General features: G+C 70.1%; 45 protein-coding genes, 4 tRNA genes and 1 pseudogene. 36 read left to right on the forward strand and 14 right to left on the reverse strand.

The features are described from left to right. The 10 genes and pseudogenes from AC4IJH_RS32425 to AC4IJH_RS32470 form a co-directional block, all read left to right on the forward strand. A pseudogene (locus tag AC4IJH_RS32425) lies at positions 1-472 on the forward strand (NADH-quinone oxidoreductase subunit C); the annotation flags it as partial. Beyond that, positions 469-1,434, forward strand: a complete 966-nt coding sequence (locus tag AC4IJH_RS32430; protein ID WP_490855507.1) for a complex I subunit 1/NuoH family protein — start codon at positions 469-471, stop codon at positions 1,432-1,434. The pseudogene AC4IJH_RS32425 and the gene AC4IJH_RS32430, both read left to right, overlap by 4 nt. After that, positions 1,434-2,048 carry a NuoI/complex I 23 kDa subunit family protein gene (locus AC4IJH_RS32435; protein ID WP_490855508.1) on the forward strand — a complete coding sequence of 205 codons (615 nt, stop codon included), beginning with the start codon at positions 1,434-1,436 and terminating at the stop codon, positions 2,046-2,048. The genes AC4IJH_RS32430 and AC4IJH_RS32435 overlap by 1 nt, the downstream gene beginning before the upstream one ends. Next, a complete protein-coding gene (locus AC4IJH_RS32440; protein WP_490855509.1) occupies positions 2,045-2,620 on the forward strand; it encodes an NADH-quinone oxidoreductase subunit J family protein in 576 nt (191 codons plus the stop codon). Before AC4IJH_RS32435 ends, AC4IJH_RS32440 begins: the two co-directional genes overlap by 4 nt. Further along, positions 2,620-2,997, forward strand: a complete 378-nt coding sequence (nuoK, locus tag AC4IJH_RS32445; RefSeq protein WP_490855510.1) for an NADH-quinone oxidoreductase subunit NuoK — start codon at positions 2,620-2,622, stop codon at positions 2,995-2,997. The genes AC4IJH_RS32440 and nuoK overlap by 1 nt, the downstream gene beginning before the upstream one ends. Next, positions 2,994-5,036 carry an NADH-quinone oxidoreductase subunit 5 family protein gene (locus tag AC4IJH_RS32450; protein WP_490855511.1) on the forward strand — a complete coding sequence of 681 codons (2,043 nt, stop codon included), beginning with the start codon at positions 2,994-2,996 and terminating at the stop codon, positions 5,034-5,036. The genes nuoK and AC4IJH_RS32450 overlap by 4 nt, the downstream gene beginning before the upstream one ends. 2 nt (positions 5,037-5,038) lie before the next feature. Continuing rightward, positions 5,039-6,667, forward strand: a complete 1,629-nt coding sequence (locus AC4IJH_RS32455) for a complex I subunit 4 family protein (RefSeq protein WP_490855512.1) — start codon at positions 5,039-5,041, stop codon at positions 6,665-6,667. Then, positions 6,667-8,202 carry an NADH-quinone oxidoreductase subunit N gene (locus AC4IJH_RS32460; RefSeq protein WP_490855513.1) on the forward strand — a complete coding sequence of 512 codons (1,536 nt, stop codon included), beginning with the start codon at positions 6,667-6,669 and terminating at the stop codon, positions 8,200-8,202. The genes AC4IJH_RS32455 and AC4IJH_RS32460 overlap by 1 nt, the downstream gene beginning before the upstream one ends. A gap of 188 nt (positions 8,203-8,390) precedes the next feature. Continuing rightward, the gene (gene htpX, locus AC4IJH_RS32465) at positions 8,391-9,254 is read left to right on the forward strand and encodes a zinc metalloprotease HtpX (protein WP_490855514.1); all 864 of its coding nucleotides are present in this window, start codon (positions 8,391-8,393) and stop codon (positions 9,252-9,254) included. 98 nt (positions 9,255-9,352) lie between these two features. After that, positions 9,353-9,745, forward strand: a complete 393-nt coding sequence (locus AC4IJH_RS32470) for a YccF domain-containing protein (RefSeq protein ID WP_490855515.1) — start codon at positions 9,353-9,355, stop codon at positions 9,743-9,745. Positions 9,746-9,797: 52 nt separating this feature from the next. On the opposite strand, the gene AC4IJH_RS32475 is transcribed toward AC4IJH_RS32470, so the two are convergent. Continuing rightward, positions 9,798-10,427: a TetR/AcrR family transcriptional regulator gene (locus AC4IJH_RS32475; RefSeq protein WP_490855516.1), complete on the reverse strand. Its 630-nt coding sequence runs from the start codon at positions 10,425-10,427 to the stop codon at positions 9,798-9,800. A gap of 185 nt (positions 10,428-10,612) precedes the next feature. On the opposite strand from AC4IJH_RS32475, the gene AC4IJH_RS32480 reads away from it, so the two are divergent. Further along, positions 10,613-11,596, forward strand: a complete 984-nt coding sequence (locus AC4IJH_RS32480) for a CPBP family glutamic-type intramembrane protease (RefSeq protein WP_490855517.1) — start codon at positions 10,613-10,615, stop codon at positions 11,594-11,596. Here the strand turns inward: AC4IJH_RS32480 and AC4IJH_RS32485 are convergent. Next, positions 11,556-12,245 carry an antibiotic biosynthesis monooxygenase gene (locus tag AC4IJH_RS32485; protein ID WP_490855518.1) on the reverse strand — a complete coding sequence of 230 codons (690 nt, stop codon included), beginning with the start codon at positions 12,243-12,245 and terminating at the stop codon, positions 11,556-11,558. The two genes, AC4IJH_RS32480 and AC4IJH_RS32485, sit on opposite strands and share 41 nt — an antisense overlap. A gap of 134 nt (positions 12,246-12,379) precedes the next feature. Beyond that, complete coding sequence (locus tag AC4IJH_RS32490) at positions 12,380-12,868, reverse strand: YajQ family cyclic di-GMP-binding protein (protein ID WP_030374096.1); 489 nt, start codon at positions 12,866-12,868, stop codon at positions 12,380-12,382. Positions 12,869-13,057: 189 nt separating this feature from the next. Between AC4IJH_RS32490 and AC4IJH_RS32495 the strand changes: the two genes are divergently transcribed. Both AC4IJH_RS32495 and AC4IJH_RS32500 read left to right on the forward strand, forming a co-directional pair. Continuing rightward, positions 13,058-13,139, forward strand: a tRNA-Tyr gene (locus AC4IJH_RS32495). Positions 13,140-13,383: 244 nt separating this feature from the next. Beyond that, positions 13,384-13,887 (forward strand): hypothetical protein, encoded by a 504-nt coding sequence (locus AC4IJH_RS32500; protein ID WP_490855519.1) that lies wholly within the window; start codon positions 13,384-13,386, stop codon positions 13,885-13,887. A gap of 131 nt (positions 13,888-14,018) precedes the next feature. Here AC4IJH_RS32500 and AC4IJH_RS32505 read toward each other — a convergent pair whose 3' ends face one another. Further along, positions 14,019-14,681 carry an NAD(P)H-binding protein gene (locus AC4IJH_RS32505; RefSeq protein ID WP_490855520.1) on the reverse strand — a complete coding sequence of 221 codons (663 nt, stop codon included), beginning with the start codon at positions 14,679-14,681 and terminating at the stop codon, positions 14,019-14,021. 297 nt (positions 14,682-14,978) lie between these two features. Beyond that, positions 14,979-16,232 carry an amidohydrolase family protein gene (locus tag AC4IJH_RS32510; protein ID WP_490855521.1) on the reverse strand — a complete coding sequence of 418 codons (1,254 nt, stop codon included), beginning with the start codon at positions 16,230-16,232 and terminating at the stop codon, positions 14,979-14,981. Between the two features lie 182 nt (positions 16,233-16,414). On the opposite strand from AC4IJH_RS32510, the gene AC4IJH_RS32515 reads away from it, so the two are divergent. From AC4IJH_RS32515 to AC4IJH_RS32540, 6 genes are all read left to right on the forward strand, one after another. After that, positions 16,415-16,487: transfer RNA gene (locus tag AC4IJH_RS32515), tRNA-Thr, on the forward strand. A 46-nt stretch (positions 16,488-16,533) separates the two neighbouring features. Further along, positions 16,534-16,606, forward strand: a tRNA-Met gene (locus AC4IJH_RS32520). Between the two features lie 87 nt (positions 16,607-16,693). Next, positions 16,694-16,858 (forward strand): 50S ribosomal protein L33, encoded by a 165-nt coding sequence (rpmG, locus tag AC4IJH_RS32525; RefSeq protein WP_006604855.1) that lies wholly within the window; start codon positions 16,694-16,696, stop codon positions 16,856-16,858. 85 nt (positions 16,859-16,943) lie between these two features. Beyond that, positions 16,944-17,399 (forward strand): FAS1-like dehydratase domain-containing protein, encoded by a 456-nt coding sequence (locus AC4IJH_RS32530; protein ID WP_490855522.1) that lies wholly within the window; start codon positions 16,944-16,946, stop codon positions 17,397-17,399. A gap of 5 nt (positions 17,400-17,404) precedes the next feature. After that, positions 17,405-17,839, forward strand: a complete 435-nt coding sequence (locus AC4IJH_RS32535) for a MaoC family dehydratase (protein WP_490855523.1) — start codon at positions 17,405-17,407, stop codon at positions 17,837-17,839. 59 nt (positions 17,840-17,898) lie between these two features. After that, on the forward strand, positions 17,899-18,963 hold the full coding sequence (locus tag AC4IJH_RS32540; protein WP_490855524.1) for a UDP-N-acetylmuramate dehydrogenase: 1,065 nt from the start codon (positions 17,899-17,901) through the stop codon (positions 18,961-18,963). 112 nt (positions 18,964-19,075) lie between these two features. Here AC4IJH_RS32540 and AC4IJH_RS32545 read toward each other — a convergent pair whose 3' ends face one another. Further along, positions 19,076-19,717, reverse strand: coding sequence for an NAD(P)-dependent oxidoreductase (locus tag AC4IJH_RS32545; RefSeq protein ID WP_490855525.1), 642 nt, complete (start codon positions 19,715-19,717; stop codon positions 19,076-19,078). An 84-nt stretch (positions 19,718-19,801) separates the two neighbouring features. On the opposite strand from AC4IJH_RS32545, the gene AC4IJH_RS32550 reads away from it, so the two are divergent. Next, positions 19,802-20,410 carry a TetR/AcrR family transcriptional regulator gene (locus AC4IJH_RS32550; protein WP_490855526.1) on the forward strand — a complete coding sequence of 203 codons (609 nt, stop codon included), beginning with the start codon at positions 19,802-19,804 and terminating at the stop codon, positions 20,408-20,410. On the opposite strand, the gene AC4IJH_RS32555 is transcribed toward AC4IJH_RS32550, so the two are convergent. Beyond that, positions 20,403-21,422 (reverse strand): adenosine deaminase, encoded by a 1,020-nt coding sequence (locus tag AC4IJH_RS32555; protein WP_490855527.1) that lies wholly within the window; start codon positions 21,420-21,422, stop codon positions 20,403-20,405. The genes AC4IJH_RS32550 and AC4IJH_RS32555 overlap by 8 nt on opposite strands. 137 nt (positions 21,423-21,559) lie before the next feature. Next, positions 21,560-22,798 carry a pyridoxal phosphate-dependent aminotransferase gene (locus AC4IJH_RS32560; protein WP_490855528.1) on the reverse strand — a complete coding sequence of 413 codons (1,239 nt, stop codon included), beginning with the start codon at positions 22,796-22,798 and terminating at the stop codon, positions 21,560-21,562. Between the two features lie 182 nt (positions 22,799-22,980). On the opposite strand from AC4IJH_RS32560, the gene AC4IJH_RS32565 reads away from it, so the two are divergent. The 11 genes from AC4IJH_RS32565 to AC4IJH_RS32615 all read left to right on the forward strand — a co-directional run bounded on the left by AC4IJH_RS32565 (position 22,981) and on the right by AC4IJH_RS32615 (position 37,094). Then, positions 22,981-23,053, forward strand: a tRNA-Trp gene (locus AC4IJH_RS32565). A 109-nt stretch (positions 23,054-23,162) separates the two neighbouring features. After that, complete coding sequence (gene secE / locus AC4IJH_RS32570; protein ID WP_490855529.1) at positions 23,163-23,456, forward strand: preprotein translocase subunit SecE; 294 nt, start codon at positions 23,163-23,165, stop codon at positions 23,454-23,456. Positions 23,457-23,527: 71 nt separating this feature from the next. Next, positions 23,528-24,424, forward strand: a complete 897-nt coding sequence (gene nusG / locus AC4IJH_RS32575) for a transcription termination/antitermination protein NusG (protein WP_490855530.1) — start codon at positions 23,528-23,530, stop codon at positions 24,422-24,424. 306 nt (positions 24,425-24,730) lie between these two features. Continuing rightward, positions 24,731-25,258, forward strand: coding sequence for a hypothetical protein (locus AC4IJH_RS32580; RefSeq protein WP_490855531.1), 528 nt, complete (start codon positions 24,731-24,733; stop codon positions 25,256-25,258). 202 nt (positions 25,259-25,460) lie between these two features. After that, positions 25,461-25,895 carry a 50S ribosomal protein L11 gene (gene rplK / locus AC4IJH_RS32585; RefSeq protein ID WP_016571043.1) on the forward strand — a complete coding sequence of 145 codons (435 nt, stop codon included), beginning with the start codon at positions 25,461-25,463 and terminating at the stop codon, positions 25,893-25,895. An 80-nt stretch (positions 25,896-25,975) separates the two neighbouring features. Then, complete coding sequence (gene rplA, locus AC4IJH_RS32590; RefSeq protein ID WP_490855532.1) at positions 25,976-26,692, forward strand: 50S ribosomal protein L1; 717 nt, start codon at positions 25,976-25,978, stop codon at positions 26,690-26,692. A gap of 155 nt (positions 26,693-26,847) precedes the next feature. Further along, on the forward strand, positions 26,848-27,672 hold the full coding sequence (locus AC4IJH_RS32595) for an SCO4651 family lipoprotein (RefSeq protein WP_490855544.1): 825 nt from the start codon (positions 26,848-26,850) through the stop codon (positions 27,670-27,672). A 301-nt stretch (positions 27,673-27,973) separates the two neighbouring features. After that, on the forward strand, positions 27,974-28,501 hold the full coding sequence (gene rplJ / locus AC4IJH_RS32600; protein WP_490855533.1) for a 50S ribosomal protein L10: 528 nt from the start codon (positions 27,974-27,976) through the stop codon (positions 28,499-28,501). Positions 28,502-28,614: 113 nt separating this feature from the next. Further along, complete coding sequence (gene rplL / locus AC4IJH_RS32605; protein WP_490855534.1) at positions 28,615-29,004, forward strand: 50S ribosomal protein L7/L12; 390 nt, start codon at positions 28,615-28,617, stop codon at positions 29,002-29,004. A gap of 610 nt (positions 29,005-29,614) precedes the next feature. Further along, positions 29,615-33,097 (forward strand): DNA-directed RNA polymerase subunit beta, encoded by a 3,483-nt coding sequence (rpoB, locus tag AC4IJH_RS32610; protein WP_490855535.1) that lies wholly within the window; start codon positions 29,615-29,617, stop codon positions 33,095-33,097. Between the two features lie 97 nt (positions 33,098-33,194). Next, positions 33,195-37,094, forward strand: coding sequence for a DNA-directed RNA polymerase subunit beta' (locus tag AC4IJH_RS32615; RefSeq protein WP_490855545.1), 3,900 nt, complete (start codon positions 33,195-33,197; stop codon positions 37,092-37,094). A gap of 82 nt (positions 37,095-37,176) precedes the next feature. On the opposite strand, the gene AC4IJH_RS32620 is transcribed toward AC4IJH_RS32615, so the two are convergent. The 6 genes from AC4IJH_RS32620 to AC4IJH_RS32645 form a co-directional block, all read right to left on the reverse strand. Then, entirely contained in the window at positions 37,177-38,274 is a 1,098-nt protein-coding gene (locus AC4IJH_RS32620; protein WP_490855536.1) for a M48 family metalloprotease, read from the reverse strand. 21 nt (positions 38,275-38,295) lie between these two features. Next, positions 38,296-38,853, reverse strand: coding sequence for a Pycsar system effector family protein (locus AC4IJH_RS32625; protein ID WP_490855537.1), 558 nt, complete (start codon positions 38,851-38,853; stop codon positions 38,296-38,298). Further along, positions 38,850-39,989 (reverse strand): PE-PGRS family protein, encoded by a 1,140-nt coding sequence (locus AC4IJH_RS32630; RefSeq protein WP_490855538.1) that lies wholly within the window; start codon positions 39,987-39,989, stop codon positions 38,850-38,852. Before AC4IJH_RS32630 ends, AC4IJH_RS32625 begins: the two co-directional genes overlap by 4 nt. 50 nt (positions 39,990-40,039) lie before the next feature. Then, entirely contained in the window at positions 40,040-42,187 is a 2,148-nt protein-coding gene (locus tag AC4IJH_RS32635; protein WP_490855539.1) for a hypothetical protein, read from the reverse strand. Continuing rightward, positions 42,184-43,005 (reverse strand): hypothetical protein, encoded by an 822-nt coding sequence (locus AC4IJH_RS32640; RefSeq protein ID WP_490855540.1) that lies wholly within the window; start codon positions 43,003-43,005, stop codon positions 42,184-42,186. The genes AC4IJH_RS32635 and AC4IJH_RS32640 overlap by 4 nt, the downstream gene beginning before the upstream one ends. A gap of 119 nt (positions 43,006-43,124) precedes the next feature. Then, the gene (locus AC4IJH_RS32645) at positions 43,125-43,847 is read right to left on the reverse strand and encodes a Crp/Fnr family transcriptional regulator (RefSeq protein ID WP_490855541.1); all 723 of its coding nucleotides are present in this window, start codon (positions 43,845-43,847) and stop codon (positions 43,125-43,127) included. Between the two features lie 223 nt (positions 43,848-44,070). Here AC4IJH_RS32645 and AC4IJH_RS32650 point away from each other — a divergent pair, with 223 nt between their 5' ends. From AC4IJH_RS32650 to tuf, 5 genes are all read left to right on the forward strand, one after another. Next, positions 44,071-44,544, forward strand: coding sequence for a DUF1707 and DUF4190 domain-containing protein (locus AC4IJH_RS32650; protein ID WP_490855546.1), 474 nt, complete (start codon positions 44,071-44,073; stop codon positions 44,542-44,544). Between the two features lie 355 nt (positions 44,545-44,899). Next, positions 44,900-45,271, forward strand: a complete 372-nt coding sequence (rpsL, locus tag AC4IJH_RS32655) for a 30S ribosomal protein S12 (protein WP_003948652.1) — start codon at positions 44,900-44,902, stop codon at positions 45,269-45,271. Between the two features lie 2 nt (positions 45,272-45,273). Further along, positions 45,274-45,744 (forward strand): 30S ribosomal protein S7, encoded by a 471-nt coding sequence (gene rpsG / locus AC4IJH_RS32660; protein ID WP_030262788.1) that lies wholly within the window; start codon positions 45,274-45,276, stop codon positions 45,742-45,744. 39 nt (positions 45,745-45,783) lie between these two features. Then, entirely contained in the window at positions 45,784-47,904 is a 2,121-nt protein-coding gene (fusA, locus tag AC4IJH_RS32665; RefSeq protein ID WP_490855542.1) for an elongation factor G, read from the forward strand. Between the two features lie 159 nt (positions 47,905-48,063). Then, entirely contained in the window at positions 48,064-49,257 is a 1,194-nt protein-coding gene (gene tuf / locus AC4IJH_RS32670) for an elongation factor Tu (protein WP_490855543.1), read from the forward strand. The last annotated feature ends 111 nt before the right edge of the window (positions 49,258-49,368 follow it).

A 49,368-nucleotide genomic window follows, 5' to 3' on the forward strand; every position in this document is an offset into this window, starting at 1 on the left:
GGCTGCGGGCGCGCAGGCAGCGGGCGCGGGAGACGCGCCGGATGCCCCGGCTCCCGGTGCCCCGGCCCCCGGCGCCTCGGCTCCGCGCCGCTCCCGTTCGGCGAGCCAGGGCTCGGCGAGCCAGCGCGCGGCGGGCCCCGGCGAGCACACTCCCGGCGGCGAGCAGCCCGGTACGGAAGCCTCGAAGCGTTCCTCGGACGCCCCCTGGCACCACGCCCGCCCGGCCTTCGACGAAGCGCCCAAGGGCGAAGCACCCAAGGGCGAAGCACCCAAGGGCGAAGCACCCAAGGACAACGCACCTGAGGAGGCCGGGCCCAAGGCCGCCCCATCTGAGGAAGCGGAGCCCAAGGACTCCACTCCCAGGCCCGCCGCGCCCAAGCAAGCCCCGCCCCAGCCCGACACCCCCGACCCCGCCGACCCCGACCCCGGCACCGACCCCGACACCACGACAGGAGGCGGGAGCGCCCCATGAGCGACGCCCTGGACATCGCCCTGCGCCTCATCGCCGTCTTCGTCGTCTTCCTGGTCTTCCCGCTCCTGGTCGGCCAGACCGAGCACAAGGTCATGGCGCACATGCAGGGCCGCCTCGGCCCCATGTACGCGGGCGGCTTCCACGGCTGGGCCCAACTGGTCGCCGACGGCGTGAAGTTCGCGCAGAAGGAAGACGTCGTCCCGGCCGGCGCCGACCGGCGGATCTTCCAGCTCGCCCCCGCCGTCGCCCTGCTGCCCTACCTCCTGGTCCTGATCGCCATCCCGATCGGCCCGGACAACGCCGTCGGGCAGGCCGTCGACGCGGGCATCTTCTTCGTGCTCGCCGTCATGGGCGTCGGGGTCCTCGGCTCCCTGATGGCGGGCTGGGCCTCGGCCAACAAGTTCTCGCTGCTGGGCGGTCTGCGTACGGCCGCGCAGCTCATGGCGTACGAACTGCCGATGCTGCTGGCCGCCGCCTCGGTCGCCATGGCCGCCGGGACCGTCTCCCTGCCGGGCATCCTCGACGCCTTCCACTGGTGGTGGGTGCCCTGGCAGATCGTCGGCGGCCTGGTCTTCTTCACCGCGGGCCTGGCCGAGCTGCAGCGCCCGCCGTTCGACATGCCGGTCGCCGACTCCGAGATCATCTTCGGTGCGTACACCGAGTACACCGGGCTGCGCTTCGCGCTCTTCCTGCTCGCCGAGTACGCGGGCATCGTCGTGCTGTGCGCCCTGACCTCCGTCCTGTTCCTGGGCGGCTGGCACGGCCCGTTCGGCGCCGACGGACTGGGCTGGCTCTGGACGCTGCTCAAGACCGCGATCCTCGCCTTCGGCGTCATCTGGCTGCGGGTGAGCTACCCGCGGCTGCGCGAGGACCAGCTGCAAAAGCTCGCCTGGACGGTCCTGATCCCGCTCGCCCTCGCCCAGATCGCCCTCACCGGCGTCGTCAAGGTGGTGATCTCGTAATGGGCATCCCCGGCAGCGGCCTCGCCAAGGGCCTGGCCGTCACCCTTCGTACGATGACGAAGCGCTCGGTCACCGAGCAGTACCCGGAGGTCCAGCCCGACCTCGCCCCCCGCACCCGCGGCGTGATCGGGCTGTTCGAGGAGAACTGCACGGTCTGCATGCTGTGCGCCCGCGAGTGCCCGGACTGGTGCATCTACATCGACTCCCACAAGGAGACGGTGCCGCCCGCCGCCCCCGGCGGCCGCGAGCGCAGCCGTAACGTGCTGGACCGCTTCGCCATCGACTTCTCGCTGTGCATGTACTGCGGTATCTGCATCGAGGTCTGCCCCTTTGACGCGCTGTTCTGGTCCCCGGAGTTCGAGTACGCCGAGACCGACATCCACGACCTGACCCACGAGCGCGACAAGCTGCGCGAGTGGATGTGGACGGTGCCCGAGCCGCCCGCGCTGGACCCGGGGGCCGAGGAGCCCAAGGAGGTCGCCGCCGCCCGCAAGGCCGCGGACAAGCTCGCCGCCCAGCAGGCCGCGGAGGCGGCAGCCGCCCAGCAGCCCCCTCAGCCCCAGCAGTCCCCGCCGCACTCGAACTACCCGAAGCTCCCGAAGGAGGAAGCGTGACGCTCGCCGCCGCGGCCCAGCACGGCTTCCTCTCGCCCACCGGTATCGAGATCGCCTTCCTCCTCGTCGGCATCGTCACCCTCGGCGCGGCCGTGGTCACCGTCACCACCAAGCAGCTGGTGCACGCCGCCCTGTGGCTGGTGGTGGCCCTCGGCGGGATCGCCGTGGAGTACCTCCTGCTGACCGCGGAGTTCATCGCCTGGGTCCAGGTGCTGATCTACGTCGGCTCGGTCGTCGTGCTCCTCCTGTTCGGACTGATGCTCACCAAGGCCCCCATCGGCCGCTCCCCGGACGCCGATTCGGGCAACCGCTGGGCCGCCCTCGCCGTGTCCGTCGCCTCCGCGGGACTGCTGGTGTGGGTCGTCGTGGACGCCTTCCGTACGACCTGGATCGACCTGGACGGCGCCGTCCAGGGCTCCACCGAGGTCTCCGGACGCAGCCTCTTCCAGCACTGGGTGCTGCCCTTCGAGGCGCTGTCCGTCCTGCTCCTCGCCGCGCTCGTCGGCGCGATCGTGCTGTCGCGCAAACACAAGACCGAGACCGCCCGTGCATCCGCGAAGGAGACGCGCTGATGCATCTCGCCTATCCCGCCGTCCTGGCCGTCCTCCTGTTCTGCGTCGGCCTGTACGGCGTCCTCGCCCGCCGCAACGCGATCCTGGTCCTGATGTCCGTCGAGCTGATGCTCAACGCCGTCAACCTCAACCTCGTCGCCTTCGACGTCTGGCTGCGCGACAAGCTCCACGCGGGCCAGGCCCTCACCCTGTTCACCATCGCCGTCGCCGCCGCCGAGATCGGCATCGGCCTGGCGATCGTGCTGCTGGTGTACCGCAACCGCGGCAGCTCCGACGTCGACAAGCTCACCGACCTCGCCGAGCGCCCGGAGCCGGACGACGGCGAGCACGAGATCGCCGCCCGTCAGCCGCACCACCAGGCGGAGGCCGCCGCGTGACGACCACGACCACCGCCGCCGTCCTCGTACCCCTTCTGCCGTTCCTCGGCGCCGCCTTCGGCCTGCTCCTGGGCCGCCGCGCCCCCGGTTTCGTCCGCCCCCTGGCGATCCTGCCGACCCTGGCCGCGACCGCGCTGGCCATCGCCGTCGCCGTCCGCCAGGGCGGGGGAGCGGGCAGCGGTACGGCCCCCCTGGACGCCGCGACCCGGCTCACCCCCACCGGCTCGGTCCCCATCGACCTGGCCCTGCACATCGACGGCTTCGCCGCCCTGGTCGCCGTCCTCGTCGGCGTCGTCGCCTGCAGCGTGCAGATCTACTCCACGGGCTATCTGCGCGACGACCCGCGCTACCCCTCCTACGCCGCCCTGGTCTCCCTGTTCACCGCCGCCATGCTGCTGGTCGTCTACTCCGGCGACCTGATGGTGCTGCTGGTCGGCTGGGAGATCATGGGCATCTGCTCGTACTTCCTGGTCGGCCACTACTGGGAGACCGAGGCCGCCCGCGCCGCCTCCCTGAAGGCCTTCCTCGTCACCAAGCTCGGCGATGTCCCCTTCCTGATCGGCATCTTCGCGCTCGCCGCCGACGCGGGTACGTTCCGCATCACCGGCATCCTCAAGACCGTCGCCGTCGGCGGCCTGGACCACCCCACCCTCATCGCGCTCCTGCTGCTGGCGGGCGTGGCGGGCAAGTCCGCGCAGTTCCCGCTGCACACCTGGCTGCCCGACGCGATGGCGGGCCCGACCCCGGTCTCGGCCCTCATCCACGCCGCCACCATGGTCGCGGCCGGCGTCTACTTCGTCGCCCGTCTCCTGCCCGTCTTCGCGGCCTCGGCCGCCGCCCTGGTCGTCCTCGCCGTCATGGCCGCCGTCACCATGGTCGGCAGCGCGCTCGCCGCCCTGGCCCAGGACGACATCAAGCGCGTCCTGGCCTATTCGACGGTCGGCCAGCTCGGCTACATGACCGGCGCGCTGGCCGTCGGCGACCGCGGCGCCGCCGTCTTCCACCTCCTGTCGCACGGCGCGTTCAAGGCCCTGCTCTTCCTCGGCGCCGGCGTGATCATCCACGCCGCCGGCACCAACTCGCTGGCGGCCATGTCCCGTATGACGGGCCTGGCCAAGCGCATCCCCGACGCCTACTGGACGATGACCGTCGCGCTCCTGGCACTCGCCGCCATCCCGCCGTTCGCCGGCTTCTTCTCCAAGGAAGCCGTCCTGGGCGCCGCCGAACACGCCGCCACCGGCCAGGTGCACGGCGCGCTCGGCGCCGTCCCCACCGCCGCCGGCTGGACCGTGCTGATCGCCGGACTGCTCACCGCCCTCCTCACTGCCGCCTACGCGATGCGCCTGTGGCTGCTGGCCTTCCACGGCAAGGCACTCGGCCCGGCCATACAGCAGGCTCCCGACCACGGCAGGCAGCCGATCGTCATGAACGCGGTGCTGTGGGTGCTGTTCGTCCCCACCGCCGCGCTCGGCCTGGCAACCCCCCTCCTGCCCGACTGGTTCGACGGCCGCTCGCTGACCCCGACCCTGACCACCTCCGTCCTCGGCACGGGCGTGGCCCTGGTCGGCGTCCTGGTCACCTACGCCGCCTGGCGCCACACCACGGCGCTCGCCGCCCGTACCCCCATCGGGGCCGTGGCCACCGACCCGGACGCCGCCCCCGCGGTCTCCGAGGAAGAGGCCATCGCCACCCACACCTCCGCGTACGGCGACATCGCCAGTGCCCCGGACCCCGCAGACCCCGGCCGCCTCCTGCTCGGCCCGCTGCACCGCCACGCGGCCACCGGCTTCCACCTCGACGCCGTCTACGCCGCCGTGTTCGTACGGCCCGTACGCGCCGCCGCCCAGCTCGTGCGCTTCCTGGACCGCGAGGTCGTGGACACCTACGTACGGGGAGCGGGCACCGCACCCCGCTGGCTGGGCGCCGCCGTCCGCCGCGCCCAGACCGGCAATGTGCAGACCTACCTCGGCGCACTCCTCGCGGGCTCGCTCGTGCTGGCCGTCGCCGCCGTCCTCGTCGCCACGGGAACGGGAGCCTGACCGTGTCTCACACCGCCCTGCAGATCCTCCTCGCCGCCCTCGTCGTGCTCCCCCTGATCGGCGCCGTCGCAGCCCTCCTGCCGGCACCGCCCGGGCTCAAGGGCAAGAACCCCGACCAGGCGGTGCTGCGCCACGGCGTCACCGTCACCGGCGTCGTCCTGGCCGCCTCCATCGCCCTGGCGGCCGGCTTCGACCACGACACCCCGGCCGCGATGCAGGCTCAGACCGATATCAGCTGGATCCCGGCGCTGGACATCCGTATCCACCTCGGCGTCGACGGCATCTCGCTCCCCCTGCTCGTCCTGACCGCGCTGCTGACCTTCCTGTGCGCGCTCTACTCCTACTTCCACCTGCCAACGGGCCCGTCACCCAAGGCATTCGTGGCCCTGCTCCTGGTCCTGGAGGCCGGCACCCTCGCCACCTTCGCCGTCCTGGACCTGATGCTCTTCTTCCTCGCCTTCGAGATGGTCCTCATCCCGATGTACTTCCTCATCGCCCGCTGGGGCGGCGACCAAAGGCGGGCCGCCGCCTGGAAGTTCATCCTCTACACCCTCCTCGGCTCCGTCGTCATGCTGCTCGGCCTCCTGCTGATCGGCCTGAAGTCCGGCACATTCGACATGGTGGCACTCGCCACTGACAACGGCCCGAAATCCCAGCTCAGCCACACAGTTCAGCTGCTGGCCGTGCTCGCGATCGGCATCGGACTGGCCGTCAAGACCCCGATGTGGCCGCTGCACAGCTGGCTGCCCGACGCCCACACCGCCGCCCCCACCGTCGGCTCCGTCCTGCTGGCCGGCGTCCTGCTGAAGATGGGCACGTACGGGTTCGTCCGCATCGCCCTGCCCATCGCGCCCGACGGCATGCACACCTTCGCGCCCTACCTGGCCGCCTTCGCCGCCGTTGGCATCATCTACGGTTCGCTGGCCTGCCTGGCCCTGGCCAGACGCGGCGCCAAGGGCGACCTCAAGCGCCTGATCGCCTACAGCTCGGTGGGCCACATGGGCTTCGTCCTGCTCGGCATCGCGAGCATGACCCCCACCGGCGTCAACGGCGCGCTGTTCGCCAACATCGCGCACGGCCTGATCACCGGCCTCCTCTTCTTCCTGGTCGGCGCCCTCAAGGACCGCTACGGCACCAGCGACCTGGACCGGCTCGCGGGCACCACGGGCGCCGCCCTGTACGGCCGGGCGCCCCGCCTCGGCGGCCTCCTCGCCTTCGGCGCCGTCGCCTCCCTCGGCCTGCCAGGACTCGCCGGATTCTGGGGCGAGATGCTCGCCATGTTCGGCGCCTTCAAGCCCGCCGACGGCCTCAGCCGCCCCGCCTTCCTCACCTTCATGGTCATGGCGGGCATCGGCACCCTGCTCACCGCCGCCTACCTGCTCGTCGTCGTACGCCGCGTCTGCATGGGCGCCAAGGAGACGGCCGAGAACGCCCCGGCGGCCCCCCTCGCCCCGGCGGCCCCCCTGAACCCGGCGGCCGCACCCGCCCCGGCGATCCCCGACATCCGGACCTACGAGTACGCGTCCTGGACCCCCCTCGCCGCCCTCACCGTCCTCGCCGGACTCTGGCCCGCGGCCCTCCTCGGCCTCACCGACCCGGCCGTCCAGCAGCTCCTCAGAGGAGGCAACTGATGAGCTCCCTGGTCCAGTCCGTCGACTGGCTCGCCATCGCCCCGCCCACCATCACCGCCGTAGTGGCGCTGATCATCCTGGTCACCGACCTCTTCCTGCCCGCCGGCAGGAAGCACCTGCTGGGCTGGATCGCGCTGGCGGGCCTGGTCCTGGCCGGGCTCTCGCTGCTCCCCCTCCTGGACGGCGACCGCTCCACCTTCTGCCTCACGGCCGAGCCCGACGTCTGCAGCTACACCGCCGACCACTTCGCCCTGGTCATCCAATTCCTGGTGCTGGCGGGCGCGCTGGTCACCGCCCTGCTGTCCGTCGACCCCGTCAAGGACCAGGGCCTGCCCACGGGCGAGTTCTGGTTCCTGCTGCTGTCCTCCGCGGCCGGCGCCGCCCTGCTGCCCGCCTCCCGCGACCTGGCCACCCTGGTCATCGCCCTGGAAGTGGCCTCGCTGCCCGCCTTCGCCCTGGTCGGACTCAAGCGCGGCGACCGCCTCTCCTCCGAGGCCGCCCTGAAGTTCTTCCTGTCCTCGGTCACCGCCACCGCGGTCATGCTCCTGGGCGTCAGCTTCCTGTACGCCGCCACCGGCAGCCTGCACCTGGCCCAGGTCGCCGAGGCCCTGACCACCACCGACCCCCAACTGGCCACCCTGGCCAAGGCGGGCGCCGTCCTGACCCTGGTCGGCTTCGCCTTCAAGACCGCGGCCGTCCCCTTCCACTTCTGGGTCCCCGACACCTACGTCGGCGCCCCCCTCCCGGTGGCCGCCTACCTCTCCGTCGTCGGCAAGGCCGTCGGCTTCTCGGGCCTGATCCTCGTCACGGTCCGGGCCTTCCCTTCGTACGCGGACGTGTGGGGCCCGGCCGTCGCCGTACTGGCCGCGCTGACCATGACGGCGGGCAACGTCGCGGCCCTGCGCCAGCGCCCCGACCGCGCCCACAGTGCGGTCCGCCTGCTGGCCTGGTCCTCCGTCGGCCAGGCCGGCTACCTCCTGGTCCCCATCGCCGCCGCCGGATACGCCGACGATCCCGCGCACGCCGTGGGCTCCACCGTCGCCTACGCCCTGATGTACGCGGCCGTGAACCTCGGCGCCTTCGCCGTCGCCGCCCTCGTCGCCCGTACGGCCCCGGCCAACCGCATCACCGACTACCGCGGCCTGTACGCCCGCCGCCCGCTCGCCGCCCTCAGCCTCGGCTTCTTCCTGCTGTGCCTGGCGGGCCTGCCGCCGGGCATCATCGGCCTGTTCGCCAAGGTCACGGTCTTCTCCGCGGCCGTCGACGCGGGCCTGGGCTGGCTCGCCGTCGTCATGGCCGCGAACGTCGTCATCGCGCTCTACTACTACCTTCAGTGGACCGCGGTCCTCTTCCGCGCACCCGAGGCGGCACAGGCTCCGGCGGGAGCGGAGCAGGCACCGGCGCAGGCCCCCGCCGAGCGCCCCCGCGTCCCGGCCGCCCTGGCCACCGCCATCACCCTCGCCGCCGTCCTCGGCATCGCCCTCTCCGGCGCCCCGCAGCTCGTCCTGCGCTTCGCCGCGGGCGCGCTCCTGTAACCCACGGCGGCCCCTGCCGCCCCATCCCCGCCCAGCACGGGCACGCCCACTCGTACGGGCGTACGCGTTCGCGCGTGCACAAGGGAACTAGCTCCCTTCATCTGGCGTTGACCAGTCAGGAAGGATCCACTGGAAAGTGGAGAAGACCAGCAAAGGGTTCCCCTGCCGCACCACTTGGAGGGCGTACCGTGCACCGCCGGCACAACGGGCTCAGGACCGCAGTCCTCCTCGGGGGGCTGTCCGCACTCATCATCGCCATCGGCAGTTTTTTCGGCCGTACGGGACTGATCATCGCGGTCGTCGTCGCTCTGGGCACCAACGCCTACGCGTACTGGAACAGCGACAAGCTGGCGCTGAAGGCCATGCGCGCCCGCCCCGTCAGCGAATTCGAGGCACCCCAGCTCTACCGCATGGTGCGCGAGCTCTCCACCCTCGCCCGCCAGCCCATGCCGCGCCTGTACATCTCCCCGACCCAGGCCCCCAACGCCTTCGCCACCGGCCGCAATCCGCGCAACGCCGCGGTCTGCTGCACCGAGGGCATTCTGAACCTGCTGGACGAGCGCGAGCTGCGCGGCGTCATCGGCCATGAGCTCAGCCACGTCTACAACCGCGACATCCTCATCTCCTCCGTCGCCGGCGCCCTCGCCTCCGTGATCATGTTTCTGGTCAACTTCGCCTGGCTGATCCCCATAGGCCGCTCCGACGACGACGAGGGCCCCGGCTTCCTCGGCATGCTCCTGATCATGATCCTCGGCCCGCTCGCGGCCACCTTGATCCAGCTCGCCGTCAGCCGCTCCCGCGAGTACGCCGCCGACGCCACCGGAGCCCGGCTCACCGGCGACCCGCTCGCCCTGGCCTCCGCCCTGCGCAAGCTGGAGTCCGGCACCCAGCAGCTCCCGCTGCCGCCCGAGCCGCGCATCGAGACCGCCAGCCACATGATGATCGCCAACCCCTTCCGGGCCGGCGAGGGCATGTCGAAGCTGTTCTCCACCCACCCCCCGATGCGCGAGCGCATCACCCGCCTGGAACAGATGGCGGGCAATCGCCCCTGAGCGCCCCCGCGCCCCGCGACGGTGCAACGTTTCACCGGCCCGGGAGCGTCTACCGGGACAGAGACCATCTCCTGTGTGCCCGTGGAAGGCTGCCGCTCATGAAGTTCCTCCTCAACATCATCTGGCTCGTCCTGAGCGGCCTGTGGCTGGCGATCGGCTACGTCGTGGCGGGCCTGATCTGCTGCATCCTCATCGTGACCATTCCCTTTGGCATAGCGTCCTTCAGGATCGCGGGCTACGCCCTGTGGCCGTTCGGCCGGACGACCGTGGAGCGCCGCGACTCCGGTGTCGGCTCGGCGGTCGGCAATGTCATCTGGATCGTCTTCGCGGGCTGGTGGCTGGCGCTGGGGCACATCATCACGGGCCTCGCGCTGTGCATCACGATCATCGGCATCCCCTTCGGCATCGCCAACTTCAAGATGATCCCGATCTCCCTGATGCCGCTGGGCCGCGAGATAGTCCCCACCGACCAGCCCTTCGCCACCCGCTGACGACGGCGGCCCGAACGCGGCAGGACCGTCACGGGCGAGCGCGGCAGGGCCGTCACGGGCGGCCCGAAGCCCCCTGGCCCGGCGCGGGGAGCGGGCCGCCCAGGCCGTCCAGATGGCGCTCGACGATCTGCCGCATACGGGCGGGCGGCATCCGCTCGGGATCGGTGACCGCGTGCAGGGCGATGCCGTCGAAGAGGGCGTGCAGCCGGGCCGTCTCCAGCTCTGTGTCCGTACGGGGCGCCAGCTGCCCGGCCTCGGCCAGCAGCCCGACCACCGTCCGGCACAGCTGCTCGATCCGCCGGCTGCCCTCGGCGTTGAGCCGGCGCGCGGCCGGGTCCACCAGCGCCCGGGCCAAGAACGCCACCCACACCTCGTTCGCCGTCAGCGACGGGGTGTCCACCGGCAGGATCTGCTCCAGCAGCGCCGACGCCGCAGCGCGCGGGTCGGCGGGCGGCTCGTAGTGCGCCAGCCGCTGTTCGACCAGGTCGAAGACGACCTCCATGGCGAAGTCGAGCAGCTCGCCCTGGCTGGTGAAGTAGTGCTGCACCGAGCTGGGCGACCAGCCCGCCTGCCGGGCCACGGCGCGCAGCGACGCCCCCTGTACGCCGCGCTCGCGGACGACCTGCCACACGGCGGACGCCAGCTCCCGCCTGCGCTGCGCATGGTCGACGATCTTCGGCACGGCTCCTCCGGGACGGTGACGGTGACGGGCACGGGGACGGCGGGCAGCGGCCAAGTACGGTACGCCCCCGCCAAGACAGCGGGCGGACAGGCCCTCACCGACGGGCCCCCACCGATAATGACGTGCGTCCGGGTCCCGCCGCGTCTACTTTTTAGTGCAGTCGACCGAAAAAAACGGGGGAGCTCATGACCCAGGCCACCGCCACCACAGTCACCGCCCGGCCGGCGCCCGCCGCCCTCCGCACGGCCCTGGGCCGCGCCCTGCTCGGCACGCTGGTCATGGCCTTCGCCCTGGGCACCGCCGGCGCCCTCGGTGAGCTCGCCCACCTGCGCCTGGGCGTCGACGGCACCGCCCGCCTCGCCCTGACCGCCGTCCTGTGCGGCGGCATCGCCGTCCCCCTGGTCCTGCTGCTGCGCCTGCGCGCCGACCGGCTCCCGGCGGCCGGCCTCGGCCTGACGGGCCCCGCCCGCAGCCTGCGCTCCTTCGGCCTCGGCCTGCTGGTCACCGGCGGCTCGGCGGCCGCGCTGCTCGCTCTGGGGACCGCCGCCGGATGGCTGCGCTGGGGCCCGCTGGACGCCCCGCGCCTGCTCACGTACCTCGCCGTGAACGCGCTGATCGCCCTGGCCCTGGAGGCCGTCCCCGAGGAACTGGCCCTGCGCGGCTACGTCTACGGCTCCCTGAACGCCAGGCTCCGCCGCTGGACGGCCTTCGGGTGCACCACGCTGCTCTTCATGGCCGTCCCCGCCCTCTCCAACGCCGTCCAGTGCGCCGTCACCGCCCTCCTGGGCGGCCCGCTGCGCAGCCCGGGCCTCGTACCGCCGGGCGAGGACCCCTTCGCCTACCTCTTCCTCATGGCCGTCTTCGGCTTCGCCCTGCTGATCGCCCGCGCGGCCACCGGGTCCCTGTGGACCGGCATCGCCCTGCACCTGACCTTCCTGACCGTCAACCGCGTCACCTTCTTCGGCCGGCAGCGCGGCGCCGGCTGGTCCGCCGAGATCCTCTCGCCGGACGCGGCCCTCCTCGTCCCCGCCTACCTCCTGCTCGCCGCCGCGGTCCTCGTCGTACTCGCCCGGCTGCGCGGCCGCCGCATCGGCTGGCGCGACCGCGCCCCGGAGCGTCCGGCGCCTCTCACGCCCGGACGATCCCCCGCACCCCCTCGAACCGCTTGAAGCCGACAGGACGCACCCCCGGGATGCCCTCCAGCACGCTCATCGCCGGAGTGCCGGGCTGGTTGAGGGTCTCCACGACGCGCTGGTGCGAGGCGGCATCGGTCCACTCGCTGTAGTTGACCACCCGGGTGCCGTCCTCGCTGATGAGGAAGTTGGACGAGATCCCGCCGGGGTGCGGCTGCTCGCCGCCGAACAGCTCCAGCAGCGCGTCCACGGCCTTGCGCGCCGCGTCCTCGTCCGGCGTCTCGATGGCCACCCGCACGACGCACCCCGTCGGCCGCTCCTCCGGCCGCAGCATGCTGCGATAGAGCCGGTAGCGGCCGGGGCCGGGATTCTCCAGGTCCCCCAGCGCGGCCCTGACCCGCTCCCGCAGCCCCGAACCCTCGCTGTGCACGAACTCCTCGTACGCCGCGTCGTGCGTCCACTGCGCGTAGTTCAGCACGGTCCTGCCGTCCGTACCGGCCAAGGAGACCCGCGAGACAAAGGCTTCCGGCAGCGGCGTGCGCTCCCACGCCTCGGCGACCTTCGCCATCACCTCCCGCTGCCGCCCGGGACTCCCCGCGTCCCACTCACTCATCAGTACGGTGCCCACGCCCGCCCGGCGCACCTCGGGCAGTACGTCCCTCAAGAAACCGGAGTTCGAAGTCATGCGCCCATCCTCGAACATCAACTGCGCTTGAGGTCAAGCGAGTTGCGGCCACCGCCCGCCCCGCCTCCGAAACGCCGCCGGGGCGGCGCGCTCCAGCGCACCGCCCCGGCCGACCACTGTGAACGTCCAGGAAACTACCGGTAGTTCACGAACTGGATCGCGAAGTCCAGGTCCTTGCCCTTGAGCAGCTGCTGCACCGCCTGCAGGTCGTCCCGGCTCTTCGAGCTGACCCGCAGCTCGTCGCCCTGCACCTGCGCCTTGACGCCCTTCGGGCCCTCGTCGCGGATGATCTTGGCGACCTTCTTCGCGTTCTCCTGCGAGATCCCCTCCTCGATCGAGGCGAAGATCTTGTACTCCTTGCCGGAGGCCTGCGGCTCACCCGCGTCCAGCGCCTTCAGCGAGATTCCGCGCTTGATCAGCTTGGACTGGAAGATGTCGAGGACGGCCTTCACGCGCTCCTCGGCGTTCGCCCGCATCTCGATCTTCTCGCCCGACCACTCGATCGACGCGCCCACGCCCTTGAAGTCGTAGCGCTGCGAGATCTCCTTGGCGGCCTGGTTGAGGGCGTTGTCGACCTCCTGCCGCTCGACCTTCGAGACGATGTCGAAACTGGAGTCGGCCATGTTGAGTTGGCTCCTCGTACGTAGATCCGTCAGGGGTACGGCCCATCCCGGACCGTCCCGCAAGCCTAGCCACCCCTCCCGCGATCGGGCGGCGGCGAATCGAGTGGCGAAGCACCCCTACCCATCGGGTATGGTTTACGTCGTTGCCACGGAACACCGCCGAAAGCGGCTCCGTGACCAACAAACCCAGGCGGTGTGCCCGAGCGGCCAAAGGGAGCAGACTGTAAATCTGCCGGCTCAGCCTTCCCAGGTTCGAATCCTGGCGCCGCCACAGCTCAACCGAAAGGCCCCCATGAAAATGGGGGCCTTTCGCATTTCCGCCGCATTGCACCGGACCGCTGCGCACCGTTCCGCGCACCCCGTTCCGCGCCCCCCCGTTCTGCCGCGGCTCGTCTCCCGCCCTTCCGCCCCAACAGGCCAGCTTTGTGGCCTCTGTTACGTTCGGTGAACGTCAGGCGAGAGGCGTCTGGCGGTGCAGAAGTGCACAGCAGGTGCGGGACAAGCGAGGGGTGGGCATGGCGGCAGTGGTGCGAGTGGTGGCCGACGCGGTGGGCAAGGTGCCGGGGCCGGTGCTGGCGGTGGCGACGGGGCTGGTGGGGTACGCGGGATACGCCGCCAAGGACCTTGAGGGACGGCCGCGGCGGGTCCTGCGGACGGTGTCCGTGCTGGGGACCGCGGCGGTCTCGGCCGCGGTGCTGTGCCGCCCCGAGATCCGCGAGGACGTCTTCCCGCGCGGCGCACAGCCGCGGGCCAAGGCGGCGGCCGAGCCGAAGGCCGGGGAGGCGGCGGGCTGCCACTGCCCCGAGCTGGACCGCGCCGACGTCGCCGAGCTGGCCGTATCCGCCGGAATCCTGGTCGCCGAGCGCGTGGTGGCCCACAAGCTGCGCCGTACGTCGCTCAAGCGGCCCGGCGCGCTGGCCGGGGCGCTGATCGGACTGGAGCGGGTCGCCTGCACACAGCTGATGCTGCGCCGGTGGCAGGCCCGGCAGGCCCGTACGCGGGGCGATCAGGGTGCGTAGGGCGGGCCCCTAGGGGACGGGCCCCGCGTCCGGCCCGATGGGTCGGCCGTACGGGCCGGTCCTACGGGTCCGGCCTACGGAGCGGGGCGGGCGTCACCGATCCGGTGCCGCGCGCCCCGCCCACGTCGGTCTCAGCCCTTGGCCAGCGCCCGTACGGCTTCCTCCACCGGCGTCTCCCCGCCGATCAGCTCCAGCGTCAGCCCGGCCGTACGCGGCTCGTCCAGCAGTGCGGCCAGCGCCGCCGCGACGTCGTCCCGGGTGACCTCCGCGCGGCCCGTGGACGCGGCCAGCGTCACCAGTCCGGTGCCCGGCTCGTCCGTCAGGCGGCCAGGGCGCAGGATCGTCCAGTCCAGGCCCGGCCGGGCCCGTACGTCCTCGTCGGCGGCGCCCTTGGCCCGCAGGTACGCGGCGAAGACCGGATCGGTGCCCGGTGGCGGCTCACGGTCCGCGCCCATCGACGAGACCACGATCAGGCGCCGTACGCCCGCCGCCTCGGCCGCGTCGGCGAACAGCGCCGCGGCACCGCGGTCCACGCTGTCCTTCCGCTCCGCGCCGCTGCCCGGTCCGGCCCCGGCCGCGAAGACCGCGGCGTCCGCGCCCTCCAGATGGCGCGCGACGTCCCCGACCGCGGCCGACTCCAGATCGCACACCACCGGTTCGGCGCCCGCGGCCAGCAGGTCCCCGGCCTGCTCCGGCCTGCGGATGATGCCCGCGACCTCGTCCCCTCGCGCGTGCAGCAGCCGCTCCAGCCGCAGCGCGATCTGACCATGTCCTCCTGCGATGACAATGCGCATGATCCCGACCGTACGCGTCCGCGCTGCGCTTTGCCCGGGCCGCTGGTCGGTGCTGGTGTCTTGAGGCAGGGGGCGGCGCCGTTGCGCCTGCGGCGGGCGGTGCCGCTGCGCGGGGCGGTCGGGGTGCGGCGAGGGGCCTGCGCGGGTGGTTGTCCGGGCTGCTGCGCTTTACGCCCGGACACCCACCCGCTCCGGCCCCTCGCCTCCCGTTGTGGAGTGGGGAGGGGGCCGATGTGGCTCGGGTGCGCTCTGCCCCCGCGGGTTCATGGCTGCGTTTCCACGCCCCGCGAGGAGCGCTCAGCGCTGGGACTGGCGCGGCAGGTCGAGGGCCACCGTCGCCGCGGAGTCGCAGTATTCGCGGACCGCACTGGTGCGGGCCACGACGCGGCCCCGGTGGATGACGATGCGGCTGTACGCGAGGGAGAGCACCGCTTCGATGCGTTCGCCGCGTACGGCGAGCAGTTCGGCGGGGAAGCCCGCCTCCACGCGGACGGGGGGCAGGCCCAGCGTCGCCCGTGCCGCCGAGCTGATCGCCTCGTACGCCGCCATGGGGGACAGCTCGCCGCGTGAGGCCAGCAGGTAGGCGGCCTCCAGGGGGTCGCCGCGGCCCACCGGGTTGGCGGCGTCACGCAGCGCGCCGCTGCCCGCCGCCACCCGTACCCCGGCCGCCCGCAGCAGCCGTACGGGCGCGGCGCCGGCCACCCGCGCCGCGCCGCGCTCCAGGCCCGCGCAGTCGCCCTGCGGCAGGCACACCACCGTGACCCCGGCCGCCGCCAGCTGCTCGGCGGCCCGGCCCGCCACGTCCTGCGGCATCCGCCCCAGCCCCGCGCACGGGCCCATCGCCACGCCGGGCCGCAGCCCGCCGGCCATCGCGGCGAAACGGGCCAGCCGCGCCGGGTCGTCACCGTCCGTGTGCAGATCCACCGCGCAGCCGTACTCGCCCGCGACCTCCAGGACCGCCTCGACATAGCCCGCGGGGTCGGGGTCCAGGTCAGGGCAGCCGCCGATGACCGAGGCGCCCATCTTCACCGCGTCCCGCAGCATCGCCAGGCCGTCGGCGCCGGCCGCGCCGGTCAGCAGCCGCGGCACCGCGACCGCCGCCAGCTCGGCCAGCCCGCCCAGCGACCGCCGTGCCTGGAGCACCGCTTCCAGCGACCTGAGCCCGGACACATCGCCGATACGGACGTGGGTCCGCAACGCGGTCGCGCCATGGCCCAGTTGGAGCAGCGCCGCCTCGGTCGTACGGCGCTGCACGTCCTCGAAGGCGCTGGAGGCGGGGCCGTCGCAGTCCGCGGTCAGCGCGGTGTCGCAGTGCGCGTGCGGCTCGGCGGGGGCGGGGAGCAGGAGGTAGCCGCCCAGGCTCACCCGCGCGCCCTGGGGGGCGAGGCTGCCGGCGGTCCCCACGGCCTCGATGCGGCCGCCGCCCAGCCGTACGTCCACGGTGCGCCCGTCGGACAGCCGGGCCCCGCACAGCACCAGCGCACCCTCGTCGGCCCCGCCGCCGGCGGCATCGCCCGGCTTCCTGGGCTGCGGCTGACTGCTGTCGGACATCGCGCTCCTCGAAGGGCCGGGGCGTGCAAGATCACGCAGCGTGGTCCGAGCCTAGGGGGCGCTCCGGGGACCTTCGAGCAGGCGCGGAATAGTCGTACCGGTGTGGTGCGAGGGGCCGTTGAGGCAGCCCTCCGATACGGATTTCACCTTTGGCGGCGAGCCGTGTAATGTCTTCATCGCTCGCCCCAATAGCTCAGTCGGCAGAGCGTCTCCATGGTAAGGAGAAGGTCTACGGTTCGATTCCGTATTGGGGCTCTGATGTGTGAGGTTCCCGCCTTCGGGCGGGACCCCCTCGCATCACAGCGGTGTAGCTCAGTCGGTAGAGCAAGCGGCTCATAATCGCTGTGTCACCGGTTCAAGTCCGGTCACCGCTACTGACAGTAGCCGATTGTGGGGTCGGTCCTTCGATCGGCTACTCTTTTCTGCGTTCATCCGTCCACCGTCCGTCAAGGAGCACTCACGTGGCTGCCACCGACGTCCGCCCGAAGATCACGCTGGCCTGCGTGGAGTGCAAGGAGCGGAACTACATCACCAAGAAGAACCGGCGTAACGACCCGGACCGTCTTGAGATGAAGAAGCACTGCCCTCGTTGCAACTCGCACACCGCGCACCGCGAGACGCGATAACAAAGGCTCGTTCGTGAGGCCGTCCCCATTCGTGGGGGCGGCCTCGCGGCGTTGAAGTGATCAATACCAGGGAGGAAGCGCGCTCATGGCGCTCGACCAGTCCTTTGTGGGGCGTACGTACCCGCCCACCGCTCCGTACGAGGTCGGCCGGGAGAAGATCCGCGAATTCGCCGAGGCGATCGGCGACGCCAATCCCGCCTACACCGATGTCGATGCGGCCAAGGCGCTCGGTCATCCCGATCTGATCGCCCCGCCGACTTTTGTGTTTGCGATCACTTTCCGGGCCGCGCGACACGTCGTGGACGACCCGGAGCTGGGTCTCGACTACAGCCGCGTGGTGCACGGCGACCAGAAGTTCGCCTACACCCGGCCGGTGCGCGCCGGTGACCGTCTCACCGTCACGTCCACCATCGAGTCGATCAAGTCCCTGGCGGGCAACGACATCATCGACGTCCGCGGCGAGGTCCACGACGAGGCGGGGCAGCACGTTGTGACGGCTTTCACCAAGCTGGTGTCCCGCGCCGCCGACGAGGAGGCCTGAGAGCGATGACCGCGAAGATTTCCTACGACGACGTCGAGGTCGGCACCGAGCTGCCGGCGCAGTCCTTCCCTGTGACGCGCGCCACCCTCGTCCAGTACGCGGGCGCCTCCGGTGACTTCAACCCGATCCACTGGAACGAGAAGTTCGCCAAAGAGGTCGGCCTCCCGGACGTGATCGCGCACGGCATGTTCACCATGGCCGAGGCGATCCGCGTGGTGACGGACTGGACCGGCGACCCGGCCGCCGTCACCGAGTACGGCGTCCGCTTCACCAAGCCCGTCGTCGTCCCCAACGACGACACCGGCGCGCTGATCGAGGTCAGCGCCAAGGTCGCGGCCAAGCTGGACGACCAGGCTCGTACGGTCCGGGTCGACCTGACCGCGATGAGCGCGGGCCAGAAGGTGCTGGGCATGTCCCGCGCCGTGGTCACGCTGGCCTGACGCACTGCCCGGCACGGCCCCGCCAGGACCGGCGGGGCCGTCCCCGTACCCTGGAGCGCGTGCAGGAACTTCACGCAGAACTCGGTGCCCCCCTCGCCCCCCTGACCACCTTCCGCCTCGGCGGCCCGGCAGCCCGGCTCGTCACCGCCACCACGGACGACGAGGTGATCGCCGCCGTCCGCGAGGCCGACGCGGCGGGGGACCCGCTGCTGCTCATCGGCGGCGGCTCCAACCTGGTCATCGCCGACGAGGGCTTCCCCGGCACCGCCCTGCGCATCGCCACCACCGGCTTCGAACTCAGCGGTACGAAGCTGGAGTTGGCAGCCGGCGAGAACTGGTCCGACGCGGTCGCCCGCAGCGTCGAAGCGGGCCTGGCGGGCATCGAGTGCCTGGCCGGCATCCCCGGTTCGGCGGGCGCCACCCCGATCCAGAACGTCGGCGCGTACGGCCAGGAGGTCGCCTCCACGATCACCGAGGTCGTCGCCTACGACCGGCGCGCGGACGAGGTCGTGACGATCCCGGCCGCCGACTGCGGCTTCTCCTACCGCCACAGCCGTTTCAAGGCCGACCCGGAGCGCTACGTGGTCCTGCGCGTCCGCTTCGAGCTGGAGGACGCGGGCGGCCTGTCCGCGCCCATCAAGTACGCCGAGACGGCCCGCGTCCTGGGCGTCGAGCCCGGCGACCGGGTGCCGGCCGCCGCGGCCCGCGAGACCGTGCTGAAGCTGCGCGCGGGCAAGGGCATGGTCCTGGACCCCGAGGACCACGACACCTGGTCGGCGGGCTCCTTCTTCACCAACCCGATCCTCTCGGCGCAGGAGTACGAGGCGTTCCTGGTCCGGGTCGCCGAGCGGCTGGGCCCGGATGTCGCACCGCCCGCCTTCCCGGCGGGGGAGGGGCAGGTGAAGATCTCCGCGGCCTGGCTCATCGACAAGGCCGGCTTCACCAAGGGGTACGGGGAGGGGGCGGCCCGCATCTCGGGCAAGCACACCCTCGCGCTCACCAACCGTGGCGGCGCGAGCACCGGGGACCTGCTCGCGCTGGCCCGCGAGGTGCGCGACGGCGTGCGGGCGGCCTTCGGGGTCACCTTGGTCAACGAGCCGGTGACGGTCGGCTGCGCAATCTGAGGCTCGCGCCCCGCTGTGGGAGAGCGTCCCGCAAGGCGGGACGGGCTGGCACAGCGGACGACCACCGGCGTCCAGCCGCTCCCTCCCGCCCCAGCCACAGCCGGTGGGCGCCTCAGTACGCCACCGACACGGCCCGCTTCACCACGGCCGGGTCATCGATCATCGCCAGCATCGCGTGCGCCACATCGGCCCGCCCGATACTGCTGCCGCCCCGCAGATTCACCTCGAGCGAGGTGCGGTAGACCCCCGTCACGGGCCGGTTCAGCAGCCGCGGCGGCCGCACCACCGTCCAGTGCGCCGAGCTGCCGCGGATCTCGGCCTCCAGCACGGCCAGATCCGCGTACACGTCCTTCAGCACCGTCTTGATCACCGGTGACAGCACCCGCCGGTACGCGAAGGACTGCCCCTCGGGCTCGGCTGCCAGCGGCCCCGCGCTGACCGCCAGGAAACGGCGGGTGCCCGTCTCTTCGAGCGCCCGCAGAACCGGGCGCGTGAGGTTGGCCGCGATGCCCCCGCGGGCGTCCTTGGGCTTGCGCGCGCCCAGGCCGGAGAGCACCGCGTCGCGGCCGGCCACCGCCGCGCCCAGCGCCTGCGCGTCGGCGAAATCGGCCGTGCAGATCTCCAGCCCCTCGCCGGTGACCGGCAGCCGCGCCGGGTCCCGTACCACCGCTGTGACCTGGTGTCCCGCTGCCAGGGCCTGCCGGACGATCTCCTGTCCTATCCCGCCGGTCGCACCGAAAACCGTGAGCCGCATGGCCGCACCTCCAGGTGGGTAAGTGTTCACTCACCACTAGAGTGAGTAAGTGCCCACTCACTAGTCAAGCGGGACGGAGCGAACATGCCGAAGCCGACCGGCGAGACCAGACCGACCAGGGAGCGCATCCTGGACGCGGCCCACGGCCTGATGCGCGACATCGGCCTCGCCCGCGCCACCACCAAGGCGATCGCCAAGGAGGCGGGCTGCTCGGAGGCCGCGCTCTACAAGCACTTCGCGAGCAAGGAGGACCTGTTCGTGAGCGTGCTCGGCGAACGGCTGCCGCCGCTCGCCCCGCTGCTGCGCAGGCTCGCCGCCGAGCCGGGGGAGCGCAGCGTCGAGGAGAACCTCACCGAGATCGCCCGCGAGGCCGCGCTCTTCTACGAGCAGAGCTTCCCGATCGCCTCCTCGCTCTACGCCGAGAACCGGCTCAAGAAGCGCCACGAGGCGACCATGCGGGAGCTGGACACCGGCCCCTACAAGCCCATCCAGGGGCTGGACGGCTATCTGCGCGCCGAACAGCGGGCCGGCCGCATCGACGCCGCCGCCGACCCCCACGCGGCCGCCTCACTGCTGCTCGGCGCCTGCGCCCAGCGCGCCTTCGTCTACGACGCCGAGGGCCCGCACCCGCCGCCGCCCATCGAGGAGTTCGCCCGCGCCCTGGCCCGCACCCTCGTACGGGGGATCAGCTAGCCAGCCAGTCGTCGATCCCGCTCAGCAGCTTTTCCTGTACGGACGCGGGGGCGGCCGAGCCGCGCACCGACTGCCGTGCCAGCTCGGCCAGTTCGGCGTCCGTGAAGCCGTGGTGCTCGCGCGCGATCTCGTACTGCGCCGCCAGCCGCGAGCCGAACAGCAGCGGGTCGTCGGCGCCCAGCGCCAGCGGCACTCCCGCCTCGAACATCGTCCGCAGCGGTACGTCCTCCGGCTTCTCGTACACCCCGAGGGCCACGTTGGAGGCCGGGCACACCTCGCAGGTCACCCCGCGCGAGGCCAGCCTGCGCAGCAGCACGGGGTCCTCGGCGGCGCGCACGCCGTGCCCGATCCGGCCCGCGTGCAGATCGTCCAGGCAGTCCCGCACGCTCGCCGGGCCCGACAGCTCACCGCCGTGCGGCGCCGCCAGCAGCCCGCCGTCCCGGGCGATCGCGAACGCCCGGTCGAAGTCGCGCGCGAAGCCGCGCCGCTCGTCGTTGGAGAGCCCGAAGCCGACCACGCCGCGGTCGGCGAAGCGCACCGCCAGCCGGGCCAGCGTCCGCGCGTCCAGCGGGTGCTTCATACGGTTGGCCGCGACCAGCACCCGCATCCCCAGACCGGTCTCCCGGGAGGCGCTCTCCACCGCGTCCAGGATGATCTCCAGCGCCGGGATCAGCCCGCCCAGCCGGGGCGCGTACGAGGTCGGGTCGACCTGGATCTCCAGCCAGCCCGAGCCGTCTCGTACGTCCTCCTCGGCCGCCTCGCGCACCAGCCGGCGCAGGTCCTCGGGCGACCTCAGGCAGGAGCGCGCGATGTCGTACAGCCGCTGGAAGCGGAACCAGCCGCGCTCGTCGGTGGCCCGCAGCCGGGGCGGCTCACCGCTGCTCAGCGCCTCGGGGAGGTGGACTCCGTACTTGTCGGCGAGCTCCAGCAGCGTCGAAGGGCGCATCGAGCCAGTGAAGTGCAGATGCAGATGGGCCTTGGGCAGGTCCCGGATATTACGAACACTCGCCATTCCCAGATCTTGCCGTACGCACCTGCCGCCCCGGTAGGGGCTTTTCGTGAACACCCTGAACGAATGCCCGCCCGAAAGTGGGTGCGGGCCCCGGGGAAGCACCCCGGGGCCCGCACCGCTGCGCGTGCGGCGCGGGCCTACGCCGTCGCCTCCGCCAGCAGCTTCTGGATCCGCGAGACGCCCTCGACCAGGTCCTCGTCGCCCAGCGCGTAGGAAAGACGCAGGTAGCCGGGGGTGCCGAAGGCCTCGCCCGGTACGACCGCCACCTCGGCCTCCTCCAGGATCAGCTCGGCCAGCTCCACGCTGGTCTGCGGCCGCTTGCCCCGGATCTCCTTGCCCAGCAGGCCCTTGACCGACGGGTACGCGTAGAAGGCGCCCTCCGGCTCGGGGCACAGCACGCCCTCGATCTCGTTGAGCATCCGCACGATGGTCTTGCGGCGCCGGTCGAAGGCGACCTTCATCTCCTCGACGGCCGTCAGGTCACCGGTCAGCGCCGCGATCGCCGCGACCTGCGCCACGTTGGAGACGTTGGAGGTGGCGTGCGACTGCAGGTTGGTCGCGGCCTTGATGACGTCCTTGGGGCCGATCGCCCAGCCCACCCGCCAGCCGGTCATCGCGTACGTCTTGGCCACGCCGTTGACGACGATGCACTTCTCGCGCAGCTCCGGCACGGCCACCGGCAGCGAGGAGAACTCGGCGTCGCCGTAGACCAGGTGCTCGTAGATCTCGTCGGTCAGGACCCACAGGCCCTTCTCGGCGGCCCAGCGGCCGATCTCCTCGACCTGCGCGCGGGTGTAGACCGCGCCGGTCGGGTTGGACGGCGAGACGAACAGCAGGACCTTGGTCTTGTCCGTGAGCGCCGCCTCCAGCTGCTCCACGGACACGCGGTAGCCGGTGGTCTCGTCGGCGACCACGTCCACCGGCACGCCGCCCGCCAGCCGGATCGACTCGGGGTAGGTGGTCCAGTACGGAGCCGGGACGATGACCTCGTCACCCGGGTCCAGGATCGCGGCGAACGCCTCGTAAATGGCCTGCTTGCCGCCGTTGGTCACCAGGACGTTGGCGGCCTCGATCTCGTAGCCGGAGTCCCGGCGCGTCTTCTCGACGATCGCGGCCTTCAGCTCGGGCAGGCCGCCCGCCGGGGTGTAGCGGTGGAACTTCGGGTTGCGGCAGGCCTCGACGGCGGCCTCGACGATGTAGTCGGGCGTGGGGAAGTCCGGCTCGCCGGCACCGAAGCCGATCACCGGGCGCCCGGCGGCCTTCAGGGCCTTGGCCTTGGCGTCCACGGCGAGGGTCGCGGACTCGGAGATCGACCCGATCCGGGCCGAGACCCGGCGCTCGGTGGGGAGGGTTGCGGAAGGGGTAGCAGCGCTCATGTCTGCATCGTCCCAGACCCCGAAGAGGCCTGGCACATGGGTTTGAAGGGATACGCCAAGTCCTTTCTGTTCGACGGAAGGGCGTGAAGCACGTACACTCATCGACCGTTGGCCCCTTACGAGCCGCAGTCATTGCCACACTTAGTGAAGTGCGGCGCATGCGGTAGGTTGGGGAACCACAAAGGGTCGTAGCTCAATTGGTAGAGCACTGGTCTCCAAAACCAGCGGTTGGGGGTTCAAGTCCCTCCGGCCCTGCTACACGCACCTCGTCCGCGAGGTGCGTGCACGCGTACGTACTGCATTGCACCGCCGTGCGGCTCTACCGGGCGCGGCACGGCCACGACCCGGATTCAGGTGAGGACGAGTGACGGACGCCCTGGGCTCCATCGACATGCCTGAGCGCGGTCGTTCCGAAGACGAGGCCACAGAGTCGAAGAAGCCTCGTCGCGGCGGCAAGCGCGGCAAGAAGGGCCCGCTCGCGCGCCTCGGCCTTTTCTACCGGCAGATCGTCGCCGAGCTTCGCAAGGTCGTCTGGCCCACTCGCGGCCAGTTGTCGACGTACACCACCGTGGTGATCGTCTTCGTCGTCATCGTCATCGGTCTCGTAACCGTGATTGACTTGGGATTCAACAAGGTCGTCGAGTACGTCTTTGGATGATCCCGCGAAGGGCGCCTCAGCGGGCGCCCCTTTGCATGTTCAACCCCTTGTAGCCAGGAAGAAGCAGCCAAGTGTCTGACCCGAACCTGAACGACGCCGCCGAGCCCGTCGCGGCCGCAGAGGCCGACGTGGACGCGGCTGCCTCGGCCGAGGTCGAGGGCGACGCTGCGGCCATCGCTGACGAAGAGGGCGCGCAGGAGGTCGTCGAGAACGCCGACGGCGTGGACGAGCTCGACGCCGAGGACGCTGCCGCCGGCGAGCCCGCCGAAGAGGCCGCGGTGCACGTCGAGGACGCCGACGAGGCTGCCGCCGAGGACGAGGCTGCCGAGGACGCCGTGGAGGAGGAGCCGGTCGACCCGATCGCCGCCCTCCGCGAGGAACTGCGCACCCTGCCCGGTGAGTGGTACGTCATCCACACCTACGCGGGCTACGAGAACCGCGTGAAGACCAACCTCGAGCAGCGCGCCGTCTCGCTGAACGTCGAGGACTACATCTTCCAGGCCGAGGTGCCGCAGGAAGAGGTCGTCCAGATCAAGAACGGCGACCGCCGCACCGTCCGCCAGAACAAGCTCCCCGGCTACGTGCTGGTGCGCATGGACCTGACGAACGAGTCCTGGGGCGTGGTGCGCAACACCCCGGGCGTCACCGGCTTCGTGGGCAACGCCTACGACCCGTACCCGCTGACCCTGGACGAGATCGTCAAGATGCTCGCCCCGGAGGCCGAGGAGAAGGCCGCCAAGGAGGCCGCCGAGGCCGAGGGCAAGCCGGCGCCGCAGCGCAAGGTCGAGGTCCAGGTGCTGGACTTCGAGGTGGGCGACTCGGTCACCGTCACCGACGGCCCGTTCGCCACGCTGCAGGCCACGATCAACGAGATCAACGCCGACTCCAAGAAGGTCAAGGGCCTCGTGGAGATCTTCGGCCGCGAGACCCCGGTCGAGCTGAGCTTCGACCAGATCCAGAAGAACTGAGGCACCGGCCTCGGGTCACAGATTTCCCGACAGGGCCCCCGTCCGGCGGTTTTCCGCAGGCCGGGGGCCCTGTCGCATGCCCGGGGCCGCGGCGCGCGGGGCCGGTCCAAGCAAATGTGTTCCCTGCCACAACCATTCGGGCACTCGGGCTGTCTGACCTTGTAGACGGAAACGCCCCAACCCTTCCTCCCTGAGGCTTCATCACGCTTATGGGGATCTCTGTAGCTATGGGCGGCGATTTATGGTGCTCTGTGGCGCTATGGGAGGGCGGATGTCCGTACCGACGAGCAAGGGGGAACCACCACCATGCGAGCCCGCAAGACCGCGATAGCCACCACAGCCTGCGCCTTCGTCCTGCTCGGTGCCGGCTCGGCGCTGGCCGGCACCGGCCCCGCTCCCTCTCCCGACGCCCAGAAGACCGCCTCCCGCTCCACCGCTCCCTCCGCCGACGGAAACCCCAGAAGCGCCAGGGCCACGGCCGCGGGGGTCTGCTCGGACGCGTACCAGATCGGGGCCACGGCCTACATCGACAGGAGCGGAGCGCACGCCGCGTCCGTGAAGCAGTTCTACTCGCCCACGTGCAAGGCCAACTACGGCTATGTGTGGGTGTGGAAGAGCTTCCGCGACAAGGTGAAGGACTACGACGTCAGTACGGGTGTGTACAGCTACTCCCGCGACGAGGTCGTCGGGCAGGACTGGTGGAACGACACCAATGACCAGGAGTTCTGGTCGCTGCCCGCGCAGACGGCCAAGGAGTGCACCGCTGCCGTCGCAACGCTGCGCGCTCCCGGCGACCCGCGGCCGAGCCAGGGGGCGACGGCCAAGCGCTGCTGAGCCGCTGGGACACCTCTGCGGCCCGTGGGCCCGTACCGGCACGCCGCGGTACGGGCCCACGGTGTGCGCGGGGTGCCGGGAGGCCCTGGTCCGGGTATCGGTTTGGGCCCCGCCGCATCACCCGTTATCGTGGTGCGGTATGCCTCCATCCGGATGGACGGATGGACTGGCGAAACACCTCTCACTAGGACCCGGAGAGAGCATGCCTCCCAAGAAGAAGAAGGTCACGGGGCTTATCAAGCTCCAGATCCAGGCCGGTGCCGCAAACCCGGCCCCGCCGGTCGGCCCCGCACTGGGCCAGCACGGCGTCAACATCATGGAGTTCTGCAAGGCCTACAACGCCGCGACCGAGTCGCAGCGTGGCATGGTCGTGCCGGTGGAGATCACGGTCTACGAAGACCGTTCCTTCACCTTCGTCACGAAGACTCCGCCGGCCGCGAAGCTCATCCTGAAGGCCGCGGGCGTGGAGAAGGGCTCCGGCGAGCCGCACAAGACCAAGGTCGCCAAGATCACCGAGGCGCAGGTCCGCGAGATCGCCACGACCAAGATGCCCGACCTGAACGCCAACGACCTGGACGCCGCGTCGAAGATCATCGCCGGCACCGCCCGTTCCATGGGCATCACGGTCGAGGGCTGACAGTCTCCTCGTAAGGCCACCGTGGTAGGGCCAGGCGCTGGCCCGCACCACGACTCCATCTCCATCACTCAGGAGCAGCAGTGAAGCGCAGCAAGACTCTTCGCAACGCGGACGCGAAGATCGACCGGGAGCGCGTGTACGCCCCCCTCGAGGCCGTCCGTCTCGCCAAGGACACCTCCACGACCAAGTTCGACGCGACCGTCGAGGTTGCCATGCGTCTGGGCGTCGACCCGCGCAAGGCCGACCAGATGGTCCGCGGCACCGTGAACCTTCCGCACGGCACCGGTAAGACCGCCCGGGTCCTGGTCTTCGCGACCGGCGACCGTGCTGCGGCCGCGGAGGCCGCTGGCGCCGACATCGTCGGCTCCGACGAACTGATCGACGAGGTTGCCAAGGGCCGCCTGGACTTCGACGCCGTCGTCGCCACCCCGGACCTCATGGGCAAGGTCGGCCGCCTCGGCCGCGTGCTCGGTCCCCGTGGTCTGATGCCGAACCCGAAGACCGGCACCGTCACCCCGGATGTCGCCAAGGCTGTCACCGACATCAAGGGCGGCAAGATCGAGTTCCGCGTGGACAAGCACGCGAACCTCCACTTCATCATCGGCAAGGTCTCCTTCGACGAGACCAAGCTGGTGGAGAACTACGCCGCGGCGCTGGAGGAGATCAACCGTCTCAAGCCCTCCGCCGCCAAGGGCCGCTACATCAAGAAGGCGACCATCACCACCACGATGGGCCCCGGCATCCCGCTGGACGCCAACCGCACCCGCAACCTCCTCGTCGAGGACGAGGCCGTCTGATCTCCTTGATCGACGCCTCGTAGCGCGTTTGTGCTGATCGGGCCCCGTACCTCATCGAGGTACGGGGCCCGCTGCATGTGCTGTCACCGCCCTGGACTACAGTCGCCTGCTGTCGTAAAGGTGATTGTTGATGAGGGGGAATCTCCGTGCGCACGATGCGAATCACCGCCGCTGTGGCGGGAGTTGTGATGATGGCCGGCCTGACCGCCTGTGGCGGCAAGGACGGCGGCAGCGACAAGGCCGGCGGCTCCGCTGCCCAGGGCCCGCTGGCGCTGCTCCAGGCGGCCTCGCAGAAGACCGGCCAGGAGAACTCGGCCAAGGTGGAGAGCACCCAGAAGAACGGCGAGGCCACCACCCTCACCAAGGGCTCCATGGACTGGTCCAACGGCATGCGGATGAACGTGGAGATCACCCGGCAGGGCAGCACCCAGGGCGTTCCCGGTGGCGGCAAGCCCATGACGGCGCTCTACACGCCCCAGGCGATGTTCATGAAGCTCGGTCTGGGCGGCAAGCCGTGGGTGAAGTACGACTACGACGCGCTGGCCAAGCAGTCGCCCGTGGGCGCGCTGCTCAAGGACCAGATGCAGAACAACAACCCGCCCCGCTCGGTGGCGATGATCATCGCTTCGGGTCAGGCCAAGAAGGTCGGTACGGAGGACGTACGCGGCGTCCAGGCCACCCGCTTCTCCGCCACCATGGACGCGGCCGGTGTGGCCCGCATGCAGGCCTCCAAGGACTTCAGTGAGAAGGACATGAAGGCCTACCAGGACGCCCTGAAGGCGAGCGGCACCAAGAACGTGACGATCGACCTGTGGATCGACAAGAACAACCTCCTGGTCAAGAAGCTGGAGAAGGTCGAGAACAAGATGGGCGCGTCGGAGAACACCACCTACTACTCCGACTACGGCACCAAGGCCGACGTCCAGGAGCCGCCGGCCGACCAGACCTCGGACGGCACCAAGATGGGCGGCCTGGGCTAGTCCCCACCGCCTGAAGCTGTTGGGCCCCGCCGCAGGTCGGCGGGTGCCGGCAGCCCGATTTGCCTGCGCCGCCACCGTTCGCGTACCGTGTCCGGGAAGCCAAAGACCGCTGGTTGTCTCCACGCTCTTTTCGGGTGTGGTGGCCGAAGGATCCGCTAGCTGCGGACGGCCTGCGCAGGTGACGAAGGATGTACTCCCGAATTCCTTTCGGTCGAGTCACGCCCCGAGCCCTGCGCCGGGGCGTTTGTTTTGCCCAGCCCCTTCTGCGCGGTCCTCATCACCCGGAAGGAGGCCGAGGCTCATGGCGAGGCCTGACAAGGTCGCAGCTGCCGAGGAGATTGCGGGCAAGTTCCGCGACTCCAACGCCGCTGTTGTGACCTCGTACACCGGGCTGACCGTTGCGCAGCTCAAGCAGCTGCGCCGTTCGCTCGGTGACAACGCGCAATACCGTGTGGTGAAGAACACGCTGACCAAGATCGCGGCCAATGAGGCCGGGATTCAGCTGGACGAGCACCTCAAGGGCTCGACCGCTGTTGCCTTCGTGACCGGTGACCCGGTCGAGGCGGCTAAGGGTCTTCGTGACTTCGCCAAGGAGAACCCGAATCTCGTCATCAAGGGCGGTGTCCTTGACGGCAAGGCGCTGTCCGCCGACGAGATCAAGAAGCTTGCGGACCTCGAGTCCCGCGAGGTTCTGCTCAGCAAGCTGGCCGGTGCCATGAAGGGCAAGCAGTCGCAGGCTGCCGCGCTCTTCCAGGCGCTGCCCTCGAAGTTCGTCCGCACCGCGGAGGCGCTTCGTGCCAAGCAGGCCGAGCAGGGCGGTGCCGAGTAATTCGGCTCGCACATTGATCTGCGCCGCATAAGGCGCCGGTCGAAGCGGGCCCAACGTACGCCCGCCGCAATGTACATCCGGCACCAGCCGAATTAGTGGAAGGATCGCCCATCATGGCGAAGCTCAGCCAGGAAGACCTGCTCGCGCAGTTCGAGGAGATGACCCTCATCGAGCTCTCCGAGTTCGTGAAGGCCTTCGAGGACAAGTTCGACGTCACCGCTGCCGCCCCGGCCGCCGTCGTTGCCGCTGCCCCGGGTCAGGGTGGTGGCGACGCCGCCGCCGCCGAGGAGCAGGACGAGTTCGACGTCATCCTCACCGGCGCCGGCGACAAGAAGATCCAGGTCATCAAGGTCGTGCGTGAGCTGACCTCCCTGGGTCTGAAGGAGGCCAAGGACCTCGTCGACGGCACCCCGAAGCCGGTCCTCGAGAAGGTCGCCAAGGACGCTGCTGCGAAGGCCAAGGAGGCCCTCGAGGGCGCCGGCGCCTCCGTCGAGGTCAAGTGACCTTTCGGGTCTGCTGACCCGCGCGCCGTCAGGCGCACATCGACCCAGGTCGACTCAAGGGCGATCACCCATGCGGGTGGTCGCCCTTGGGCGTTGCTGTGACGGCTGCGTTGCTCTGTGGCTCAGGGCGAGTATGGTGATCTTCGTTGCCCGGCCGTGCACCCCGTGACGATCGCCCAGGGGTGGGGGGCCTTGACGAACAGCACGCAGCGCGCAATTCTCAGGACGCGACGTCAGAAGCGATCCAGGGGTCCGAGGCATGGATCGCGGGCGAAGAGGGCAGTATCGATGTGCGCCTTCGGCGCGTGGGCTGGCGACAGGCATGAAATAGACAGCGAAGGGCGGGCCTCTACGGTGGCCTCCTCCCGGAGGGAGAAGATCGGTATCGCGGTGATGAGCCGGTCTCCGGAAACTCGCTCTGGACATCAGTGTGCCAAGTGGCTACACTGACCCTTTGCGCTGCCTGTTAGCTGCTCCCTGCCCGTCACCAGGGGCATACTCGAGCCCGAGCACTGCTGAATGATCTGCCCTGACCAGGGCTTTCCCTCAGTGCGCTCGGTTCGGGACCGGTACGCGCGTAGTGAGTCCGAGCCCTCGGAAGGACCCCCTCTTGGCCGCCTCGCGCAACGCCTCGACTGCCAATACGAACAACGGCGACAGCACCGCCCCGCTGCGCATCTCTTTTGCGAAGATCAAGGAGCCCCTCGGGGTTCCGAACCTCCTTGCGCTGCAAACCGAAAGCTTCGACTGGCTGCTCGGCAATGCCGCATGGAAGGGTCGCGTCGAGGCTGCGCTGGAGTCGGGTCAGGACGTCCCCACCAAGTCCGGTCTTGAGGAGATCTTCGAAGAGATCTCCCCGATCGAGGACTTCTCCGGGTCGATGTCGCTGACTTTCCGCGACCACCGCTTCGAGCCCCCGAAGAACTCCATCGACGAGTGCAAGGAGCGCGACTTCACGTACGCGGCTCCGCTCTTCGTCACCGCCGAGTTCACGAACAACGAGACCGGCGAGATCAAGTCGCAGACGGTCTTCATGGGCGACTTCCCGCTCATGACCAACAAGGGCACCTTCTGCATCAACGGCACCGAGCGTGTCGTCGTGTCGCAGCTGGTCCGCTCGCCGGGTGTCTACTTCGACTCCTCCATCGACAAGACGTCCGACAAGGACATCTTCACCGCCAAGATCATCCCGTCCCGGGGTGCCTGGCTGGAGATGGAGATCGACAAGCGCGACATGGTCGGTGTGCGCATCGACCGCAAGCGCAAGCAGTCGGTGACCGTTCTGCTCAAGGCTCTCGGTTGGACGACCGAGCAGATCCTCGAGGAGTTCGGCGAGTACGAGTCGATGCGCGCCACCCTGGAGAAGGACCACACCCAGGGCCAGGACGACGCGCTGCTGGACATCTACCGCAAGCTGCGTCCGGGCGAGCCGCCGACGCGCGAGGCCGCGCAGACGCTGCTGGAGAACCTGTACTTCAACCCCAAGCGCTACGACCTGGCGAAGGTCGGCCGCTACAAGGTCAACAAGAAGCTCGGCGGCGACGAGCCGCTGGACGCGGGCGTGCTGACCACCGATGACGTCATCGCCACGATCAAGTACCTGGTCAAGCTGCACGCCGGCGAGACCGAGACGATCGGCGAGTCCGGCCGCAACATCGTGGTCGAGGTCGACGACATCGACCACTTCGGCAACCGCCGTCTGCGCAACGTCGGCGAGCTGATCCAGAACCAGGTCCGTACGGGTCTCGCCCGTATGGAGCGCGTCGTGCGTGAGCGCATGACCACCCAGGACGTCGAGGCGATCACGCCGCAGACCCTGATCAACATCCGGCCGGTCGTCGCCTCCATCAAGGAGTTCTTCGGCACCAGCCAGCTGTCCCAGTTCATGGACCAGACCAACCCGCTGTCGGGTCTGACCCACAAGCGCCGTCTGTCGGCGCTGGGCCCGGGTGGTCTCTCCCGTGAGCGGGCCGGCCTGGACGTCCGTGACGTGCACCCCTCGCACTACGGCCGCATGTGCCCGATTGAGACCCCTGAAGGTCCCAACATCGGTCTGATCGGCTCGCTGGCCTCTTACGGCCGCGTGAACGTCTTCGGCTTCATCGAGACGCCGTACCGCAAGGTCGTCGACGGCCAGGTGACCGAAGAGGTCGTCTACCTCACCGCCGATGAGGAAGACCGCTTCATCATCGCCCAGGCCAACGCGCCGCTGACCGAGGACATGCGCTTCGCCGAGCAGCGTGTGCTGGTGCGCCGCCGTGGCGGCGAGGCCGACCTCGTCACCCGCGAAGAGGTCGACTACATGGACGTCTCGCCGCGCCAGATGGTGTCGGCCGCGACCGCCATGATTCCGTTCCTCGAGCACGACGACGCCAACCGCGCGCTCATGGGCTCCAACATGATGCGCCAGGCCGTGCCGCTGATTAAGGCGGAGGCCCCGCTGGTCGGCACCGGCATGGAGTACCGCTGCGCGGTCGACGCCGGTGACGTCATCAAGGCGGAGAAGGACGGTGTGGTCCAGGAGGTCTCCGCGGACTACATCACCGTCGCCAACGACGACGGCACGTACACCACGTACCGCGTCGCCAAGTTCACCCGCTCCAACCAGGGCACCTCCTTCAACCAGAAGGTCGTCGTGGACGAGGGCGCGCGGGTCATCGAGGGCCAGGTCCTCGCCGACGGTCCGTCCACGGACGAAGGCGAGATGGCGCTCGGCAAGAACCTGCTCGTGGCGTTCATGCCGTGGGAGGGTCACAACTACGAGGACGCGATCATCCTGTCGCAGCGCCTCGTGCAGGACGACGTCCTCTCCTCGATCCACATCGAGGAGCACGAGGTCGACGCCCGTGACACCAAGCTCGGCCCCGAGGAGATCACCCGGGACATCCCGAACGTCTCCGAGGAGGTCCTGGCGGACCTCGACGAGCGCGGCATCATCCGTATCGGTGCCGAGGTCGTCGCCGGCGACATCCTCGTCGGCAAGGTCACGCCCAAGGGTGAGACCGAGCTGACCCCGGAGGAGCGCCTGCTGCGCGCGATCTTCGGTGAGAAGGCCCGTGAGGTCCGTGACACCTCGCTGAAGGTGCCGCACGGCGAGACCGGCAAGGTCATCGGCGTCCGCGTCTTCGACCGCGAGGAGGGCGACGAGCTTCCCCCCGGTGTGAACCAGCTGGTGCGCGTGTACGTCGCGCAGAAGCGCAAGATCACCGACGGTGACAAGCTCGCCGGCCGTCACGGCAACAAGGGTGTTATCTCCAAGATCCTGCCGGTCGAGGACATGCCGTTCCTGGAGGACGGCACCCCGGTCGACATCATCCTCAACCCTCTCGGTGTCCCGTCCCGAATGAACCCGGGCCAGGTCCTGGAGATCCACCTGGGCTGGCTCGCCAGCCAGGGCTGGAAGGTCGAGGGCGACGAGGACTGGCAGAAGCGTCTGCAGGCCATCGGCGCCGACGACGTGGCTCCCCGTACCAACGTCGCGACCCCGGTCTTCGACGGTGCGCGCGAGGACGAGCTGGCCGGTCTGTTCGACGCGACCATCCCGAACCGCGACGGCGAGCGGATGGTCAAGGACACCGGCAAGGCGCGGCTGTTCGACGGCCGCTCCGGTGAGCCGTTCCCGGACCCGATCTCGATCGGGTACATGTACATCCTCAAGCTGCACCACCTGGTCGACGACAAGCTGCACGCCCGCTCGACCGGTCCGTACTCGATGATCACCCAGCAGCCGCTGGGTGGTAAGGCCCAGTTCGGTGGCCAGCGCTTCGGTGAGATGGAGGTGTGGGCGCTGGAGGCTTACGGCGCCGCGTACGCCCTCCAGGAGCTGCTGACCATCAAGTCCGACGACGTCACCGGCCGTGTGAAGGTCTACGAGGCCATCGTCAAGGGCGAGAACATCCCCGAGCCCGGCATTCCTGAGTCCTTCAAGGTCCTCATCAAGGAAATGCAGTCCCTGTGCCTCAACGTGGAGGTGCTGTCCTCGGACGGCATGTCCATCGAGATGCGCGACACCGACGAGGACGTCTTCCGCGCCGCGGAGGAGCTCGGTATCGACCTGTCCCGGCGCGAGCCGAGCAGCGTCGAAGAGGTCTGACGGGCCTGGCCGGGGGCTCCCTCACAGGAGCCCCCGGTCGCCCCGGACCCGTACAGACCATGATTGAGACACGACCCTGAAAGAGGGATTGACGACAGTGCTCGACGTCAACTTCTTCGACGAGCTGCGGATCGGCCTGGCGACCGCGGACGACATCCGACAGTGGTCCCACGGCGAGGTCAAGAAGCCGGAGACCATCAACTACCGCACCCTCAAGCCCGAAAAGGACGGACTCTTCTGCGAGAAGATCTTCGGTCCGACCCGGGACTGGGAGTGCTACTGCGGCAAGTACAAGCGTGTCCGCTTCAAGGGCATCATCTGTGAGCGCTGTGGCGTCGAGGTCACTCGCGCCAAGGTGCGCCGTGAGCGGATGGGCCACATCGAGCTGGCCGCTCCCGTCACGCACATCTGGTACTTCAAGGGCGTTCCGAGCCGGCTGGGCTACCTGCTGGACCTCGCCCCCAAGGACCTCGAGAAGGTCATCTACTTCGCCGCCTACATGATCACGTGGGTGGACGAGGAGCGCCGTACGCGCGACCTGCCCTCGCTGGAGGCGCACGTCTCCGTCGAGCGTCAGCAGATCGAGCAGCGCCGTGACGCGGACCTCGAGGCCCGCGCCAAGAAGCTCGAGACCGACCTGGCCGAGCTGGAGGCCGAGGGCGCCAAGGCGGACGTGCGCCGCAAGGTGCGCGAGGGCGCCGAGCGTGAGATGAAGCAGCTGCGCGACCGTGCGCAGCGCGAGATCGACCGCCTCGACGAGGTCTGGAACCGCTTCAAGAACCTCAAGGTCCAGGACCTGGAGGGCGACGAGCTGCTCTACCGCGAGCTGCGTGACCGCTTCGGCACGTACTTCATGGGCGGCATGGGCGCGGCCGCGCTGCAGAAGCGCCTGGAGTCCTTCGACCTCGACGAAGAGGCCGAGAAGCTCCGCGAGATCATCCGTACCGGCAAGGGCCAGAAGAAGACCCGTGCGCTCAAGCGCCTCAAGGTCGTCTCCGCGTTCCTGCAGACCCGCAACAGCCCCAACGGCATGGTGCTGGACTGCATCCCGGTCATCCCGCCGGACCTGCGTCCGATGGTGCAGCTGGACGGTGGCCGCTTCGCGACCTCCGACCTGAACGACCTGTACCGCCGCGTCATCAACCGCAACAACCGCCTCAAGCGTCTCCTTGACCTCGGTGCGCCCGAGATCATCGTGAACAACGAGAAGCGGATGCTGCAGGAGGCCGTCGACGCGCTGTTCGACAACGGCCGCCGCGGCCGCCCGGTCACCGGTCCCGGTAACCGCCCGCTGAAGTCCCTCAGCGACATGCTGAAGGGTAAGCAGGGCCGTTTCCGTCAGAACCTGCTCGGTAAGCGTGTGGACTACTCCGCGCGTTCCGTCATCGTCGTCGGTCCGCAGCTGAAGCTGCACCAGTGCGGTCTGCCCAAGGCCATGGCGCTGGAGCTCTTCAAGCCGTTCGTGATGAAGCGCCTGGTCGACCTGAACCACGCGCAGAACATCAAGAGCGCCAAGCGGATGGTCGAGCGCGGCCGCACGGTCGTCTACGACGTCCTCGAAGAGGTCATCGCCGAGCACCCGGTTCTGCTGAACCGTGCTCCCACCCTGCACCGCCTGGGCATCCAGGCCTTCGAGCCGCAGCTGGTCGAGGGCAAGGCCATTCAGATTCACCCGCTCGTCTGCACCGCGTTCAACGCGGACTTCGACGGTGACCAGATGGCCGTGCACCTGCCGCTGTCCGCGGAGGCGCAGGCCGAGGCCCGCATCCTGATGCTGTCCTCGAACAACATCCTCAAGCCGGCCGACGGCCGTCCGGTCACCATGCCGACCCAGGACATGGTGCTCGGTCTGTTCTTCCTCACCACCGACGAGGAGGAGCGCGAGGTCAAGGGCGAGGGCCGGGCGTTCGGCTCGGTCGCCGAGGCCATCATGGCCTTCGACGCCCGCGAGCTCTCGCTGCAGGCCAAGGTCGACATCCGCTTCCCGATCGGCACCGTCCCGCCCCGTGGCTGGACCCCGCCGGCCCCGGAGGAGGGCGAGCCCGAGTGGCAGCAGGGTGACAGCTTCCGGCTGCGTACGACCCTGGGCCGCGCGCTCTTCAACGAGCTGCTGCCCGAGGACTACCCGTTCGTCGACTACTCGGTGGGCAAGAAGCAGCTCTCCGCGATCGTCAACGACCTGGCCGAGCGCTACCCGAAGGTCATCGTCGCGGCGACCCTGGACAACCTGAAGGCGGCCGGTTTCCACTGGGCGACCCGTTCCGGTGTCACCGTCGCGGTGTCCGACATCGTCGTGCCGGAGGCCAAGAAGGCCATCGTCGCGGGCTACGAGGCCCAGGACGAGAAGGTCCAGAAGCAGTACGAGCGCGGTCTGATCACCAAGGACGAGCGCACGCAGGAGCTCATCAACATCTGGACCAAGGCGACCAACGAGGTTGCCGAGGCGATGAATGAGAACTTCCCCAAGACCAACCCCATCTTCATGATGGTCGACTCGGGTGCCCGAGGAAACATGATGCAGATGCGGCAGATCGCGGGTATGCGTGGTCTGGTGTCGAACGCGAAGAACGAGACCATCCCGCGTCCCATTAAGGCCTCGTTCCGCGAGGGTCTGTCCGTGCTGGAGTACTTCATCTCCACCCACGGTGCCCGTAAGGGTCTGGCGGACACCGCCCTGCGTACCGCCGACTCCGGTTACCTCACCCGTCGTCTGGTCGACGTCTCCCAGGACGTCATCATTCGCGAGGAGGACTGCGGCACCGAGCGCGGTCTCAAGCTGCGGATCGCCTCCAAGGGCGCGGACGGCATCCTGCGCAAGGCGGACGACGTCGAGTCCTCCGTGTACGCGCGGATGCTGGCCGAGGACGTCGTCGTGGACGGCAAGGTCATCGGCCCGGCCAACGTCGACCTGGGTGACGTGCTCATCGACCAGCTGGTCGCGCACGGCGTCGAGGAGGTCAAGACCCGCTCGGTCCTGACCTGTGAGTCCGCGGTCGGCACCTGTGCCTTCTGCTACGGCCGCTCGCTGGCCACCGGCAAGCTGGTCGACATCGGTGAGGCCGTCGGCATCATCGCGGCCCAGTCCATCGGTGAGCCCGGTACCCAGCTGACGATGCGTACCTTCCACACCGGTGGTGTGGCCGGTGACGACATCACCCTGGGTCTGCCGCGTGTCGTCGAGCTCTTCGAGGCCCGTACGCCCAAGGGTGTCGCCCCGATCTCGGAGGCGGCCGGCCGCGTCCGTATCGAGGAGACCGAGAAGACCAAGAAGGTCATCGTCACGCCGGACGACGGCAGCGACGAGACGGCTTACGGCGTCTCCAAGCGTGCCCGTCTGCTGGTGGGCGAGGGCGACCACGTCGAGGTCGGCCAGCCGCTGACCGTGGGTACCGCCAACCCGCACGACGTGCTGCGCATCCTGGGCCAGCGTGCGGTCCAGGTCCACCTGGTCGGCGAAGTCCAGAAGGTCTACAACAGCCAGGGCGTGGCGATCCACGACAAGCACATCGAGATCATCATCCGGCAGATGCTGCGCCGTGTGACGATCATCGAGTCCGGCGACGCGGAGCTGCTGCCGGGCGAGCTGGTGGAGCGCTCGAAGTTCGAGAGCGAGAACCGTCGCGTTGTGGCGGAGGGTGGCCACCCGGCCTCCGGCCGTCCGCAGCTGATGGGTATCACCAAGGCTTCGCTGGCCACCGAGTCGTGGCTGTCGGCGGCGTCCTTCCAGGAGACGACCCGGGTTCTGACCGACGCGGCGATCAACGCCAAGTCGGACTCCCTGATCGGCCTCAAGGAGAACGTCATCATCGGTAAGCTCATCCCGGCCGGTACGGGCCTGTCCCGCTACCGCAACATCCGGGTCGAGCCGACCGAGGAGGCCAAGGCCGCGATGTACTCGGCCGTCGGCTACGACGACATCGACTACTCGCCCTTCGGGACGGGTTCGGGCCAGGCTGTTCCGCTGGAGGACTACGACTACGGTCCGTACAACCAGTAAGCCCGCAGGCGCTCGGCAGGGCGGTCACCCCACTCGGGGTGGCCGCCCTGCGGCGTTTGCGGCGTGTGGTGCGGCCGGCGGTTCAGCGGGTGGGGCGCAGGTACGGCTGGAGGTGGTGCAGCCGAGTGTGGTACTCGGGGTGGCTGGAGAGCAGCTTGGTCAGCAGCCCGGGGCGGCGGGTGCCCGCCATGGCGCTGGCGGGGGCGGTGCGCGCCGCCTCCAGTTCGTCCGCGTGCAGGGTGTGCAGGACCTCGGCGAGCATCGGGGCGAAGCCGAGGGCTGCGGCGTGCCGGTCGGCGCGCAGCTCGGCGCGGCGCCCGACGGCCGCCAGCAGGTAGGGCGCGATCACCAGCGGCAGGACGAGGAACCACACGGAGAACGCGAAGGTGATCAGCAGGCCGCCCAGGACCAGGAAGAGGATGCCGGTCGCGGCGAGCGAGATGTGGCTCGCGATCAGGAGGGCGAGGCGGGCGGCCCAGCGCAGGCCGGCCCAGGCCAGCCGGCCCGGCAGGGCGTACCAGTAGCCCAGCAGCGAGGACCAGGCGTGGCCGCCGGTGTGGTGGCCCAGCTCGTGGGCGAGGACGGCGGCGAGCTGGCCGCTGGGCAGGCGGTTGAGCGAGAAGGCGGTGACGCCGACGATGTGGCCCGCGGCGGCGTAGGCGTTGAGGTCCTCGCTGTCCTCGATCCACAGCTCGTAGGTGCTGCCGTCGACGCCCGCGCGGGCGGTGACCTCGCGCCAGACGGGGCGCAGCCGCTCCAGCTCCTCGGGGGTGGGGTAGCGCAGCCCCAGTATGTGACGCGCGAAGGAGCTCTCGGCGGGGCGGTGGAAGGCGAGCGCGCCGGAGGCCAGCCACAGCGCGGGCAGCAGCCAGCCGACGTCCGGGAGCAGGGTGTAGGACAGGCCCGCCACCAGCGCCAGGCTGACCAGGAAGCTCGGTACGTACAGCAGGAGCTGGCCCATGGCGGTGGCGTCGGCGCCGCGCTGGTGCTCGGAGAGGTGGATGCGGCGCTGCGGGAAGTCCATGTGGTGCGGGTGGGTCCGGGGTGGCTGGGCCGGGGGTGGTGGCGGTGGCTTGGGGCCCGTGGCGGCGGGCGGGGTGTGCTCGGGGGCGGGGTAGTGGGGCTCGGGGTAGCGGGGTTCGCCGGGCTCGGGACAGCGGGGTTCGTACGGCTGGGACATGGTGCTCCTTCCGCGGGCGGGTCAGCCGGCGAGCAGGGCCCCGGGCAGCAGCATCGTGCCGGCGCAGTACGTGGCCAGGCCGATGCGGATCCACCGGTGCTTGCTGCCGACGATGCGGCTGTTGTGGGTCAGGGCGTCGATCAGGCCGGTCACCGGGTCGCGTTCGGTGTCGGCCAGGGCGCGCGCCAACTCCTCGTGGTGCGCGGCCTGTTGGATGTCGCCGAAGTAGGTGAGCGGGTGGCCGGGGCGCCAGGTGCTGGGCCCGTAGCGCGGCAGGACCGCCATCAGCAGGGCGAGCAGGGACACGGCCAGGGCCGCGGCGCCCAGCCACAGCGCCGCCGCGGCCGGTGCCGCGAGCTGCGCCGGGCTCCAGTCGCGGCCCGCCAGCAGCCCGCCGATCACCCCCGTCGACATGCCGAGCATGCCGACCAGGACGGATGCCTTGCTGTCGGCGCGGGCGATCTCGGCGCGCAGCTCGGCGAGCAGCTGGGTGCCGGCCTGCTCGCCGGGCGCCTGGCGTACGGGTCCGGGCGCGGGCGGGTCCACGGGCGCGCGGGCGGCGCCGGGCCCGGCGGTCACGGGGCGTCCGGGGCCGGGGGAGCGGCAGGAGCGGGGGGCGGGCCTGCGGGCAGGGCGCCCTCGTGCGCCACGGGAGGCGCCGCGCGCCCCAGCACCTGCTGGTCGAGCCGCTCCTTGAGCACCTGGAGGGCGAGCCGCCTGGGCTCCTCCATCTGGTACTCCTCCAGCGCGTCGCCCTTGAGCACCGCGGTGGCCAGCTCCATCTGGTTCCTGACGAGCTGCAGTTCGTCCTCGCGCAGGTGCTCCATGACCAGCCGGGAGTCCTCGGGGTGCCGGGCCAGGTGGAAGGCCCAGGCGGCGACCCCGTTCTGCTCCAGGTGGTAGCGGTAGAAGGTGATCTTCTCGGCCTCGATCCCCTGGAGCTCGATCTCCTGACGGCCCGCCAGCAGCGCGTGCTCGTGGCTCAGGTTCTGCTGCTGCATGGCCAGTTCGTGCTGCTGTCTGCCCTGTTCCAGGGCGCGGTCGGCGTTCAGGCGGTCCTCGCGCATCCGCAGCGCGTGCTCGGGGTCCAGCTTCTGGTCGGCGTAGCGGATGGCGCGCAGCTCGCGGTGGTGGGCGATGGCCGCGTCGTCCAAGCGGACCCGTACGGCACAGGTCACCCGCAGGCCGATGGCCGCCGCGAACTGTCCGGCCTGCGCCACCGCCTGGAGCGCGGCCCGCTCGGCCGCCGGGCTCTGCTCGACGGGGAAGCGCCGGCCCACCGGCCGTATCAGCTGCTGCAGATGGCCCGTGATCAGGGCCGGTACGTCGCGCTCGCCGCTGGCCACGAACAGGGCGGGCTCTTCGACCTGCCAGGACACCTCCACGGTCGCGGTGAACTCGAAGGCGTCGTTGTCGCTGGGCAGCGCCAGTTCCACGCGCACGGGATGCACACCCATGTCCACCTCGTACACGGCGGTGTACCGCTGGGCGGCGATCTGAGAGCGGCTGGGCCGGCGCGGCGGCAGATACGTGGCCGAGCCGCCGGCGGCGGTGACGAAGACCAGGGCGCTGTCGATCCGGGGGGTGCTCCTGCGGGTCAGGGACTCCCAGCGCGAGAGCTGTCGTACGGTCAGGACGGGGTCGGTCAACTCGGTGTGCCGGTCGGCCGGTTGCTGCCATTCGGGCGGGCGGCGGAAGTCCGCCATCGTGCTCATCTCCTCGGCTGTTCAGGGACGCGCCAGGGCGTGCTGGGGCGTGCGTGGGGTCAGTGCGGGGCCAGTACGCGCGCCAGGCGGGCGGCGGCCTGCGGGGGCGGGCCGCCGTCGGCGCCGGGCAGGGTGCGCAGCAGGTGGCCGAGGCGCTGGTGGTCCGGCCCGGTGACGGCCAGCGCGGGAAGCAGCGCCGCCAGGGCCTTCTCGGAGCCCGGGTCGTCCTCGGCCTGGCGTACCCAGTCGCGCAGCCGCTCCAGCGCGGCCGTGGTGTGCCCGCGGTCGCCCAGGGCGGCCCGCCACAGCGCGGCCAGATGCCGGTCGTCCTCGCTGTCGTGCGCCGATACGGCCCGGGCGTGCCACTGGAGAAGCTCGGGGCGGCCGCCCTCGGCGTCGTCCACGGTGCGGGTGCAGGCGCTCAGGAAGGCGCCGAGCGCCAGGTCGCGGACCGGCGCCTCGTCCTGGAGGAAGCGGATCAGCCCGGCGAGCACCTCGCCGCGGGCGGGCGAGAGCAGCAACACCTCGGTGGACTGGGTGAGTTCACCGGTCAGCTCCTCGTCGGCCGCGTCCGGGCCGTCGGCGGCCAGGTCGCGGGCGGTCTGCGAGAGCGCGGCCAGCGCCTGGCCGGGGAAGGCGGGGCCCAGCAGCGCGTAGCCGCGTACGGCGGTCCAGCGCAGCCGGTCGTCGGCCTCGGGGCCCGTGCACCACTCGTGCAGGATGCCGGGGATGTTCGGGGCGCCGGACAGGTGCGCGAGGGTGAGGGCGCCCGCGGCCGCCAGGCGGAAGCGGTAGCGCAGCGCCCGCGCCCAGGGCTCGATGAGCAGCGCCATGGCCGAGGGCAGATCGGCGACGGCGAGTACGGCCGCGGTGGCCGCCGCTCGGGTACGCACCAGGGTGCGTCCGTCGTCCGCGAGCACCTTGAGCCAGCCGACCAGTGCGGGGCGGGCCGAGGGGTGCCCCGTCCACACCTCGCGCAGCAGCACCAGCGGGGCGCGCTCGTCGCAGAAGCGGGACTTGAGCTGGGGGACCGGCCCCCAGTCGGTGTCCTCGTCCTCCTCGTAGGTCCGGGCGCGGGCCAGCTGGAGCCGCTTGGCGATCGAGGTGCCGAAGACGGGGATGCGCGGCACGGCCACGGGGTCCTCGGTCTTCTGCAGCAGGGCGTACAGCACGTCGGTCAGCTCGGCGGTCAGCGCGTAGGGCGCTTCGTGGAAGGAGGCCAGCGAGACGAGGAAGGCCTTGTCGCGCAGCAGGGTGTGCTCGTCGTCGAACCACTCCTGCACCTGCTGCTCGACGGCGGCCAGGCTGAAGCGCTCCAGCTCCTCCAGGGGCTTCTCGCGCCGGGCGTAGCGGGCCAGCGCCCGGGCGTAGGCGGTGACCTCGCGCAGCTGGTGGCCGCGGGCCAGGAAGTCCACCGTGGGCCGCAGGCCCAGCAGCTCCGCCTCCTGCGCGCCGTCGCCGACCAGGTCGCGCAGCTGGGCGCGGAGCACGTCCTCGGGCGGCGGGGGCCGCCACTCCACGGCCCGTACGGAGTCGTCCAGCGCCGCCTGCGGCCCGACAGTGATCACCAGATGCCCCTGGTGCTGGGCCAACTGCTCCTGGACGGCGCGCAGATGGTGCTCGCGCAGCGGCCGGTCGCGGTGGGTGACCAGGTCGTACAGCAGGTATCCGCGGGCGCTGTCCAGCTGCCGGGCCAGGTCGGTGGGGGAGGTGGCGGGGTCCAGGACGCGTACGGGGCTGACGCCCAGGCGGTGCAGCAGCATCAGCGCGGCGGTGCGCCGGCCGGTGAAGCGGGGGCCGCTGAGCACCACCACGCGGTCGCTGCGCAGCTGTTCCAGGGCCGGGGCAAAGGCCTCGCTCTCGGCGAAGACGCTGGTCAGCCGGGTCACGACATCGGGCGGGAGGTCGCCGGAGGCATGGTGGGGACCGGCCGGGCCCCGGTAGTGGATCTCGGTCTTGCTGCCCATGATGACGTCGCCGGCGACCCGGCCGCCGCTGACCCCGTGCTGGTCTGCGGCGACCAGTGAGCCGCCGAAGGAGGAGGCGGCGTCGAGCATGATGCCGGGGCTGTGCCGGTACAGGTCGCGGCGGGCCGCCCAGGCGTCCTGCGGCTGGTCGGCCTCCTCGGCGGGCTCGGCGGCGTCCGGGGCGGGCTGTTCGGGGGAGGGCTGCTGTGGGTGCTGGTCCTCGGTCTCGGCCGCGCTCACCGGTGCTCCCCGCGGTCCGTGCTGCCCAGGATCACATCGCCGGTGACCTGGCCGCCGGAGACGCCGTGCTGGTCGCCGGTGACGACGCTGCCGCCGATCGTGGGGGTGCCGTGGAAGTTCAGGACGACACCGCCCGTCGGCGCGGTGGCCGCGGGACCGTCCTGGCGCGGGCGTACGGGGCCTTCCGCGGGCGCGGTGGCCTCGGGTACGGCGCCGGGCGCGGGGCCCTCCTGGAGCGGCGGGCCGTACAGCCAGGCCGTCAGCGGGCCCTCCTTGGCGGCGACGGTGACCGGCGAGAAGGCCTCGGGGCGCAGCCCTGCGTGCCCGTGGCGGACGATGCCCCGGTAGACGGCGTCGGACACGCACAGCGCGGTGTGCGCCGCAGGGTCCCGGCGCAGCGCGGTCCGCAGTTCGGCGGCGTCCAGCAGCCGGCAGGCCTGGTTGAGGTCGTGGCCGACGATGCCGCCGCTGACGCCGCCCCTGGGGTCCAGGGCGATCTCGCCCGCGGCCAGTACGACGCGCAGCCGCAGCTGGGTGCTGCTGGCGGCGAACCGGTTGTAGTTGTGCAGCAGGCCGGGGGTGGTGGTCAGCAGCGAGCGCAGCAGCGCGACCTTGGAGACCTCGGCGCTGATCAGGATGATCACGCCGTCGCCGCGGTCCTCGCGGTACTGCTGGGTGCGCTCGACCCCGGCGGCGGCCAGGGTGTCCTCGACGATGTCGTAGAGCGTGCGGCGCAGGAAGGCCTGCTCCACGTCGTCACGCCTGCCGAACTGCTCGATGTCCAGGACAAGGATGGTGCGGTTCACGGGGTCGCTCATGGTCGCCTCTCGCCGGCCGGTCCGTCAGAGCGCAACCGTGGCGCAGCGCGCAGCGGGGCGGGATGGCGCCCGGCACACAGGAACTGTGACCGTGTGCACAGAGCGTGCGCAGCGGCAGGTCAGCCGCCGCGGCCGATGCGGCGCAGCTGTTCGGGGCGGACCAGGACCAGGCCGCGGCGGCTGGTGACGACGATGCCGCGCTGGCGCAGTTCCTTCAGCAGGCGGGCCACCGCCTCACGGGAGGCGCCCACCGAACCGGCGAGTTCGTACTGGCTCAGGCCCGCGGTGAGCCGTACGCCGTCCTCGACCCGCTCGCCATGGGTACGGGCGAGGTCCAGCAGCAGGATGGCCAGGCGCTCGCGGACGCTCAGCGCGGCGAACTCCAGCCGCCTTCGGTCACTTGAGCGCATCCGGTCGGTGGTCAGGCCCAGTAATCGCAGCGCCGCGCACGGGGTCCCCGTCAGGTACGCGGTGAAGCGGTCCTTGTCCACGGCGACGGCCTCGACCTCCTCCAGCGCCGTCACGGTCGCGGAGCGGGGCCTGCCGCTCAGGGCGGCGGACTCCCCGACGATGTCGCCCGGGCCGCGCAGCGCCAGCAGCGCCTCGTAGCCGTTGGCGGCGGAGCTGGTGACCTTGGTCCAGCCGCTGAGGACCAGCAGGATGTGGGTGGAGGGTTCGTGCTGGCGCAGCAGGAGCGAGCGCGGGCCGTAGCGCAGCGGGCGCCCCAGGCCCAGCAGGGCGGCCCGGTCCTCGTGCTCCAGGCGGGCCAGGAAGGGCACCCGGTCGTCCAGGGTGTGGCCGTGCCCCCAGTGGTCGGATGGCGACGGTGTTGGCCGTGCCATGTCATGTACGAACCCGTGATTGCCCGCCATCGCCATGGAATCCCCCGAATCTCGGCTGACTTACTGTAGTTGAGCACGCGGTGACCGGATGGGGAACCGTGCGATCGCCCGGTGCGTGCTGGATGATGGGTACAGGCCTGAAGAGTTGGGGGAGGTGGTCGAGGTGGCGTTCCAGCCGTGGCAGGGCGGGCAGCCCGCTCAGCCGTCGAACGGTGCACCGGCGATGCGGGCCTCGCACGCCGACCGCGAGCGTGCGGTCGATGTGCTCAAGGCCGGGTTCGCGGAGGGCCGGCTCCCGCAGTCCGAGTACGAGCAGCGCATCACCCGCGCCTATCAGGCGCAGACCCACGGCGAGCTCCAGCTGCTGGTCTCCGATCTGCCCCAAGGGCCCGTACCGCAGGCGAACTTCGCGCCGCGGCCGGTGGTGCCGCCCACCTTCATGCCCATGCCGCCGCCGGTGGCGACCAACGGCGCGGCCACCGGTTCGCTGGTCTGCGGCATCCTGACGTTCGTGACCGGCGGGCTGACGGGCATCCCCGCGGTGATCCTCGGCCACAAGGCCAGAGCGGAGATCCGGCGCACCGGCGAGGCGGGCGACGGCCAGGCGGTGGCGGGGCTGGTGCTGGGCTGGCTGAGCATCGCGGGCTGGGCGCTGCTGCTGTTCGTCGCCATGATCGCGGTGGTGGGCAGCGGCTGACGGCGGGGCCGCCACGGGGGAGTGACGCCTCCTTCCGTACGGCCCCATATCCCATTACGGTGACCGCAGCGCCGCAAGGGCCCGGCGTGTCCTACGCGTGTGCATTTGTTTTGACCGCAGCCGATGCGCTAGGTACGCTCTGACCTTGTGCCTGGGGTGTCCCTGGGCTGCCGCGCGTGCACTCATGGCCCAGGCCATCAGATGCCCTCCGTGCGGAAGCCGGGTCTCGACACCGCAATCTGCCGCCCTCCTCGTTCCAGCGAGGGGTCTGCAGCATTCGACACACCCGACCTCGTGGGTCGGCGAAGTTCCAGGTTAGCTTTACCGAGACTGGCACACAGAAACCGGAGAAACGGTGCCTACGATCCAGCAGCTGGTCCGCAAGGGCCGGCAGGACAAGGTCGAGAAGAACAAGACGCCCGCGCTCGAGGGTTCGCCCCAGCGCCGTGGCGTCTGCACGCGTGTTTTCACGACCACCCCGAAGAAGCCGAACTCGGCCCTGCGTAAGGTCGCGCGTGTGCGTCTGACCAGCGGGATCGAGGTCACCGCTTACATTCCGGGTGAGGGCCACAACCTGCAGGAGCACTCGATCGTGCTCGTGCGTGGCGGTCGTGTGAAGGACCTGCCGGGTGTTCGGTACAAGATCATCCGCGGCTCCCTCGACACGCAGGGCGTCAAGAACCGCAAGCAGGCTCGCAGCCGCTACGGCGCCAAGAAGGAGAAGTAAGAATGCCTCGTAAGGGCCCCGCCCCGAAGCGCCCGGTCATCATCGACCCGGTCTACAACTCTCCTCTGGTGACCTCCCTCATCAACAAGGTGCTGCTGAACGGAAAGCGCTCCACCGCCGAGCGCATCGTTTACGGCGCCATGGAGGGCCTGCGCGAGAAGACCGGCAACGACCCGGTCATCACGCTCAAGCGCGCGCTGGAGAACATCAAGCCGACCCTCGAGGTCAAGTCCCGCCGTGTCGGTGGCGCGACCTACCAGGTTCCGGTCGAGGTCAAGCCGGGTCGCGCGTCGACCCTGGCGCTGCGCTGGCTCGTGGGCTACTCCCGCGCCCGCCGCGAGAAGACCATGACCGAGCGCCTCATGAACGAGCTGCTGGACGCCTCGAACGGCCTCGGCGCTTCGGTCAAGAAGCGCGAGGACACGCACAAGATGGCCGAGTCCAACAAGGCCTTCGCGCACTACCGCTGGTAGTCGCAACCCACATCGAGACCGAGAGAAGACTGAAGCCTTATGGCTACCACTTCGCTTGACCTGGCCAAGGTCCGCAACATCGGGATCATGGCCCACATCGACGCGGGCAAGACGACCACCACCGAGCGGATCCTGTTCTACACCGGTGTTTCGTACAAGATCGGTGAAGTCCACGACGGCGCAGCCACCATGGACTGGATGGAGCAGGAGCAGGAGCGTGGCATCACGATCACCTCTGCTGCCACCACCTGCCACTGGCCGCTGGAGAACGTCGACCACACCATCAACATCATCGACACCCCGGGGCACGTCGACTTCACCGTCGAGGTGGAGCGCTCCCTGCGCGTGCTCGACGGTGCGGTGACGGTGTTCGACGGCGTCGCCGGCGTTGAGCCCCAGTCCGAGACCGTGTGGCGTCAGGCGGACCGCTACGGCGTTCCGCGTATCTGCTTCGTCAACAAGCTCGACCGGACCGGTGCTGAGTTCCACCGCTGCGTCGACATGATCACGGACCGCCTCGGCGCGACCCCGATCGTGATGCAGCTGCCCATCGGCACCGAGATGGACTTCAAGGGCGTTGTGGACCTGGTCCGCATGAAGGCCCTGGTCTGGTCCGCCGAGGCTGCCAAGGGCGAGATGTACGACGTCGTCGACATCCCGGACACGCACCTCGAGGCGGCCGACGAGTGGCGCGGCAAGCTGCTGGAGACCGTCGCCGAGAACGACGAAGAGATGATGGAGCTGTACCTCGAGGGCCAGGAGCCCTCCGAGGAGCAGCTGTACGCGGCGATCCGCCGTATCACCATCGCCTCCGGCAAGGCCGACGTCACCACCGTCACCCCGGTGTTCTGCGGTACCGCGTTCAAGAACAAGGGCGTTCAGCCCCTGCTCGACGCGGTCGTGCGCTACCTCCCCTCCCCGCTGGACGTCGAGGCCATCGAGGGCCACGCGGTCAACGACCCGGAGGAGGTCGTCAAGCGCAAGCCGTCCGACGACGAGCCGCTGGCCGCCCTGGCCTTCAAGATCGCGAGCGACCCCCACCTGGGCAAGCTCACCTTCATCCGGGTCTACTCGGGTCGCCTGGAGTCCGGCACGCAGGTGCAGAACTCCGTCAAGGGCAAGAAGGAGCGCATCGGCAAGATCTACCGGATGCACGCGAACAAGCGTGAGGAGATCGAGTCGGTGGGTGCCGGTGACATCGTCGCCGTCATGGGTCTGAAGCAGACCACCACCGGTGAGACCCTCTGCGACGCGGGCCAGCCGGTGATCCTGGAGTCGATGGAGTTCCCGGCCCCGGTCATCCAGGTCGCCATTGAGCCCAAGTCCAAGGGCGACCAGGAGAAGCTGGGTGTCGCCATCCAGCGCCTCGCCGAGGAGGACCCCTCCTTCCAGGTTCACACCGACGAGGAGACCGGCCAGACCATCATCGCGGGTATGGGCGAGCTGCACCTCGACGTGCTGGTCGACCGTATGCGCCGTGAGTTCCGGGTCGAGGCCAACGTCGGCAAGCCGCAGGTCGCGTACCGCGAGACGCTGCGCAAGCCGGTCGAGCGCCTCGACTACACGCACAAGAAGCAGACTGGTGGTTCCGGCCAGTTCGCGAAGGTGCAGATCGCCATCGCGCCGCTCGAGGGCGACGGGTACGAGTTCGAGAACAAGGTCACCGGTGGCCGTATCCCGCGGGAGTACATCCCGTCCGTGGACGCGGGCTGCCAGGAGGCCATGGAGTTCGGTGTTCTCGCCGGCTACCCGCTGACCGGCGTCAAGGTCACGCTGCTCGACGGTGCCTTCCACGAGGTCGACTCCTCCGAGATGGCCTTCAAGATCGCCGGTTCGATGGCCTTCAAGGAGGCCGCGCGCAAGGCCTCCCCGGCCCTGCTCGAGCCGATGATGAAGGTCGAGGTCACCACGCCCGAGGACTACATGGGCGACGTGATCGGCGACATCAACTCCCGCCGTGGTCAGATCCAGTCCATGGAGGACCGCAGCGGCGCCAAGCTCGTCACGGGCCTGGTTCCGCTCTCGGAGATGTTCGGCTACGTCGGAGACCTCCGCAGCAAGACGTCGGGTCGCGCGAGCTACTCGATGCAGTTCGACTCCTACGCCGAGGTTCCGCGGAACGTCGCCGAGGAGATCATCGCGAAGGCCAAGGGCGAATAAGCTTCCGTCTCTCCGGATCCGGAACACGCTTTAGGCTTGACACCGGCTGACGGGGCATTCCCCGCGTTCCGTGAGGAATGCCCCCCGGCCGGCACCCCAGCAAAGATCACCTGGCGCCGATGAGTAAGGCGTACAGAACCACTCTCCAGGAGGACCCCAGTGGCGAAGGCGAAGTTCGAGCGGACTAAGCCGCACGTCAACATCGGCACCATCGGTCACGTCGACCACGGTAAGACGACCCTTACCGCGGCGATCACCAAGGTGCTGCATGACGAGTTCCCCGACCTGAACCCCTTCACGCCGTTCGAGGACATCGACAAGGCGCCGGAGGAGCGGCAGCGCGGTATCACCATCTCCATCGCGCACGTGGAGTACCAGACGGCCAACCGTCACTACGCCCACGTTGACTGCCCGGGTCACGCGGACTACATCAAGAACATGATCACCGGTGCCGCCCAGATGGACGGCGCGATCCTCGTGGTCGCCGCGACCGACGGCCCGATGCCGCAGACCAAGGAGCACGTGCTCCTGGCCCGCCAGTCCGGCGTTCCGTACATCGTTGTCGCCCTGAACAAGGCCGACATGGTGGACGACGAGGAGATCATGGAGCTCGTCGAGCTCGAGGTCCGTGAGCTGCTCTCGGAGTACGAGTTCCCGGGCGACGACCTGCCGGTCGTCAAGGTCTCCGCTCTCAAGGCGCTCGAGGGCGACCCGGAGTGGACCAAGACCGTCGTCGAGCTGATGAAGGCCGTGGACGAGAACGTCCCGGAGCCGAAGCGTGACGTCGACCAGCCGTTCCTGATGCCGATCGAGGACGTCTTCACGATCACCGGTCGTGGCACCGTCGTCACCGGCCGCATCGAGCGCGGTGTCCTGAAGGTCAACGAGACCGTCGACATCATCGGCATCAAGACCGAGAAGACCACCACCACGGTCACCGGTATCGAGATGTTCCGCAAGCTGCTCGACGAGGGCCAGGCCGGTGAGAACGTCGGTCTGCTGCTCCGCGGCATCAAGCGCGAGGACGTCGAGCGCGGCCAGTGCATCATCAAGCCGGGTTCGGTCACCCCGCACACCGAGTTCGAGGCCACGGCCTACATCCTGTCGAAGGACGAGGGTGGCCGCCACACCCCGTTCTTCAACAACTACCGTCCGCAGTTCTACTTCCGTACGACTGACGTGACCGGTGTTGTGACCCTGCAGGAGGGCACCGAGATGGTCATGCCTGGCGACAACGCCACCATGAACGTCTCGCTGATCCAGCCCGTCGCCATGGAGGAGGGCCTGCGCTTCACCATCCGTGAGGGCGGCCGTACCGTCGGCGCCGGCCAGGTCACCAAGGTCGTCAAGTAATTCCGTTACTGGACGTCCGGGGAGACCCGGTAGCTCTTCGGAGCTGCGAGCCGCGAGCTCATGAGAGATGCCCGTACGACCTCGGTCGTACGGCTGTCTCTTATCACATCT

The organism is Streptomyces sp. UF-297 (genome assembly GCF_058245575.1).

Coding starts and splice junctions, on each gene's coding strand:
- fusA (WP_490855542.1), top strand. CDS start 45,784: ATGGCTACCACTTCGCTTGACCTGGCCAAGGTCCGCAACATCGGGATC.
- AC4IJH_RS32535 (WP_490855523.1), top strand. CDS start 17,405: ATGACCGCGAAGATTTCCTACGACGACGTCGAGGTCGGCACCGAGCTG.
- rplK (WP_016571043.1), top strand. CDS start 25,461: ATGCCTCCCAAGAAGAAGAAGGTCACGGGGCTTATCAAGCTCCAGATC.
- AC4IJH_RS32510 (WP_490855521.1), bottom strand. CDS start 16,232: ATGTCCGACAGCAGTCAGCCGCAGCCCAGGAAGCCGGGCGATGCCGCC.
- AC4IJH_RS32555 (WP_490855527.1), bottom strand. CDS start 21,422: ATGGCGAGTGTTCGTAATATCCGGGACCTGCCCAAGGCCCATCTGCAT.
- AC4IJH_RS32550 (WP_490855526.1), top strand. CDS start 19,802: ATGCCGAAGCCGACCGGCGAGACCAGACCGACCAGGGAGCGCATCCTG.
- AC4IJH_RS32580 (WP_490855531.1), top strand. CDS start 24,731: ATGCGAGCCCGCAAGACCGCGATAGCCACCACAGCCTGCGCCTTCGTC.
- nuoK (WP_490855510.1), top strand. CDS start 2,620: ATGCATCTCGCCTATCCCGCCGTCCTGGCCGTCCTCCTGTTCTGCGTC.
- AC4IJH_RS32505 (WP_490855520.1), bottom strand. CDS start 14,681: ATGCGCATTGTCATCGCAGGAGGACATGGTCAGATCGCGCTGCGGCTG.
- AC4IJH_RS32480 (WP_490855517.1), top strand. CDS start 10,613: ATGACCCAGGCCACCGCCACCACAGTCACCGCCCGGCCGGCGCCCGCC.
- AC4IJH_RS32595 (WP_490855544.1), top strand. CDS start 26,848: ATGCGAATCACCGCCGCTGTGGCGGGAGTTGTGATGATGGCCGGCCTG.
- rplL (WP_490855534.1), top strand. CDS start 28,615: ATGGCGAAGCTCAGCCAGGAAGACCTGCTCGCGCAGTTCGAGGAGATG.
- AC4IJH_RS32485 (WP_490855518.1), bottom strand. CDS start 12,245: ATGACTTCGAACTCCGGTTTCTTGAGGGACGTACTGCCCGAGGTGCGC.
- AC4IJH_RS32460 (WP_490855513.1), top strand. CDS start 6,667: ATGAGCTCCCTGGTCCAGTCCGTCGACTGGCTCGCCATCGCCCCGCCC.
- AC4IJH_RS32560 (WP_490855528.1), bottom strand. CDS start 22,798: ATGAGCGCTGCTACCCCTTCCGCAACCCTCCCCACCGAGCGCCGGGTC.
- AC4IJH_RS32645 (WP_490855541.1), bottom strand. CDS start 43,847: ATGGCACGGCCAACACCGTCGCCATCCGACCACTGGGGGCACGGCCAC.
- rplJ (WP_490855533.1), top strand. CDS start 27,974: ATGGCGAGGCCTGACAAGGTCGCAGCTGCCGAGGAGATTGCGGGCAAG.
- AC4IJH_RS32620 (WP_490855536.1), bottom strand. CDS start 38,274: ATGTCCCAGCCGTACGAACCCCGCTGTCCCGAGCCCGGCGAACCCCGC.
- AC4IJH_RS32640 (WP_490855540.1), bottom strand. CDS start 43,005: ATGAGCGACCCCGTGAACCGCACCATCCTTGTCCTGGACATCGAGCAG.
- AC4IJH_RS32500 (WP_490855519.1), top strand. CDS start 13,384: ATGGCGGCAGTGGTGCGAGTGGTGGCCGACGCGGTGGGCAAGGTGCCG.
- AC4IJH_RS32630 (WP_490855538.1), bottom strand. CDS start 39,989: ATGAGCACGATGGCGGACTTCCGCCGCCCGCCCGAATGGCAGCAACCG.
- AC4IJH_RS32650 (WP_490855546.1), top strand. CDS start 44,071: ATGCGGGCCTCGCACGCCGACCGCGAGCGTGCGGTCGATGTGCTCAAG.
- AC4IJH_RS32470 (WP_490855515.1), top strand. CDS start 9,353: ATGAAGTTCCTCCTCAACATCATCTGGCTCGTCCTGAGCGGCCTGTGG.
- AC4IJH_RS32435 (WP_490855508.1), top strand. CDS start 1,434: ATGGGCATCCCCGGCAGCGGCCTCGCCAAGGGCCTGGCCGTCACCCTT.
- AC4IJH_RS32430 (WP_490855507.1), top strand. CDS start 469: ATGAGCGACGCCCTGGACATCGCCCTGCGCCTCATCGCCGTCTTCGTC.
- rpsG (WP_030262788.1), top strand. CDS start 45,274: ATGCCTCGTAAGGGCCCCGCCCCGAAGCGCCCGGTCATCATCGACCCG.
- AC4IJH_RS32530 (WP_490855522.1), top strand. CDS start 16,944: ATGGCGCTCGACCAGTCCTTTGTGGGGCGTACGTACCCGCCCACCGCT.
- AC4IJH_RS32490 (WP_030374096.1), bottom strand. CDS start 12,868: ATGGCCGACTCCAGTTTCGACATCGTCTCGAAGGTCGAGCGGCAGGAG.
- AC4IJH_RS32545 (WP_490855525.1), bottom strand. CDS start 19,717: ATGCGGCTCACGGTTTTCGGTGCGACCGGCGGGATAGGACAGGAGATC.